Source organism: Algoriphagus locisalis (assembly GCF_900116615.1).
In the GTDB taxonomy this organism is placed as follows: Bacteria; Bacteroidota; Bacteroidia; order Cytophagales; family Cyclobacteriaceae; genus Algoriphagus; species Algoriphagus locisalis.
On record NZ_FPBF01000011.1, the window covers coordinates 1 to 57,671 of the forward strand.

Here is a 57,671-nt window from a genome sequence, read left to right on the forward strand (position 1 = left end):
TTTTCAGGCCATGCTTTTCGAAGGTACGATCGAATAGGTTGCAGAAAGGTTTTACTTGGTAGGTGACAGCCTGGAATGCGGGCATGAACATCGCCCGCCTGATTCTTGAATTGCCTTTTTTTGAGATTTTGGTTTTTCCATTGTGCTTTCCCGACTGGTTTTCGATGACATCATATCCAGAATAGCTGACCAGCTGCTTACTATTTTCAAACAGTTCAAAGCCGTTGGTTTCGGCCAGCAGGATAGCAGTTGTCAATACACCTACTCCTTTGATCATACAGATGTTGCAGACCTTTTCCCAGACTTCTTTTTCAGTTTGGAGCAGATTCTTGATAGCTATCTCTAGTTGTTCGAGCTGCTTATCGATTAGTTTGATCATGCTTTCCAACTGTTTTTCAACAGCTTTTGAGGAATACATGCCATTTTTGATGGCGTGGAGTTGGTTTTTTGAACTTGTCTTTTGTTCCTGCAGGCTCTGGTGGTGTCTGGTTAAGGATCGTAATTCATAGAAAAACCTTCCAAATGGAGACCAGATAGACAGGCATTGTTCTGCTCCCATCTGGGCAAGTCCCTTAGCATCTATACTGTCGTTTTTAGACTTGTTTCCCAGCGATCTCAGGTAGTTCTTCGCTTTATTAGGCAAAACCACTGAAACAGAATAGCCTTTCTCAAACAGATACAAAGAGCAAGACTCATGGTAATTGCCTGTGGCTTCCATACAGATCACCAGAGGAATGCTTTGGTCTTTCCAGTTTTTTCGGATCCAAGTATCCATGGATTTAAAACCAGCTTTGGAATTGGCAAACGTGTGGGTGGTTTTTACCGTGACCTTTTGACCGTTATCTATAGTGGATAAACAGCCGTTGATAGATTTGCTGGAAATATCCAGTCCGACAGAATATTTTAACATAGAATTTGATGGTTTAAAAAACAAGATCCCCCTAGTTCTTTACTCATAGTATGGAACATTGAAAGATATAAACCCTCATGTTTAGGTACTATTCAGATTCGAAGAGGAAAGAATAAAGGTGTGATACCTTGCGCACAGTATCGGCGGTGCCGTACTTAGTCTCAATGTCTGGCTACACCTTTATCCTGTTTTTTTGATTCAATTTAAAGATATGAGTCTCATGACTTGTGCCTATTCTGATGCAGTCTTCAGACTGCTGAGTTTTGCTGTTGAAATAGAAGTCAGGAGACTTCATTATTGTAGGTCCAAGTCAATAGACTTGGACCAGGCCATAGTTGGTTGGGTTGATTGGCGCAAGTCTCAGGACTTGTGCCTTTCTTAATGCAGTCTTCAGGCTGCTAAGTTTTGCTGTTGAAATAGAAGTCAGGAGACTTCATTATTGTGGGTCCAAGTCAATAGACTTGGACCAGATTTAGGCCTTAGTTGGCGCAAAGTCTCATGACTTGTGCCAGGGAAAATGCAGTCTTCAGACTGCTGTGCCTTTTACATTCCGATATATGCTACCACTATGCAGAATCTGACATTGGGTTTTATGCAGCAGTTATTGACAAAGGGCAGCGATCACTGAAAGGCAGTCTGAAGACTGCGATATTTTGGGTCCAAGCCCGCCTGGCGTCGGACAGGTCTGAAGACTTGAACCAGACCCGTCATGAGACCTTGAACCTGACTCGATATTTTAACTAATCCATGAAAATCATTTCACTTTTAAGTATCTTACTATTAGTTGTTAAATGATTTTTTAATGAGCAGAAAATACAAAATCAGAGATCAGGAGAGACTATACTTCGTGACTTTTACTATTGTAGAATGGATCGATCTCTTTACTCGAAAAGATTACAGAGATATTCTGATAGATTCTTTAAAATACTGCCAAAACAATAAAGGCTTGGAGTTATGTGCGTTTTGCATCATGTCAAGCCATATTCATTTGATCATTGGGAGAAATAGTGAACATGCAATTGAGTCAATTATCCGGGATTTCAAAAAGTTTACTGCGACAGAAATACTAAGATCCATCCAGACAAGCCAAGATGAAAGCAGAAAGGAGTTTTTGCTTGATCATTTTAGGAAAGCGGGGGCAAAGAACTCAAACAATACTACTTTTCAGTTATGGCAGCAACATAATCATCCTGTTGAACTAAATACAAATGAAAGGATCAGTAGATGCCTCAATTATATACACCAAAATCCAGTGGTCGCCGGATTGGTTTATTCAGCAGAGGATTATGTTTATAGCAGTGCTTCCAACTATGCAGGATTACCAGAAAAATTGATTGATGTGATTCTTATACAATAGTTGGCGCAAATCTCTTGAATTTTCTTAATGCGGTCTTCAGACTGCTAAGTTGTGAAATTGGATAGGAAGTCAGGAGACTTCATTATTGTGGGTCCAAGTCAATAGAATTGAACCAGGCTTTAGTTGGCTGGCGCAAGTCTCAGGACTTGTGCCTTTCTTAGTGCAGTCTTCAGACTGCTGAGTTTTGCTGTTGAAACAGAAGTCAGGAGACTTCATTATTGTGGGTCCAAGTCTGAAGACTTGAACCAGATTTAGACTTGAACTATAATAGCCTGCACCTAAATAACAAAAGCCCCGATCACTCAGGGCTTTCCATTAATATTCGTCTTCGTTGAAGAAGAAGTCGTCTTTGGTCGGATAATCAGGCCAAATTTCTTCGATGGTCTCATAAGGCTCGCCATCGTCTTCTAATTCTTGTAGATTTTCTACTACTTCCATTGGTGCGCCGGATCGGATGGCATAATCAATTAATTCATCCTTGGTGGCTGGCCAGGGTGCGTCCTCTAAATAGGATGCTAATTCGAGTGTCCAGTACATAATGTTTATTTTAAAGGAGTTCCGGAGTTTAAGGGTTGCAAAATTATTCTTTTTTTGAAATATTCAATTGTGTATTTACTATTTAAAAGAAAGTTGTTTTAAAATATAATTTTTAACGTCAACTTTCCTCTTCACAGCAAATAATTTTTTCTTCATCATGATATCAAAATCAGCTGACTGTACGCGGAAATTCTCCGTATTGTTTTGTGCCGCTTCCAGCTCAGTTTGATCTCTTTTAAGCAAATCCTTTAGTAAAGCGGTTTTTATCTGAATTTGTTCAGATTCGGGTTTTTCATCGAAATCAGGGTATTTGCCATGCACCAGTTTTTCCAGGAAAGCTTTCTCAAATACGATGTCGGAGAAGAATTGGAATGATCTTACGATCAAATTCGCTTCTCTTGGCTTACGTGGTGGCAGCTTTCTCCATTCTTCCTGTATTGCTTTGGCTCTGCCGATGAGTTCGTAGGAAGTTGGTTTGGAAGAAAGTCCTTTAATCTCCTCTGTTAAAGTCTCTACTTTCCGCATGAGTTCCCGAGGGTTCATTTGCGGGCCGGTTTGCAGCGTTCTTTTGTATCTGGAGAAGATTCTGTTGTTCAATCTGGAAAACTCATCCCAAAGCGGCTGGCGTTTTTCCGCAGGTACTTTTCCTGCCTCTTTCCATTGGCGCTGGATTTTCTTGGAGATGTCAAATGCAGTCTTGGCATCCGGAAAATCATGCGCCTCTCTAGCTTGCACTACCAGCGCTTCATATACTTTGATATTTTCTTCTGCCTGAAGTGCCAAGCCTTCGAAGAAATGCCTTCTGTTTTCGAAGAAATGCTGCACGATCTCATTGAACTTGCCTTCTATTTCTTCTTGATGTTCCTTGTCCACAGGACCGGTTTTGATCCAGCGAAGTTTCAATTCCTTGTAAAACTCGGTGGTTTCTTTCCAGTCCGTATCGTCTTTTTTCTCTTCTGCTTCTTGAATTAAAGCCTTTTTGACTTCTAGGTTTTTGGTGCGGTTTACCTGTATGATTTCATTCAGGTAATCTTCTTGCTCACTAAGCTCTTTGATAAGTGGTTCAAAATCCCCCAGTGCATCAGATTGCATGAGCGATTCTCTGAGGTGAATAAGTTTCATGAGGAAAGACCCTTTGTTCTGGTTTTCCTGAATGTCGTTTTTGAGTTTGGCTACTTTTTCTTTGAGTTGTTCGAATCTATCCTCAAAATACTTCAGCGTAGAAGCTTCATCCTCTTTAACTTCCCCGATTACCCTATCTTCCTGCCCCAAAAATCCCTTCAAATAAACTTTGTCGTTTTTGATATATCCATACGGATGCTCCATTGCTCTACAGTAGGTTAGGTGGCGGTTTTCGAATTTCCGCAAATTAATTAATTCAAAAGCACTTATCCTAAGAAAGCGGTTTTTTTGCCATCTTTGATTCTTAAGTGCAATTTCTAAGTAAAAATATAACGCATGAGTTCAGAAAAAATCATCTTTTCCATGGCAGGAGTGTCAAAAATTTATCCGCCACAGAAAAAAGTCCTCAAAGATATTTATCTCTCATTTTTTTATGGAGCCAAAATCGGTGTCCTAGGTTTGAATGGATCGGGTAAATCTTCATTGTTGAAAATCATTGCCGGAATGGATAAGGAATTCCAAGGTGAAGTGGTTTGGTCACCGGGTTACACAGTAGGAATGCTGGAGCAGGAGCCAAAACTTGATCCTACCAAGACGGTGAAAGAAGTAGTGGAGGAGGCAGTAGCCGAAACGGTTGCTTTGCTAAAGGAATTTGAAGCGATCAATGAGAAATTCATGGATCCAGCTCTGATGGAAGATCCGGATGCTATGGATAAGTTGATCGAGAAGCAAGGAGAAGTCCAAGAGAAGCTTGATGCAGCTAACGCATGGGAACTTGACGTGATGCTGGATAAAGCAATGGACGCCCTTAGACTTCCTCCTAGCGATGCTAACGTCGCTAATCTTTCAGGTGGTGAAAAGAGAAGAGTGGCACTTTGCCGACTTTTATTACAGGAACCGGATGTGCTTTTGCTCGATGAGCCTACCAACCACCTCGATGCTGAGTCAGTGCACTGGCTGGAGCAACACTTGCAGAATTACAAGGGAACTGTAATCGCGGTAACTCACGATAGATATTTCTTGGATAACGTAGCCGGTTGGATTCTTGAACTGGATCGTGGCGAAGGTATTCCATGGAAAGGAAATTATTCTTCTTGGCTGGATCAGAAGCAAAATCGGTTGAAGCAGGAGGAGAAGACAGAGTCCAAGCGTCAGAAGACCTTGGAGCGAGAGCTGGAGTGGATCAGAATGACTCCGAAAGCCCGTCAGGCAAAAGGTAAAGCTCGGTTGAGTGCCTACGATCGATTGGTGGGAGAAGAGTCCAAAGAAAGAGAAGCCAAGCTGGAATTATTCATTCCTCCTGGGCCACGTTTGGGAGCGAAAGTGATCGAAGTGAATGGGGTGTCCAAAGCCTTTGGAGACAAGTTGCTTTTTGAAAACCTGACTTTTGCTTTGCCGCAAGGAGGTATTGTAGGAGTGATCGGTCCAAATGGTGCGGGTAAGTCCACGCTTTTCAAATTGATCACAGGGCAAGAGAAGCCAGATGCTGGAAATTTCGAAGTAGGAGAAACGGTACAGTTGGCTTATGTAGATCAAGGCCATGATTCTTTGGATCCTAATAAAACAGTTTATCAGACGATTTCCGAAGGAAATGAACTGATGATGCTGGGCAATAAAGAAGTGAATGCAAGAGCCTATGTCTCAAAGTTCAACTTCGGTGGAGGAGATCAGGAGAAAAAAGTTGGCGTACTTTCCGGTGGAGAGCGTAACCGGGTTCACTTGGCGTTGACGCTGAAGGAAGGAGGAAACCTGCTGTTATTGGATGAGCCTACCAACGATTTGGACGTGAACACGCTTCGAGCACTGGAAGAAGCTTTGGAAAACTTCGGTGGATGTGCAGTAGTCATTTCCCACGACAGATGGTTCTTGGATAGAATCTGTACACATATTCTGGCATTTGAAGGAGATTCTCAGGTAGTGTGGTTTGAAGGTAACTTCTCCGACTACGAAGAGAATAAGAAGAAGCGTCTTGGCGATGTGGAGCCGAAGCGGATTCGGTATAAGAATTTGAAGTAAGTTGGCAGTGGCAGTGGCAGTGATCAGTATTCAGTCGCAGTTTTGAGTTTGCATATTCTGCGTCACTGCCTGTCCGCCTGCAAGCGGGCGAGGCACGAAGCAGTCTAAAAGAAAACCTCCGGAGTTGGGAAGACTTCGGAGGTTTATTTCTTGCGAAAATTTACTAGTTAAACCCTCAGAATTAATAAGGTTTTGAGGGTTTTTTAGTTCAATTTCAGAAAAGTAGAGTTCTTCGATTTAAATCCCTAGCTGAATGGTGAACGGTCAAAATATCTACATGAGTATCTCCTTTTTTACGATATAGGATTATATAACTCCCCTCGACAAGTTGTCGGATATTTAACTCACCGAAAATTTCTAGCTTTTGGCCAGCGAGTTGATATTGTTTCAGAATATGGGTTCTCTGCCTTATTCTTTGGATTTGAATATTAGCATAGCGTTTGGAGTCCTTGCTAATGTATTCAGCAATTTCTTTCAAATCGTTAACTGCTTGATCTGTCCAATTTACTCGAACCATTTGTTTACTTCTTGATCCAGTTCTTCTTCTGAAATCACTTTACCTTCCTCGGAATCTTTGAGCCCAGTTTCTAATTTTTGAACTAAAATTAAATGCTCTACCAAGTCGTCTAAAGAAAACTTCTCTGGAAGTTTATCTAATTGTTTTTTTACCAATGTTTTAGTTAACATATTGAAAGGGTTTAATCAAATATAATGATTTTAGGCTTGGGGATACCTTTTCTAACCAAGTCTAAATGCCTGTCTTGTTCGTTTTGTTAAAAAATGTAACGTTCCTTTGAGAATTTTGATCAGGCTTGGACAAGGTTTTTATTTTTTATAGGTTTAGTTTAGCTCTATAGTTTTTGAAAAGGTAATCATCCTAGAGTTTTATGAAGAAATCAGTCGATCTGGATTTAGATAGAATAAGCAAGTATTATAATCAAACTGCTAAGTCTGGGTTCTTCCAAGACATCTCTTCCAAGCTCTGGAATGACTTAGGGATGAATGAGGTGTTTCACAAAATAGATCATACACTTACCAAATACGGAGAGCAATACCTGTATGCTTCCCTTCGATTTGTGAAAAAGGGGCCGTTGGTAGATGAAGGACTAGAATCTACGATTGAAACATTTGTGAAAAATCCACGTTTTGAATCCTTTTTGAATCGTAAGTTGGAAAGCTTGGCAAAGAATGGTTCCTATTTCTTGTGTAATGTTTTTCAAAGAGAGACACCTGAAAATCCCTGGTATATCATCTTATTTTACATCCTATCGGGACTTTCTGTTATTTGCGTGATCTTTTCATTTTTCATGCAATGGATGGTTTTTCCTGCGATACTGGTGATCACCTGCAATTTCTTTGTCCATTATTGGAGCAAACAGAATGTGTCTCTTGAATCAAGCAGTTTTGGCCAGCTAGGAGAAATGTTAGCTATTTCGCAGCTTATTCTTAAAGAATCCAAGAAACAAGAGGTTTTCTTGGCCAAACAGCCCGAAATCGAAAGGTTAGGATCACTCATTTTTAAGACATCCGTACTTAAGCCAAGAATGAAAGGGTTTAGTGAATTAGCGGAATTGGCTGGGTATATTTTTGAGTTGCTCAAAGCTGCTTTTCTGATCGAAACCATTCTCTACTACTCACTGCTCAAAGAAATACGAGAGAATCGAACTTTGATTGAAGCTAATTTTGAGTACGTTGCTTACTTGGATTTTGCACTATCGATTAAGACACTTAGACAGTCGGATTCTTCAATTACATTACCTAAAGAGAGTGATTTGCTTCAAATTGATGGTAAGGGAATGTTTCATCCCTTGATTTCAGACGCTATCCGAAATTCGATTCACATTGATAAAAATGGTGTTCTAATAACTGGCGCAAATATGTCTGGGAAAAGCACCTTCCTAAGAATTATAGGTTTGAATTGTCTCTTGGCCCAGACAATTAATTGTGCCTTTGCTTCGGAGCTGATACTGCCTAAACTGAAAATCCATTCTTCTATCCAGACTTTTGATGAGCTGGAAAGTGACAAAAGTTATTTCTACAGTGAGGCAGAGACAATGAAAGAAATGCTTGCATTAGAAAATGGACAAGGTTTCAACTTGTTGTTAATCGATGAGATTTTCAAAGGAACCAATAGCCGGGAGAGACTCGTGATTTCTTCAGAAGTCTTAAAACAACTTTCCCAAAAGAATTCTATAGTGATAGCAACAACTCATGATTTGGAGCTGGTGCATGGACTACCTGATTTTATGTTTTTTTACTTTACTGGACAGGATGTGGCTGGAATTTACCAATATGATTTCCAGCTCAGGTCTGGGGTTTTGGATAGTACCAATGCTGTTTTCGTGTTGAGAGATATGGGGTATCCAGCAGGGGTTTTGGAAAAAATTAGAGGAAGGTTAATCTAAGAGAATAGCTTTATTACTTCCTCCTCAACTTAATCACCGTAATCTCCGGCCAGATCCCAACCCGGCCAGGAAAGGCCAAAAATCCAAATCCACGGTTCACATGTAAGTATCGGCCCAGTTCTTCGTATAGTCCTGCCCATTTCGGGTAGCGAAGGGAGGCCGGACTCCATTTGATAAAACCGGGGATCTCGATCCCAAACTGCATCCCATGGGTATGTCCACTCAAGGTGAGATGGATAAATTGGGAGAAATTTTTCACCTGTTCGTCAAAATGGGAAGGATCGTGGCTCATCAGAATTTTAAAGCTTTTATCGCTCAGGTTTGCTGCAGCTTTCTTTAGGTCTCCGTACTGCCCGAATCCTTTTCCCCAGTTCTCCACACCAATCAGGTCTATGCTTGCTCCAGGTCTTTCGATTTTGATATTTTCATTTCGCAAAAGCTTGAATCCCAATTCCCGCTGAATATCATAAAGACGCTGCATATTCGCTTCTTTGGCCTCCTTGCTGGGCCATGATACATAATCTCCATAATCATGATTGCCCAAAATAGAATACTTTCCCATGGGAGCCTCTAGCTTTTTGAATGTCTCTATCCAAGGCTCCATTTCCTCCGCCTGGTTGTTGACTAAGTCTCCCGTAAACAAAATGACATCTGATTTTTGCTGATTGATTAGCTCAATGCCGTATTCCAGTTTCTTTTTATTGTCAAAACTCCCGCTATGTATATCTGAGATCTGGGTGATGGTAAATCCGTCAAACTCTGCGGGTAGGTCATCAAATTCCAGCGTATGGTTGATGACCCGGTAGCGGTATTTGCCTATTAGCACTCCGTGAAGAATACCTAAAAAGGGAATAGTAGAAAGCACCAAGGCTGCTTGGCTAATAAATTTTCTCCGGTCTGGAAGGAAATCGCCTTCTCGGTGGCCAGCGACGGAATAAAAAATCCCGGTAAATACACGCAGGATATCCTCTCCGAACATAAAACCCAGAACGATGAGCTTTGGAATCAGAGACAACACCAGTAGGGAAATCATCCTTCCAAAGCTCAGGCTGAGATTTCCCCGGGTAAAAGTCAGGAAACCATAGGCAACAAAGAGGTATACGAACACAGAAAAGACCCAAAACACAATCTTAATCCAGTTTTGCTCAGGGAAAGCAGTTTTGAAAGCCTGATAGGAATACCAGTCGATAAGGAATACAAAAACTAGGAAGAGTAGAATACGGATCACTTGCGAAGGTTTTATCTAGTGGACGATCCCGGAAAGTTAGATCGGTATCTTTTAATACAAAAGAAATCGGGATTGAAGCTTGTACGAATTAGATGCCTGAATGGGTGAATTCAAGTTAAGTTTTTCGGCTCTTCAAGATTTGTAATCTCGAAGGTTGTTCCCGAAGGGTGAAGATCTTCATCGTTAGCTCTGATTTCTTACTAAGTCGGATTTGAAACCCTACGGGCTTGGTTCAGGGTTACAAATCCTGAACAGCTGAGAATTTGTAAGTAAAGTTCGATAGCTATAGGTTTGGTTTTCTGTCAGCTTTTATTTTATTAGGAGATCAATACATGTTGAAAAGCAAAAAGTTATGAGTAGAGGGATTTTGGTTACACATCTGGTATTAATTGTTGTGGCTCTTGGCTTAGGAGGGTTTTCGATATGGCAAAAGGGATTTATGCCAGATGGCGATCCGAATTTTTCAGCTATAGCGATGGGGTGTATAGTTCTCTCTCAGGCGGTTTTACTTATTGCGGGACTGTATCGGAATAAGAAAGGTAAGCCTCCAGTGCTATAATTCAAATCCTAAGAGAATGAGTAAAAAACCGATTGAACGCCTCTATGGCTTGCCTTTCGTCCTAATAATTGCTTTAGGGTTGGCGAAGTATTTGGATCTTTTTCCGGTTCCAAGTTGGCTTATGGCATTAGCCCTTGTAGTGGGAGCCATCACATTTGTATTAAGTGCATACCTACAAAAGGTTAAGAAAGGTTCTTGATTTTTGTAACAAAGTCAGGGTAATTTATTTGCTTTTTGTCACAAAGTCAGGGCGTTTTTTATCAAATCTTGTAACAAAGTAAAGGCAAATAATATTTGGTGTTTGTCCTCTACTCTTCGAGATTTGTAATCTCGAAGCTTAAAAGATTTGAGTCCTTCAATATAAGATCTGGTTTCCCTAAACTCGGATTACAAATCCTGAACAGCCGAACCTCGATAGAAAAATTTAGTATTTCGGTGCTGGGGGTTACTTTCATTCCTCTTTTTTGTTTCTTTACACCCAAATTATTTTGCAGTCAGCCTATCAACCCTATGAGACAGTTACTCCTCAGACCCGGAGCGGAAGAATTATCCTATGAAATTCGTGGAATCGTGAAGAAAGCACGGCAAGTGGAGGCCTTAGGCTATGCCATGACCTGGGAGAATATCGGGGATCCTATCCAGAAGAGCAATCATGTGCCTGATTGGATGAAGGAGATCATCGCTGACCTGATGAAAGACGACAAGACTTACGGTTATGCGGATTCAAAAGGGATGCTGGAAACCCGTCAGTTTCTCGCTGACCTAAACAACGAAAGAGGAGGGACACAGATCACGGCCGAGGATATTTTGTTCTTCAATGGCCTGGGTGATGCTATCGCAAAACTGTATCAGTTTCTGATTCCTACGGCGCGAATCATTGGGCCTTCTCCGGCATATAGCACGCACAGTTCTGCTGAAGCGGCACATGCTAATGCCGCTCCAATCACTTACAAACTTGATCCGGACAACCAATGGCTTCCTGATATGGAGGATTTGTATCTGAAAGTCCGGTACAATCCTTCCATCGTTGGAATCTTGATTATCAATCCGGATAATCCTACAGGGATGGTATATCCTCGGGAGGTTTTGGAGGCTTTTGTGAAAATTGCGGAGGAATTCAACCTGCTCTTGATCACCGATGAGATCTACCAGAATATTACTTACAATGGAATCACGGCTGTTCCGTTGGCTGAGGTGATTGGCGATAGACCGGCTATTTCCCTAAAAGGAATTTCCAAAGAATTTCCATGGCCTGGATCTAGATGTGGCTGGATGGAGTTCTACAATAGGGAATCTTCCAAGGAATTCTCGAAGCTTTGCCAGACGCTGGAAAATGCCAAGATGATAGAAGTTTGCTCTACTATTTTGCCCCAGTTGGCCATTCCAAAAATCATGAAGCATCCAGCTTATTTCAAATACAGGGAAGAAGCAAATGCCCAGATCGGAAAGCGTAGTGATTGGATGCGGGAGATCTTAGGAGATATTCCAGGAATCAAATTTAACCCGACCCAAGGCGCTTTTTATAACACCATAGTTTTTGATGAAGGGGTTTTGAAAGAAGATCAGTTTCTTCCGATTGAAGATGAGGATCTAAAAGCCTTGCTGGATTCCTGGTTGAAGGAAAAGGATATGCCTATGGACAAGCGATTTGTGTATAACCTGTTGGCAGCTGAGCAGATCTGCGTAGTGCCGATTTCTTCCTTTTGCTCAGATTTGAGAGGTTTCCGAGTGACCCTTTTGGAGGAAAATGAGGAGGTTTTTAAGGATACGTTTAGGAGACTTGGAAGGGCGATTTCTAGGTATTTGAAGTCGGAAGTTGAGGTTCAGTAGGTAGTCGGAGTTTTCAGTCGCAGTATTCAGTGATCAAGTAGTCAGTCGCAGCCACAGTTTTCAGTAGTGGGCTAAGTGGAGGCGAAGTGCTGAATTTACTGCTTTTGGAATTTCATATCCAGAAAAGTTAGCGTGTTGTCTGAAATAGAATAAGAGTATTCAACAAGGGTTTCATCGGTGCTGGTTGCTTTCACCATAAGCTTGTTTTGGTCAGTATTCCAGGTAATTGGAATATTTTCAGTGGTTATACTTTTAACTGTTTGAGAGGGATTTGTTTCTGTTGGTCCTTCAATCAATTTATTTGTAAAAACTACTGACCCGGAATTATCTGCAGAGAATACAAATCCGGAAATATAAGAAAAAAGTGTGCTGACATTTTCCGATACAATAGGGTCTTCTACTTCTGTGGTAAGAACCCATGTTCCATGCAATTCATTAAAGGGTAGGGGATCTTCTTCAGTGCAGGAAAATAAAGTAAAGACAAGGCAAAGTCCAATAATGAAGTTGGTTTTCATAAGCTAGATTTATACATAGACGGGTCTAATATAAATGATTGTATGGAAATCAGTAGTTGATAGTTAAAAAATTACCTAGTCGTTAAATAATTTTTGCAAGTAAACGAAACCTGTTAAAAATATTTGAGTCAAAAGGAACTCAATCCCTTTGACCCAACTTTTTTTTTATCCGACATCCGACATCCGACATCCGACATCCGACATCCGCCATCCGCCATCCGCCATCCGCCATCCGCCATCCGCCATCCGACATCCGACATCCGACATCCGCTAACCTATCTCTCCATAGGATGTGCTTTCAGCAAATCAGCTGGCTGATAAAAGCCTTCGTGATCTTTGATTTCTTCCCGAACCTTTTTCACCAAGTCAGGAGAAATGGCAGATGCGGAATTCCCGAAAGAATTTCTCACGAAAGTCAGTACCGCAGCTACTTCGGAGTCATCTAGCATACCTTCGAAAGGCGTCATTGGTACTTGTCCAGGATAGTCTTTTCCCAAAACTGTAATCGGCCCCATCATCCCTTTCAGCACGATTTTGATTAGCCGCTCTTCACTACCGGTGACCCAAGGCGTACCTGCAAGTGGAGGGAAACCTGAGGCCGCGAGTCCCTGACCATCTGGTTGGTGACAAGTACTACAGAAACCTTCTCGTGCATAGATCTCTTTTCCAAGCACAAAAAGCTCTCTATCCGAACCTGTCAAGGAAGATTTGATATCCTCTTCCTTCTTCTCTTTCACAGAAAGTCCTGAAATATGCGCAACTGCCGCTTCATAGGCAGGACTGATCCACTCTTCCATTTCTGTCTCTTCCCCTGCGGAAAGGACTTCAAGCCCTGCTTCACGCGGCATCCAAGATGCTGCTACAATAGCTTCCAGTCGTACCCGTCCATTTTCGTCTGTGATAGCTTCGGTCATCAACTCCTGTTGGTTGGAAACTTGATGCCCGGTATAGCGAAGTACACGTACAGCGGCTGCTCTGGCTCTGTAGTCTTTGGCTTTTAGCAGTTGCTCCAAAAGATCAGTGTTGACTTTGTTAATGCCCCAACTTACCCAAAGTGCTTCAAGTGCGTGGTGCTCATATCTAGGATCGTTTTTATCCAGTTTGCTTGCCCAAGCAGCCACAGCATCATAGACCTCTTCCTGATCTCTTCCCCGTAGTTCCCGGCGAGTTCTGTAGCGGGTTCTGTATTCCGGGAGTTTCAGATTTTCCAATAATTCAGGTATGTTCGCTCCATCGATTTTGGCAGGAGTGACCAAAGGTCTGGAAGGATAGGTGATTCTGTAAATCCTGCCATGCTGATGATCTCTGAGCGGGTCACGGGCGTTATGCTGCATGTGGCCTATCAGGATATTGTGCCAATCGACTACATATAGTGAACCGTCTGGTGCGATCTCCATGTCCACTGGGCGGAAGTTTCGGTCAGTGGATGAAAGTAAATCCTGTCTCCATTTGGTAGAAAAGCCGATTTCTTCATCGATCATCTGATGTTGCTTGGTTCCCAAAAAACCAATGGTATTATTGATGATCATGTCTCCCTGCACATCCTCAGGGAAATGTCTGCTGGAAATAAACTCCAAACCGGAAGTAGGCCGGACAAGTTGGTCTCTCTGGATGAGGTTTTTGCCTTTATTATTTGCATTTCCATATCGGGGAAGCAAGGACGCTGGCATCATATAATTCACATTTGGACCTGAGGTCTCTGCATAGAAGTTCTGGCCCCATTCGTCAAAGGCAATTCCCCAAGGATTTGGAATGCTGACTTGAGCTACTCGCTCGAGCTTATGTCTGCTCGGCGTATATCTGTAAAATCCGCCGTTTGTTGCACGAACGGGACCATAAGAAGTTTCCACATTGGTGTGAAGGAAAACTCCCTCTGCCATATAAATTGCACCAGATTCATCTGTGGTAAACGCAGAAATCGCGTGGTGCGTATCGTGATCATCAAAGCCACTTAGTAGGATTTCTTTTCTGTCGTATTTGTCGTCCTTGTTGTCATCATAAAGGATGACTAGGTTATTTCCCTGAGAAACATATACGCCTTCTTCAGCCAGTTCAAATCCAACTGGGATATGGAGGTCATCTGCGAATACGGTTTCCTTATCAGCTTTGCCGTCATTGTCTGTGTCTTCGTAGATCAATAATTTATCGGCCGGGCGAGAATCTCCAGGTTTGTAATGTGGGTAGCTTGGCATAGTCGCGACCCAAAGCCGTCCTTTGTTATCGAAAGATAGCTGAACTGGATTTGCCAGATTTGGCCATTCTTCTTCTGAAGCAAAGAGTTCAATTTTATAGCCTGGGGCTACTTTCAGCTTGGAAAGTGCTTCCTCTCCATAGAGGTATTCTAAGCTTCCGTTTCTCTCTGGATTGTAGTTCGTCTCTACTTCAGGCAGTTTTTTAGTCTTTGCATCTGCTGCAGCAAGATCTTTTCGTTCACCCTGATTTGCCATCCAGATCGCCGTGTCACGGATAGCAGTCATCTGTCGGATTTTCTCCAGTTCAAAAGGGTAATTGTCCGGACCAAAAGGATCATATCTTCTACCGAATACATGGACACCATTCGGGATTTTGTAGTCATTTCTCCAAAACCAGTTTTTTTCCTGAACAGCTTCCTGAACTAATTCGCGGTTAGCTTCATTGGCGACTTTTTGCTCACCGAAAATCTCATCTGCAAGCAGCACGGCTAGTTTTTTGTATCCAGCCTCATTGAGTTGGGAACCATCGATGGTCAGGTCTTCTTCGGTTTCCAGATACCATTGCTTGCTTGGTGTGAAAGCATCTACAAAAAGCACCTTATTCTTTTCTGCTATCTCCTGCATGGCTACGGTGTAGAGATTGATGTTTTCGTTTTCGGTTTTTCCGTCCGGGAAATCTATTTTCTCCGAGAGATCTTCAAAAGCAATAGGGGAAACGATGACTAGTTTGGGAGAAAGTGTGTCGTGATATTTCTGACGCAGCGTATGTTTGATAAAAGCATCCAATTCAGCCTTGTAGTTTTCCAGTCCATCCACCCCCTGGAATGATTCATTGTATCCAAAAAATGAAATAACTATATCTGTCTGAAGCCTTTTTAGCCATTCATCAGGCTTTTCCAAATGACCTTCACTTCCTGATGGCGTGGCGTATTCAGTTTGAAAGGCTTCGGCTCCTGGAAACGCCCAAGGGTCATTAGTGCCGGATCTAGGTCTAAAACCTGGCGTATCTCCCGGATCGGAAAGATTTCTGATATACAGATTTTTCTCAGGATAGCGGAGGTGCATCTCAGTCTCAAAACTTCCATAATCCATCATTCTGGATCCCAAGTTGTTTCCAATCAGGGCGATTCTGGCATTTTTCTTTAACTCGATGGTTTCTTTCTGGGTACATTGAAAGGAAATCATTCCGATTAGAGCGAGGAGGAAGAGGTTTATGGGTTTTTGTAGAATCATATTCTTGGTATATGCATTAGGGATCTAATAATAGGGATAAAGCCTCGTATATTCAATCTTTTTTAGGGCTTTTGCCTAGTGTTTGAAAACTGAGGTTTTGGTTTTTTTTCAAATCGTAATACAGTACTAAATCAGTATCAAAAAATTTGTTTTATGTTGTTTTAACCGTCCTGTGCTATCTGTTATTGCACACTTCATGCTCACAGGATGGTGCAGGATAGAAAAAGGTAGTGTTTGTCATAAACTCACCAGAAAATTACTTTTCACCAAAGTAGAACCGATCCGAAGCTGAACTATAGCCCGTATTAGCTTTCGGGTTCTGAGATTTATTCCCGAGACATTCATTAATTTCATGAGTGGTTTTACAATAGAATAAATAATTTCCAATTTATGTTTCTAAATACTGCTATCAATTAACATTTGCCCTATGCAACTCAATTACTCCATGAGAAATCTATTTTTCTTATCAGCTCTGGTACTTTTTTCGGTATCATGTACAGCGGATAAAGAGGAAGAAACCCAAGCCAGACAGCTGACTGGCAACCCCAAACTAGATAAGCTTAAACTCCCAGAAGGCTTTGTGGCCGAACATCTACTTAGTCCTGGAGAAAAGGATGAGGGGTCTTGGGTTGCAATGACTTTTGATGATAAAAATCGACTGATCACAGCCGATCAATACGGCTTCCTTTACCGATTGGAAATTCCGCCTGTAGGTTCTGAATCTCGGGAGCCTAAAGTGGAAAAATTGATCATCGGAAATGTTGCGGAGCCTCAAGTGGGTATGGGCTATGCCCAAGGACTGCTTTATGCTTTCAACAGTATCTATGTGATGGTGAATCACAATGGAAATGAAACCTTTGCAGAAAGTACGGGGCTGTACCGAATTCAGGATTTGGATGGGGATGATCAGTATGAGTCTGTGACCAAAATTAAAGGATTCACAGGTCAGCCTGGTGAGCACGGGCCACATAGCATCAAACTTTCACCTGATGGGCAATCACTTTATATCGTAGCAGGTAATCATACGGACGTGCCAGAAATGGATGCCTACAGACTGCCTAAAGTTTGGCAGGAGGACAACCTTTTTCCTGAAATCAAAGATCCTAGAGGGCATGCTAATAGCAGAATGGCTCCAGGAGGATGGGTAGCTAAAATAGACCCTGAAGGCACAGAATGGGAACTGATCTCGGCTGGCTATAGAAATCCTTTTGATATTGCCTTCAATGAAGTAGGTGATTTGTTTACCTACGATTCAGATATGGAGTGGGACTTTGGAATGCCTTGGTACCGTCCAACTAGAATCTGTCATGTGACTTCAGGAAGTGAGTATGGCTGGAGAACAGGCAATCAGAAATGGTCACCTAACTATCCTGACAATTTACCAGCCACTTTAAATATAGGTCAAGGTTCACCTACCAATGTTATGTTTGGAACGGGAGCCAAGTTTCCTGCTAAATATAGAAACTCTCTTTTTGCCTTTGACTGGAGCTTTGGGATCATCTATTCCATGACTTTGACGCCAAATGGTGGGACATATGAAGCTACGGCGGAAGAATTTATCTCTGGCTCTCCGCTGCCTCTGACAGATGGGGTCATAGGCCCTGATGGAGCAATGTACTTTATGACTGGAGGAAGAAGGCTGGAGTCAGATTTATATCGGGTTTACTACGAAGGCGACATCGATGGCAATGAAGGCACGTTGACCATGGCAGATCTTCCTGCAGAGGCAAAAACCCGTCGTGAATTGGAGGCTTTACATGTAGATGACGCACCGGCTTCAGGTCTTGAATTGGCTTGGTCGCACTTGAATAACTCAGACAGATTTGTTCAGTATGCAGCTAGAATTGCAGTAGAACATCAACCAATTGATTCTTGGAAAGCAAAGGCTTTGGCTGAAAAAGATCCGGTTATTTTGACTCAAGCTATGATTGCCTTGGCCAGACATTCAGAAAAGGGTACTGGAGCACCGATGATTCAGGCTTTGATGGGAATTGATTACAAAAGCTTGGATGAAAAAGGGAAGCAGGATTTATTGCGTGCTTTTGAGTTGATTTTAGCTAGACAGGGAGAGCCAACTGGATCTTTGAAAACTGATTTAGTGGCTTATCTGGATGCTAATTACCCAGCAAATAACAATAATCTTGATCGTGCTTTAGCTGTACTTCTAGTGTATCTGGATGCGCCGGATGCAGTAGAGAAGACTTTGGCACTACTCAAAAATGCGAAAGACGATCCTGATTACCAGAAGACATTTACCTCATCATCAGATTTGATTATGAGAAATCCACAGTACGGATTGGACATCGCAAATATGCTGGCAAATGTGCCACCTGCACAGCAAACGTATTTGGCCACCGTTCTTGGTGGGGCTGAAACAGGATGGACACCAGAATTGCATGAGGATTATTTCACTTGGATTCAGGACGCCTTCAAGTACAAAGGAGGTCGTAGTTATGTTGGGTTTATAGACAGAGCCAGAAAAATGGCACTTGAGCATGTTGCAGAAAGTGATTTTGAAAAATACAATGAGCTTTCCGGTGCAGCCATGTTGACAGGCAACGGAAATGATCTAGTGGACACAAGCATTCAACCCGAAGGCCCGGGCAGAAGATGGACAGTGGAAGAGGCTGAGCCCTTGATGGCGGATTTGAGTGGAAGAGATTTGGGGAAAGGAAAGGCGATGTTTGCAGCTTCTCAGTGTTTATCCTGTCACACCCTTGGAGGTGAAGGAGGAATTATCGGACCTGATTTAACTCAATTAGGAACACGTTTTTCTACCAAGGATATCTTGGAGGCTACGATTAACCCAAGTGATGAGATTTCGGAGCAATATGTAGCTAGCGTTTTGGAATTGAAAGACGGAAGTTCGGTGATGGGTAGAATCGTAAATGAGGACGACAATAGCTATTCAGTTTCGCAAAATCCTTTCTCTCCTGACGTGCTTCGCAAAGTCGATAAAAGCAATGTGACTCTAGTGAAAGATTCCAAGATCTCTATCATGATGCCAGGTATGATCAACAGACTGAATGAAGAGGAATTGAAGGATTTGATGGCTTATCTGATTTCAGGAGGTAATCCAAGTCATGAAGTTTACCAAACTAAAGCTCAAGCAGAAGAATGAAAAATCTACTGAAATCTAAATGGCTGCGAGTAGAATTACTTGGACTAGGAGCGATAATGGTCGTTGGCTTGGTAAACTGCCAGCAGCCAACAGAAAATACTACTTCAACAGCTGAGCCGATGAGTGCTGTAGAAGCTGATTTTGAGCCTATTTTTGATGGGAAAACCTTAAATGGCTGGGAAGGAGATCCTGTGTATTGGTCTGTGAAAGACGGAGCAATCACAGGTGAAATCACACCTGAGACCTTGCTGAAAGCCAATACTTTCCTGATTTGGCAAGGGGGACAGCCAGGGGACTTTGAGCTGAAAGCTGAGTTTAAGATCTCTGAAAGTGGAAACTCAGGGATTAATTATCGAAGTGAAATGGTAGAGGACGTACCGCATGCACTTAAAGGCTATCAAGCTGATATTGACGGGAAGAATAATTATACAGGACAAAACTACGAAGAGCGCAAGCGGGCTACCTTGGCCTACAGAGGTCAGATGACTAAAATCACTCCACAGCCTGATGGGGTAGGAGTTCGTGAGTTTGTGGAGGGAAATGCCTGGAAAGGCCTCAATTTGGAAAAGGAAATCGGCGACCGTGCTAAACTTGGTGCCCTGATCAAACCAGGAGAATGGAACAGTATCCATATCGTAGCCAAAGGGAATGTACTCAAGCATTATGTGAATGGACAACTGATGTCAGAAGTTCACGATGAAGATCCTAAAAACAGAATGGATGCGGGCTACCTGGGGGTGCAAGTACACGTAGGTCCTCCGATGAAAGTGCAGTATAAAAATGTGATGTTGAAACAGTAGTTTGACAGTTCAATTTTCATAAGGAAATGGCTCTTGCAGAAAAGTAAGGGCCATTTTTTAAACGATACAGCTATAGTTCAAGTCTTCAGACCTGTCCGACCTCAGGCGGGCTTGGACTCATTTTAATGCAGTCTCCCGACTGCAAAAGGACAGTCTAAAGACTGCATTTGTTTTAGACCCAAGCCAGGGAGACTAGAAACAAGCTTTGCTGATTTATTTAATTAAAAGCACTTCAATTAACTTTTCTGGTAACCCCGCATAGTTGGATGCGCTGCTGTAAACATATTCCTCAGCAGAACACACAATGCCTGCAACTACTGGGTTTTGGTGGATATAGTTTAGGCAACGAGAAATTTTATCATTTGAGTTAAGTTCAATTGGATGATTGTGTTGCTGCCAAATTTGAAAGGTCGAATTATTTGGGTTTCTAGCTCCGGCCTGGCTAAAGTGATGAAGTAAAAAGTCTTTTCTGCTTTCTTCAGGACTTCCTTGAATGGATTTGAGAATTTCGATTGCTGTAAACTTTTTGAAATCTCTAATAATTGCCTCAATCGTCGGTTCACCATTTCTACCAATGATCAAATGGATATGGCTTGACATGATACAAAAGGCACATAAGTCCCGCCCTTCATTTTTTTGGCAGTATTTTAAGGATTCTATTAGAATGTCTCTATCAGAACATTCGGGTAAATAAATCGATCCATTCTACAACTGTGAAGGTTACAAAGTAAAGCTTTTCTTGGTCTCGTATTTTATATTTTCTACTCATTTTAAAAGTATAGATGTGTTGATGTTAAGTTACTTAAAAGTGATGTGAATTTTGAGTAGTTGTCGGTTATTAGGCAGTCTGAAGACTGCTATATTATAGGTCCAAGTCTGAAGACTTGAACCAATTACAGACTGTAATACTTTAGGTCCAACCCCGCCTGGCGTCGGACAGGTCTGAAGACTTGGACCATACCTATTAATTAGCCTTGTTGAAAAACTTGGGCCATTTTTTTATTAATGGCATCTTTCTCACCTATAAGTTCCATAACTTATTCCCGAGCTTCTAGATTCAACCCATATACGGCAGGACAGTCTCTGGAGGCCTTTTTTTTAGATTACAAACTAGTCTTACAACCCAAGAATGAACCTATCCGATCCATCCAATTGGAAACATAAATTATCCAATTTCCGCCAACTTGGGGGAATAGAAACTTCCATCCTTGACAACGGCGCAGGCCGTGGCACGCGCATAGCATGGATTAATACCGGAGCGGGTCTTCGATATAAAGTTGTATTAGACAGAGGGATGGATATTCTGGATGCCTTTCACAATGAGCATAGTTTGTCCTGGATAAGCAATGCTGGGCATGTTGCCTCCCAACCTTTTTCCAACCAAGGAATAGATTGGTTGCGCACCTTCGGTGGAGGTCTTTTTACCACTTGTGGTATTTCTTCTATGGGGCCTCCAAATGAGGATGAAACAGGAAGTCGAGGGTTGCATGGGAATTACAGCAATACTCCTGCGGAACTGCTCTCCATCAAACAACCGGATATTTATTCTGGAGATCTGGATTTTGAAATTGTAGGAATCATTCGTGAGACTACAACTTTCGGCCCAAGTTTGGAGCTGAAAAGAACTATTTCTGGCACCATCGGATCTGCTGAAATCAACATCAAAGACGAGGTTGTCAATCGCGGAAATTCCCCAGCGCCTCATATGGTACTTTATCATATCAATTGCGGTTGGCCACTGATCGACCAGGACACCAGAATAGTGTGGCGAGGAGAAGTGCAAAAAAGAGATTCAGATCATTTGCTTTCTGATTTTAATAAGGAACACAACTTCACCAAGTGTGCAGCTCCTTTGGATGAGCATGCAGCTTTCGGTGAGGATGTAGCTTTTATTGATCCAGGAACCGATGAAAATGACCAGGTCACTTGTGGTTTTATGAATGATGGGTTGGAGTTAGGGCTTAGTATTTCGTTTTCCAGAAATCAACTGCCCTGGCTGATCAACTGGCAGCACTGGGGCAAAAATGAATATGTGACCGCCCTTGAACCTGCTACTAATCCTCCAATTGGCCAAGCAGCTGCAAGGAAAGATGGTACGTTGATTTTGCTGGAACCTGGAGAAAGCAGGACCTACGAAATTAAGCTAGAAGTACTAAAAGGAGCGAAAGTGAAGGAATTTAAAATTTAAAATGATAACAATTAAAAATTGATCTGGATTTAAGAATTTTCAAATACTTCAATCATTCAATTTTCCAATCAATATCAAATCTCAAATCTCAAATCAATAAACCCATGAGTTTAGCCAAAAAAGCCCTGGAACAGGGAGAAGGAATTTTAAGATTAACCCCGACTTGGGTGCCGCGCTCATTCTGTGTGCCGGGGCGAAGAATCAAATTGCATCCAGACGATTATTACAGCTTGGGTGGAGAACGTGGAGGTATAGATGAACGCTGGTTTTCTTCCACCACTCCTGCAGAGAACGGCCCGCTGACCAGTAAGAATGAAGGTCTAAGCCATGTCGCTTTTGAAGATGGCGGCAAGACCGAGTTGTTCCTTTTGAAGGATGCAATTGATGAATTGGGAGGAGAGATCATCGGTGGCCGACTTTGGGACAAATACAGGTCTTGGCCTATGTACTCTAAGTTTTTTGACAACATGGGGCCGCTACCACATCACATCCACCCGAGTGATGAGTTTGGTAAATTGACTGGGCAAAACGGTAAGCCGGAAGCGTATTACTTCCCTCCCCAGGTCAATAACCACGGCGGAGATTTTCCATATACTTTCTTTGGGATAGCTCCGGGGACGTCCAAAGAGACTATTCTGGAGTGTCTGAAGAATTTCAATAAAGGTGACAATAAAATCACCAACTATTCTCAGGCATTTAAGCTTCAGCCCGGTACGGGATGGAATGTGCCTCCAGGAATGCTTCACGCTCCAGGTTCTTTGTGTACCTATGAGCCCCAGAAAGCTTCTGATATTTTTGCAATGTATCAGTCTTTGGTAAACGAGGCGATCATTCCGGATGAATTGCTTTGGAATGCAACTCCGAAAGATCGCTGGGGAGATTTTGAATTACTGGTAGAGATGATCGATTGGGATTTGAATGTCAATCCAAATATCATGGACAACCATTACATGGAGCCAATTCCAGTAGAAAATAGAGCAGAGATGAATGCTAAAGGATATGATGATAAATGGATTTGCTACCGCTCTCATGATTACAGTGCGAAAGAATTAACCGTTTTCCCAGGTCAAACGGTAATGATCACCGATGCTGCAGCCTACGGTATGATCATGATGCAGGGATATGGTAAAATGAATAATTGGGACATAGAAACTCCTGCTTTGATCCGCTTTGGACAGCTGACGCATGATGAGTATTTTGTCTCTGAGAAAGCTGCGCAAGCAGGTGTGAAAATCACCAATCACTCCAAAACTGATCCTATCGTAATGCTGAAACATTTTGGACCGGATAATCCGGATTTGAAGGTGATGGAATGAATTCGGATTTATGATTTTTGATTTACGATCTTCAATTTAGTGTTAATCTTCAAGATAAAATGTGAGTGCTTGGCGGTTTCAATCAAAGAAAATAATAAAGAATGTAGAATGATGAATTTTGAATAATGAAGTTAGATCACCTGTACTTCAATCTTTTAACTAACTAATAACCCATATTACCATGAGTCAAAATAATTTCCCAAAACTACATAATGCTACCTGGCCGGGAATCGTCGGCAAAGGGGCAGATTCTGAACCTGTGATTCCATTTGATTCCCTATTGGCAATGACCGCAGCGGCGGAAGTTGATGGGGTGAAATTTGATGGAGTAGATCTAGGCTTGCTGGAGCCGCATTTCAAACTAGATGATCCAGACGAAACGAAAATACTCGCAGAGAAACTTCAGAAACATAACCTGGTAGCCGGCTCCTTAGTAGCGCCGATTTGGGCGGGATCTGCGATGGGAACAGCCGATCAGCGCAAGACTTTTGTTGAAATGGTTCGCAAGGCTTGTGAGTTTTCGAAGCAGTTACAAGATCTTGGTGTTCGACCTTATGGTGTAATCAGAATTGATTCCGCAGCTGGAGTAGAAGACTGGGCAAAGGATCCTAAAGGAAACACCAAAATCATTGCAGAGACATTCCGTGAAGCTTGTGATGTAGCTGCAGGCTATGGCGAAAAACTTGCGACCGAAGGTGAAATCTGCTGGGGAGCGATGCACAGCTGGAAATATATGGTTGAGCTATTGGAGAAGGTGGATCGACCTAATATCGGTTTTCAGGCAGACATGTCGCATACTTTTCTTTACACCATGGGCTACAATGCTCCTGAGCATAGAATTCTGGCGCCAGATGCAGACCTAAAAGACAGAGAAGCCGTGAAAGCAGCCTTGAAAACAGTGACCGATGCGCTTCGACCATGGACGATTGACTTTCACGTCGCACAAAATGATGGTTCGGTTTTCGGTTCAGGATCTCACGATAAGACCGGAAGACACTGCCAGGCCACTGATCCAAATGGCGTGTTGGATATCGCACATGATGCCGGATACTGGCTGCGCGATGAGAATGGTGAGTTGACCAAAGCTTTCCAGCACATTTGCTGGGATGGATGTATGTTCCCAAATGCAGTCATGAACGACCAGCAAACTTGGAATGACATTCTTGCAGCGCTAGTGAAGGTGAGAAATGCACATGGATGGTAAGGCTTAAAACTTCTTTATTCAACATTTAGCATTCATCATTCAAAATTAAACCTTAGGATGTTTTTAATTAATGATGAATTCAGAATGTAGAATAATGAACTCAGAAGTGAATTAGAATAATAAATAACTCAGATAATGAAAGATAAAAAGCAAATAAGAATAGGTCTCATCGGTACCGGACTGATGGGCCGAATCCATACCAACGGCTATAAAAGACTGTCAGACTTTTTTCCAGAATACGAATACGTTCCAGTGCTTCAAGCTTGCTGCTCCAGGAGAGAGGAAAAAGCGAAGGCTTTTGCGGATCAATGGGGGTACAAATCGGTAGAGACAGAGTGGAGAGAGCTCCTGAAGCGGGATGATATCGATGCGGTGGATATTTGCACACCAAATGATACACATGCTGAGATTGCTATTGCTGCTGCCGAAGCAGGGAAAATGATTCTCTGCGAAAAGCCATTGGCAAGAACGGTGGAAGAAGCCAAAGGAATGGTGGAAGCGGTAGAAAAGGCAGGAGTGAAAAATACGGTTTGGTACAATTACCGTAGGGTACCTGCGGTGACTTTGGCCAAGAAAATCGTAGCCTCAGGTAAGCTGGGTAAGATTTTCCATTATCGGGCAAACTTCCTACAAGATTGGACCATTAGTCCTGATTTGCCTCAGGGAGGAGATGCCCTTTGGAGGCTGGATGCCGATGCGGCAGGTTCTGGCGTTACAGGTGATTTGCTAGCGCACTGCGTAGATACGGCCATGTGGATCAATGGTGGCATCAAGGATGTCTCTGCCATGACGGAGACTTTCATCAAAGAGCGGGTGCATCAAGGCACAGGTGAAAAGAAGGAAGTGACTATAGATGATGCCTGTGTGTTCCATTGCCATTTTGATAACGGGTCTCTAGGCTTATTCGAGGCGACTCGCTATGCCAGAGGACACAAGGCGCTTTATACATTTGAGATTAATGGTGAGCATGCCTCCATCCGTTGGGATCTGCATGATTTGACCAGGCTGGAATATTTTGACCATGATGATGAAGGTGAGGTGCGTGGCTGGAGATCAATTCACGTGACAGATGGAGACCATCCTTATATGGACCGCTGGTGGATTCCTGGGACTTCCATTGGTTACGAACATTCATTCATCCACCAAGTGGCGGATTTTTTCAAGAGTTTAGAAGATGGAACAGCATGCCATCCTACATTCAGAGATGCATTTGAGACGCAGAAAGTTTGCGAAGCAGTTCTGGATTCTGCCAAGTCCAGAGCCTGGAAGGATACGGGAGTGGATTGGATAGAGAAGGTTTGAAATACTGAAGTGTAAAATCGAAAGTATAAAATAATCCAGGTCGCAAGGCTTGGATTTTTTTCTGAAAGCCTATTTTGTGAACCACAATGGACACAGAGTGTGACACAGAGGGCACTGACTTTTTTTAATAAGTCAGGTTTTACATTAAAACAATTGGTTGGTAGTTAGGAGATTTTTGTACCACAAAGTAACCAAGGAAACTAAGAGGAAAGTCTTCATTTTTCCCCAACCTAACTTAAGCATCATGCAGCAACTTTGTGGACTTTTGTTCTTTGTGGTAAAAACGCGTGGATTCGCTCATTTGGGCGAGAAAAAGTTTGAAAGGCTGAAGCATAAAGTCAGAAGTACAAAAAATCCAGGTCGAAAGGCTTGGATTTTTTTATGGTCGTAGATTTAAGTAGCTACCGTATCCTATGAAGAAAATCAACCTCCATCCAAGTTGAATCTATGGTTTCTTTCTGGTAGATTAACAACTCATAAAACACATCCTTCATGAAAATCCTAGGGTTTCTAATTCCTTTGGCAGCAATTTTCTTTTTCTCCTGTCAACCATCTAATCAAACTGAATCAGCCGAATCAACATCAACGCTAGATGTAATCGATGAAGCTGTCAAAATGATACCAATTCAAACTCCAAGCGGAGAATTTCAGGTCTATACACAGCGAGTAGGAGACAATCCTTCCATCAAAATCTTGCTCCTACATGGCGGCCCGGGTATGACGCATCAGCAATATGCCAACTTCAAGGATTACCTTCCTCAGGAAGGAATTGAGTTTATCTGGTATGATCAGTTGGGATCGGCTCATTCGGATCAGCCTAGCGATTCTACGCTCTGGACGATTGAGCGTTTTGTCAGTGAGGTGGAGCAAGTGCGGATTGCTCTGGGTCTGAATAAGGATAATTTCTACCTCTACGGACAGTCATGGGGAGGAATGCTAGGAATTGAATATGCGCTGGCTCATCAGGAAAATCTCAAAGGATTGATTATTTCCAACATGATGGCGAGCCTGGATGACTATGAAAAATACGCCAAGGAAGTACTAGGTCCGCAAATGCCAACCGAGGTTTTTGAGGAATTGATGGAAATCGAGAAGAATAATGACTTCGAAAACCCACGGTACATGGAATTGCTTGGTGAGCATCATTATCCCTATCATGTACTCAGGAAGCCTGCTGATGAATGGCCAGCGGAAATAAACAAAATGATGGGCGAAGTGAATCCAGAGGTTTATGTCTATATGCAGGGCTATAGTGAATTCGGAATCACCCCAGGTGCTTCACTTGCAGGTTGGGATAGAAAGTCCGATTTACAAAAAATTACGGTGCCTACTTTAGTCATTGCGGGCACACATGACACCATGGATCCTGCACATTTGGAGTGGATGTCCGAGCAGTTACCAAATGGTCAATTTTTACTTTGTCCCAATGGGAGTCACCTGAGCCAATACGATGATCCTGAGCATTTCTTCCCAGGCTTGATTTCTTTTTTGAAAGAGGTAGATGAAATGAAAAATTAACCAAAACCCCCTTTCAAATTTAATTGAAAGGGGGTTTTGATTAGTATCGTTTTTTATTCTAAAAAAACTGCTTCATTTTTTTTAACCCAGTATTCGCTACCTCCTGAGCATCCTGTGCCCAATATGTTTCATTGAATAGCTCAAGTGATAGGATTTTATCACCACCCATTGCTTTTAGCGTAGCTGCGATTTCTTTCATTGGGCCGATTCCATCTCCAGGGTAAACGCGATCACTGTCTTTTTGCTCAAGTCTAGGTTTTGCAGTAAAATCATTCATGTGAAATACCTCGATTGCGTTTCCATTAATAAGCTTCAATCCTTCAAATCCTGAGCCGCCTCTGAATAAATGATAGACATCTGGTAGCAGTCTTGCGTCTGGGTCATTGGCAGCAGCCGCTGTGGCCAAAGCCTGACCGAGCTGATGAAAAGGTTCGAAAGCTCCCCAAAATTCCAGTTGAGGCATTACCCCAGTTTTTCTTCCTATCGCTATTAGCTTAGCATATTGTTCACCGGCAGCTAGGAGGTCAATTGGATCAGTTGCGCCGATCGCCGGAGCAGCTACTCGTGTACATCCAATTTCCGCCAGCATTCCCATTTCCTTTTCCATCTGCTCAAATCCTGCGTTGCTTTTCGCTACATCCTGAGCCATCCATGGTGCAAAGCCAATTGCATTCACAGGAATTAAATTAGCGTCTGTAAAAAGTTTTTTGAGAGAAGCCAGGGATTTTCCTGTCTGCAGATAAGCTTCCAATTCTGATATCCAGAGCTCTATTCCATCATAACCTGCTTTTGCGGCAACTTCTATGATCTTTGGGAGATCAAGCTTCTGTCCGCGCAATGTGCTGGTGTTTAGAGAAAATTGTATCGTTGTCTTCTGTTTTTTCGTAGTAGAGGCAAAGGCTGGAAAAATAGGAAGAGCAGTAGTTCCTAGGGTAATGGTTTTAAGTAAATTTCTTCTATTCATCTTAGGTTTATTGAAAATTTAGGAGGCTTTTTCCATTCAAATACTGTAATTACCGTTCAGACTATTCTGTCCAAAAGAGAAACTAATCTGTTCTAGTATAGTACCGAACATATGCTAAAAAAATACTTTTTCACACCTTTTCTGCTGTTTTTTGTGACAGTAGCCAATTCATTTGCGCAGTCACAAACCTATTTATCTTTATATAAAGATCAGCTACCCTATTTTCAAGAGCTCATCACGGGAGGCCAGTATGGCGAAGCTCCTAGGAACCACGAGGGAGATCCATATTATCTGGACAGGACTTTCGGGGAGGGCACCTTGTCCATCAATCGGATTAAATATACGGAAGTACCACTTTTATACGATGAGTATGCAGATTTAGTAGTTACTTTTCACCCGATTCACCGACAAAAGATATTAATAAATCCCGATAAAATTGAAGAGTTTCAACTTAAAGACGGGAGTTTATTTAGGAAGTATTCAGGCAATGACTCTTATGGTCACAATAGAAACGGATTTTATCGGGTAGAAAGCGATGGTAAAATCAAGGTTTTGAAAAAATATTACAAGTCTAAAGACCCCATAAAAGAGGTTGGTCCATACACGCATAGTTACGAAGAGTCCTCTGATTTTTTCTATTGGTACGATGGGGCTTTTGTTCTTATTAGAAAGAAAAAACAGGCTATTAAAAGCTTGGGGCTCAGCAAACGTGAGGTTAAGAAAAATTTTAGAGGAAAGTCGCTCTATTTCTCAATGGATAAAGAAAGGTATATACTCGAGTTGGCAAAACTAAGAGAAAGCAGTTCAGATACATTTAATGGTTTTGTAGAATGAAAAGATTTTTACTACTGATTCTAGTTGCGTGCTTTTTTGCTGACTTACAAGCTCAGACGAATACCAAAAAGTTTTCAGGAATGTTCTTAGGAGTTCCATTTGAGCGTTTTGTGGATAGGATTGAAAGCGAGTCTGATTATAAGTTTTACTATAAAGTAGAGGATATAAAAGAACTTCAGGTCAATCTACAGGCTAACGAGTCTGATATCAAGATGATCTTGGACCAGGTGTTTACGGAGACTGGCTTGACTTATTCTATAGATGTTTCCAATCGAATCTGGATAACGAGAGGACAGCGAATCCAGATTGACTTTCCAAAAGATTATTTTTTAGTTCAGGAAAGGCAGGATAACCTGGCGAATCCGGGAGATTCGCTGGGTGAATTTGATAAGAATAAGCGCTTTGTCATAGGCAAGTCGGTTGATAACCCGCAGTCCAAAACAGCAGTTTTAAGTGGTGTGGTGACCAGTATTGAGTCCGGCAAGCCAATGAATGGTGCGATTGTTTTGGAGAAAATTGATTACAACCAAGTAGCTACCGATCAGAATGGACGGTATCAACTAACCCTTCCAAAGGGCAGACATACGATCTGGGTCCAAAATATAGGGGGCTTCCAAGAGCAGCGACAAATCGACCTCAAGGGAGACGGGGTATTCAATATGAGTATTGAAGAAACTATCCTTTCGCTAGACGAAGTAGTGGTCAGTTCCGGAGCCTTATCCAATGTAAACAAACTTGATATGGGCGTTCAGTCCATCAGCATTGCAGAGGTAAAGCGACTTCCTGCGGTACTGGGAGAAGTGGATGTGCTGAAAGGTATCCTGATCATGCCGGGAGTGAATACCGTAGGCGAAGCTACTTCTGGCTTTAATGTGCGAGGTGGTGCTGCCGATCAAAACTTGATTCTCTATGGCAACTCCACCATTTTCAATCCTACGCATGCATTTGGTTTTTTCTCGGCATTCAATGCGGATCTTGTAAGCGGCGTGGAACTCTACAAGGGGTCCATTCCGGTCAACTATGGAGGAAGGCTGTCCTCTGTGCTTCAGGTGGATCCTAAATTCGGGCGAAAGGATAAAATAGGAGGATCAGGTGGGCTGGGGATCTTGACGAGTAGATTGAGTTTAGATGGACCGATTGGCGACAAAACTACTTTCATGGTGGGAGGTCGGACAACCTACTCAGATTGGGCGCTGAATCTGCTGGATGAGGAAGCAGACCTGAACGATAGCAAGATTACATTTTATGATATCAATGCTAACATACAGCATACTATCAATGAACAGAACACCCTGGAATTGACGGCGTATTTGAGTCAGGATGACTTTCGTTTTGATCCGGATACCACCTATTCTTATCAAAACATTAACCTAGCCTTAGGCTGGAAGCACTTTTTCAACAATGAACTCGAAGGCAGATTTACCGTCGGGAGTGATTCCTATGAATTCGGAATTGTAGGAATAGAAAACCCATTGAATTCATTTGATTTTGGGTTTAATGTCAATCAGCTCTTTCTAAAGGCTGATTTTGAATACCGAAAGGATCAAAATCACATCTTCAATTTTGGTGTGCATGGCATTCAATATAAGTTGAATCCAGGAAGAAACAGTCCTTATGGGCCTGAATCAATAGTGCTAGAAAAAGAACTCGATGAGGAAAATGCCCGAGAGATTTCTGTCTTTTTCGGTGATGAATTTACAGTTTCTGACAAGCTATCCGTGAGCTATGGAGGTAGATATATGATGTATCAATTACTAGGCCCCATGACAGTAAATCAATATGTGGATGGAGCTCCGATTACTGACAGCAATGTGATCGGAGAAGAAACGATTGGGGAGGGTGAGACGGTTAAAACCTACCATGGGCCTGAATTTAGGGTTTCTGCCAGATATACGCTTGATAATAGATCTTCTGTTAAAGCTGGTTTCAACACCATGAGGCAAAATATTCACTTGCTTTCCAACACCTCATCTATAGCACCCACAGACTCTTGGAAGCTAAGTGATACCTACATCAGACCACAGACTGGTGGGCAGGCTTCAGTAGGATATTACCGAAATCTTGCGAAAAATAAACTGGAATTTTCCACAGAAGTCTATTATCGCTACATGGCAAATCTCCTGGATTATCGATCTGGAGCCAATATTATCCTGAATGAAAATATAGAGCAGGACGTATTGAATTCTGATGGTAAAGCCTATGGAGTGGAAGTGTTATTGAAGAAGAGCACAGGGTTGCTGCAAGGTTCTTTGGCTTATACCTATTCTCGCTCGCTGATGAAAACGTCTGATGATCCAAGTATAGAGAAAATCAACAATGGTGAGTTTTATTCCAGCAATTTTGACCAGCCTCATCACTTGGTTCTGACTGCCAATTACGAACTGAGCAAGCGGGTGAATACTTCTCTCAATGTCAATTACAGCACAGGTCGCCCGATCACCTTGCCGATTTCCAAATTTGACTATGCAGGGTCTGAACGCGTGTATTTTTCAGAAAGAAATGCTTACAGAATCCCAGATTACTTCAGAATTGATTTTTCCATCAACCTGGAGGGAAGTCACAAGATCAAAAAACTGGCACATTCTTCCTGGTCACTCGGAGTCTATAATTTATTGGGAAGAAGCAATCCGTACTCTGTGTATTATACGCCTGTAGAAGGTCAATTGAGAGGGTATCAATTGTCCATATTTGCCCAGCCTATTCCGTTTATTACCTACAATTTCCGCTTCTGATGAATAGAGTATTTCTATATGTAAGTTTCTGTATCCTCTTCCTGAGTGCATGTAGGGAACCTTTCGAGCCAGATCTTGAACCTTCAGATCTCAATGTTCTGGTGGTGGAAGGATATTTGGACACCCAAGGACTTCCGAGCAAATTGAAGCTCAGCTATACCCGAAACATCCAGACAGAGGTTGATTTTACACCAAGCTATCCTAGTGCTAGCGTCATTTTAAGATCTGAATCCGGTGAGCAATACCCACTGACCCCGCTAGGATTCGGGGAATTTGAGTTTGCTCACGATATCCCTGAAAATCAAGATTACAGACTTTACATATCTACGAATGATGGCAATAGTTATACCTCGGATTTGCTTAGGCCTATTCTTACGCCGGACATCATTGATGTAGGGTTTGTACAAAACGAAGCAGGAGTGGAGATCTATCTGACCACGAAGGGGGATGAAAATGCAGATGATTTTTTGTGGACTTATGAAGAAACCTACGCTTTTCGTCCTAGATTCCCTACACCTTTTAAGTATGATTATATTAATGACACCACTAAGGATGTCGTATATAGGAGTCCAGACGAAAGAACCGATCTATGTTACCGGGGCGGCGAAAGTTCAGATTTGATTTTAGAAACTTCCTCAAGGTTTGAAGATCAGTTTGTCTTTCGTCAATCTATTGCTCAAATCGTACAAAATGACGAGCGGCTCTCTGTCCGATACAGTATTTTGATTTCCCAGAAGGCATTAGATAAAAAGGCCTCTGAGTTCTGGGAGATTCTTCGCAAAAACACAGATGACATAGGGTCTATTTTTAGCCCTTTACCCTCTAATATTGGCGGGAATTTAACAAATGATCGCGATCCGGATGCCCCAGTGGTTGGTTTTGTAAGCTTAGGGACTATCAAGCAAAAGAGACTATACATTGCTGTGCAAGATGTAGCACCATGGATCACTGATGAGCCTGATTACTACGGGTGTTACGTTTATCCAGATACAGTTCTCGCAGCTAATTATGGGCAATATTTTTCCACTGGGAGCTTCGTGCCTGTGAGGCCTATCTATCCTGAGACTAGTCAATTGGCACCGATAGGGTATCAGGGTACTGACAGGAGATGTGCAGATTGTACATTGAGAGGAACAAATGTGAAACCTGATTTCTGGGAGGATTGATATGAAGATATTATTTAACTATCTCGCTGTTTCTATTCTATTGTTCAGCTTTTGCACAGTTTCCTTTGGGCAGGGTGTTGAGCAGGAAAAAATATCTTTTTCCATCCCAAAGAACATTTATTTTGGCGGTGAAAAGGTCTGGATAAAAAGCCAATCACTAGTTGGCGACAAGCCATCTGAATCAAAGATTATTTATGCAGAACTCCTGAATCGATACAATGAGTCAGTAGCTATTGCAAAGATGCCGCTAGAGGAAGGGGAGAGCTTCAATTACCTTGAATTACCTTCGAATTTACCATCGGACAATTACCTGCTCCGCGTTTTCACTCGGATAAGCCCGTATCAAAATATAGAAGATGGTTTGAAGCAGCAATTCGTCACTGTCTTCAATAAAACTGTGCCTCCTACAGTGGTAGCAGAGCGCAAATCAGAGGGGGCAAGCCAGGAATCTGATCAGATAGTCTTGTCAAAGCAAGTAAATGAGATGGGGACTACGTTGGGTTTAGAATTACCAAAGGAAATGGAAATCACTGGCATGAGTATAGCCTTTTCAAATCCATTTTTGAACATACAAGGGATGGTTTCTTCTGCGCAGGCATATGAGTCCATTGACCAACGTGATTTGGTTCCGGAACTTTATGGTCATGTGATCGAAGCCAAGGTAGAAAAAGCTGCAATTGATACGACAAAGCTTTACTACCTGTCCTTGCATGGCGAAAAGTCCGCGCTTTTCACAGATCGTCCAGATGCAGATGGCAGCATGTATATTGATGCCGGAGGGATGAAAAATTGGGATTTTTTGGTGGCTCAGGCTGATGGGAATGAATCACTGTTAGACTTTTCGATAGTGTCGCCAAGTCCGGTTACTCATTTCAAATCGGGCTTTACTTTCCCTGAACTTTTAATCAGTACTTCGGATCAGGAATTTCTTCAGGAATTACTGAAAGGAGGACAGATCGAAGGGTATTTTGTCAACAAATATGATGAAACAGAAGTGCCTGTGGTAACTGGGTTTACAGTAGATAGAACGTATTTATTGGACGATTATACGCGGTTCGAAACAGTAGGAACTGTGATCAAAGAATATGTTCCCGAAATCAGAATAAGGAATGTTCAGAAGAAGAAGGAATTCAGAGCGCTGGATGAAGTATTGGATGGAGGGTTTGATTCCAATCCTTTGATGCTGGTAGATGCTTTGCCTGTGTTTGATTCTGACTTATTGGCTGCTTTCAATCCGGCTAATTTTAAAAGGCTTGATGTGTTGACTAGGACCTTTTTCTTAAATGAAGAAAATTTCCCTGGAGTGATGAGTTTCAGCTCTTATAAGAATGACTTTGGTGGTTTTCCCATTCCTTCCAATGGGATTTACTTGGACTATGCCGGGGTTCAGCCTAAAATAGTTTCAGCAGAATTCCTTTTTACACCCCCAACAGAATCACAGAAAATAATGGATTGGAGGACGGTGCTTTACTGGTCAGATGTTCCGAATTCTGAGACACCGACTAGCTCCATGGAAATCAAATTACCTAATCTTAAAGGCAAATACCAGATAACTTTGAAATCGAAAACACCTCAAGGGGATGCCATGGAGTATGTGAAAACCTTTGAAGTTAAATAAACCGGATTAATCGGTTTTGCGCCCAAGTTCCGTTTTTAGAAAATCATTCAATTTCGCATCGTAACCTCCTGTATATTCAGGTACTAAGGTCTTTTTCTCTGGAAATGACTCCATGTGCAAGGTCTGTGTAGGGAAGGCAAAACGCACTCCGATAGAATTGGCAAGCTTCACGATCTGCACCAATATTTCATGTCTGCATCTTAGTTCCTCGCCCCAAGTGGGTACTTCGAAGAAAATGTAAAACATAATGTCTTGGCTGAAAGAGGATAGGTTGTTGAAATAGACATGAAACATGTCTTTTCGGGTCTCCGGGTGCGCCAAAACAATTTCGCGAAGCCCCTTTACAAACTCTTCGATCAGCGCTGGCGGCGTATCATAAGTAACTGTCAGCGTAGTGTAAAACCTTCTGTACTGCCTCAAACCGTGATTGTCTAGTGTCGCATCCGCTATTTTTCCATTAGGTACATACATCAGGGAATTTCTAAATGTCCTGATTCGGGTAGATCTGAAACCTACTTCCTCTACGGTTCCGTCTATGTCACCGGATGTGATCCAATCACCCACCTGAAATGGCTTGTCAATAAAAATCATGACCGAGCCAAAGAAGTTTTTGATGGTATCCTGAGCTGCTAGTGCTATCGCGACACCACCAATAGAAAGACCTGTGAGAAAAGGGATGATATCAAGGTCTAACCCATCTCTTAGAATAAATAAGGTTCCCACTATGATCACAAAAGCTTTGAGCGTTTTGCGCATCAGAGGCACCAATTGATCATCTAAGGTGGACTCTGTTTTGGTAGCTAGCTTGGTGAAGTAGGCAGCTACCACATCCGCCAATTTGTAAAAAATGATGGTGATCAGAAAAGGCTTGAGTGTTCTGAAAATAACAACTATCCAGGACCAGATTTCAATTGGCAATTGTAGGACCCGCACAAAAAGTGAAAGCAAAACAACAATCAAATAAATGCTGATTACTCGGGCTACGGGCAAAATATAATCTTCGCCTACTTTGCCATATCCATACTGCTGGAAGAGGTAGAGAATCAGTTTATCTACCACCAACGTAAATACCCAGTGTGCCAGAAAAACCAAAAGAAGCAGGATAAATAAGCCTACCAATTGCCACAAGTGGAGACCTAAGTATTGTTCATTTCCGATTTTAGGCAGGATGTTCAGCAGTTTTGCAGTACCAAAAGGATAAGTCTCTGAGTGAAGTTTATCTATTTGGCTTACACTGAAAGCCGAATATTTCCAGGTTTCACCAGTTTTTTGAAGGAATATTCCAGGAAGTTTTTGCTTATCGAAATAGTAAATGTTTTCGCCAGAGGAAGAAGTACTATCGTAATAGTTCTGTTCATTGGGGATATCGCTCGTTCGGATCAAAATTCCTTTTCCCTCAAAAATCTGCTTTAGCTTTATAGCAAGGCGCTCCCCGTTTTTATCGTCAACTTCGGCTAGGTCCAATGTTTTGGCAGCATCTTCTGGCTGGTAATGCCCCTCTTCCAGGTTGTAAAAAAATGAAAGGGTCGTATGATAGGGAGAGTTCAGATTTACCGATTTACTAACTTCATACACATCTTTTGCATCTGTAATCAGCTGCGCAAAGGAGTCTTTGATGCCCCAAGTAAGAAGAAATAGAAATAGGAGATACTTTTTCACCATGAGTAGGTTCTTTAGTTTTTTGCAAGGTAGCCATTCGCTAGGCCAAGCCAAAGAAAATTTGGTTCTGCTTAATCAGCTAACTGAAATTCTGTTAGTGTAGTGCCACTTTTTGTTCTGATCAAATATTGACCTAGAGACGATTGGTATGTGATCTGTATCGCGCCACTACTTTCCAGAGGCATGGTCGTCTGCAGGTTTCCACTTAGATCATAGAGATAGCAGAAACCTTGGTTGAGGTCGGTGATTGCCACAAGTTGCCGATCTGATCCGAAATCAAAATATTGATAAATGAGGTTTTCATCAGATACGCGTGTGCTAAAAAGGGTTTTCTCGCTTCTATCAAGTACGCTTACCTCGTTATACTGGCGAGAGACAAACACGAAATCATTTTGCTTTTGATCAGGGACAAGTAAGAATTCACTGTCTCGATCATCTTTGATGAGCTGGTTTCGGTAGCTGATTTCCCCATTGAAGTTGGCATGTATCACCTCTCCATTTTTGGTGATGCCGACGAGTTGTGTAGATCGGGATTCTGGATCACGCCAGGATATCAATCCGGAGTTAAAGGAGTCGCCTAGTTTGACAGATGAACCGGCTTGACTTTCGCCTCTTCGGTTGAAAAGCTGTAGAGTGCCATTTTCTGTCAAGGCTACCATGTAGTCGCCTTTGCCCGGAACTCTATAATGTGCCGGTGCAGCAATTGTCTTGGCTCCAATTCGGTTCGGGTTCCAACCTTCCAGTTTTTCACCAGTCTTGTCTATTAAGTATAAGTTGCCTGACTCAGTGCTGACGAAAAAACGATAATCTTTCGTATTACTGTAATCTACTAGATTGAGATGCGTGATTTTTTCTCCATTAGCCCCAAATGGATATCCAGGAAGGGATTGCCCTAGCCTGTCTATACCGTAGATTTTATCTGCAGTAGCTACCAGTAGCTGAAGCTTTTCGTTTTTATAGTAGTCGATTTGAAAAGCATCTGATACTATAGGCCCGGTAAGCTGCTCTGAGTAAACTTCCTGACCTGCAGAGTTGATCAGATGCAGGATATTGTTTTCATCTTGCACAAGTAAATCCTCTGTATTGTCCTGGTAGTTTACAATAGATTTTGGCCCATAGATTAGCGGTTGATCAAAGGAAATTCGATTACTTGGCTGTAAGGAAATGGCATCAGTAGTTTCAATGGTAGGCTTCGAGTCACCATCATAGGGGAAGCTCAGTGTTGCCTCGGTTCTATCTTGGAGTTGGTTGATTTTGAATGAAACCCAGGGGAAAGACTGGAAAGCTTCAGCATATTTTTGAAGGAAGGAACTCCAGGATGGATTGGCTTTTTTCGTCCAGGTATTCCAGATATTTTCAGTGAGATAGATTCGGCTAAAACCCGCTGTAGGGCTCAGGTCTTTTTTAGCTTCTGGAGCTCGGGAGGACTTGCCCCAAGTGCTCCCAGCGCTGATATCATCGAGCATCAGCTTCATGGCCTGCTGGGAATTGGTGAAGATTAGCACCTCATTCTCTGAAGTAATAAAGGTTTGTCCAAACCCTGGGAACTTCCCGCTAAACAAATGTGCAGGAAATTCTTCCTCCGAAAAGTAAAGAATCTCATGTCCTGCATAGAAATCCGAACCTTCCTCACTTTCACTTTCCTGAAAATCTTTCAGCTGTTGAATGGCAAGAGCAGCATCTCTGGTTCTAGCAAGTAGGGCTAAGTTTTGATCTGCACCTCCGGCATTTTCCAGATCTAGTAAATACAATTCGCCAGTGAAGGTATCTAAAAAGCCTTTATCCAATAGCTTACGCTGAATCTCACCACTAAATGTCGCTCTGGCTGTAAAGGCGCGATTGGTGATTTTCTGAGACTCATAAATGCTTTCTAAGTTTAGTTGCGTAAGTGCGAGTGTTCTATTGGATATTACTTCTTCTATAGCAGCTTGATTGGCCTGAATGGAAGGCGTGAAATTCACCTCTTCCTCATATACCAAAGGTCCCTTGAAAACCATCTGGTTTTCTTCAAGTACAAGATCCAGAGAAACTACACCAGGCATGATTTCCAAAGCTGAGATAGTTGGGCTTTCTCTAAGGCTTCCCACGCCTTTCAATAAGCTGGATAGGCCTTTACCTTCAAGTAAAAGTCGTCCTTCAGCGTCTGAGTTGTAGGGGATGGATTTTACCAGTGAGTAAAAACTCAATTGATCTTCATTCACATAAAACCGGATGGCCTCCTCTACCAGGAAGGAAGAAGAGGAAATTACTGCCAAATCACCTAGAAGGGAAATACTCCAAAGCCTATTATTTTCCGCGTCGTAATATTCCAGCACATCCTGATCAGAGTATTTGCGCGTTTGGAATCGTGCTCCGGATGGGATACGGGATTTGATTTCCTCGATGAAATCAGTAGTAGTTGATGGCTTGAGGTTGATGGTGAAAAGTAATTCGAAGGTCTCAATCCCGGTGGAATGAAGGCTGACCGTGGCTTGCTGGCCATTAAGTGATTTTGCGATTTCTCCTGAGCCACCATTCAGACTATCCAGTGTGATGAGCTGATCGGATAGTCTTTCAAAGGCAGGAAAGTTTTTCAGGATTTCCCATACGGGATCATTGACTAGGGAATTCCACTGATTAGCGCCTTGGTAAGTTTCGAAGACAAAAACTGCATCCTGACTGATTACTTCTAGGCTATTGATTGATCGGGTCGAAAAGTAGGATTTGTAAATCCAAAAGCTACCTCCGGCGAGGAGTAGGGTGATAAAAAGTATTAAAAGGCTTTTCCAGATCTTCACAGGCGCTAGGATGGTTCAAGTGCTATAATACAAAAATCAGACCTAAGAAACCTTTGCGAAAGCAAGAGAATCTCAGGTCTGATGTATAATTAAACTAGGATTACTTACCTAGTTTGTTCAAAACTTCCATCACTTCTTTCACATGACCTCTAGAAGTCTCAAGAAGTGCTTTTTCTTCCGCATTTAGGTCTAGTTCCAATACTTTCTCAACACCATTTTTGCCAAGAATAACCGGAACGCCTAAGTAGCAATCATCGATTCCGTATTCGCCTTCCAGTTTGATACAAACTGGGAATACTCTTCTTTGATTTTTCAAGATCGCTTCTACCATTTGAGCAGCTGCAGATCCTGGAGCATACCAAGCAGAAGTGCCCATAAGCTTCACTAGCTCACCGCCACCGAACTTGGTTCTTTCGATGATCGCATCCAGCTTGTCTTTTGCCACTAGCTCAGTTACCGGAATACCAGCAACTGTAGTATAGCGAGGAAGCGGAACCATAGTGTCACCATGACCGCCCATTAGGATTGCCTGGATTTCTTTTGGTGATACGTTCAATTCCTCAGCAAGGAAAGCTCTGTAACGCGCTGTATCCAATATGCCAGCCATACCGATTACTTTATTTCTAGAAGTACCTGCAGTGATGTGGGCTTGGTAAGTCATTACATCAAGCGGATTGGAAACCACGATGATGATAGCGTTTGGAGAGTGTTTGATTACATTTTCAGTCACAGACTTTACGATACCAGCATTGGTTTCGATCAAGTCGTCACGAGTCATGCCTGGCTTACGAGGGAGGCCGGAAGTGATCACTACTACATCTGAGTTAGCAGTTTTGCTGTAATCATTTGTACTTCCGATGGTGCGGCTATCGTATTGGTTGATAGGTGCTTTTTGAAAAATATCAAGTGCTTTACCTTCAGCTACGCCTTCTTTGATATCAACTAGTACAATTTCCTCGGCGATTTCGCGATAAGCTAATACATCGGCACAAGTTGCGCCTACATTACCAGCTCCTACTACGGTTACTTTGCTCATTAGATTTATAGATTTTATTATGAATTTTTTGCGTTAAAAAGCGGCGCTAAGATATTAAACAATGCCTAGGATCGGAAATGGAGTCCTGAATTCTTTGGGTGGAATTACCATTTTTTGACAAAAGTGAAAACAGGGGACTTGGGTGATCTTATTCAAACATTTGACGAAGGCTGAAGAAGCCAAAGGATTCCCGGTAGGAGCGGAAAAGACGCTGATTGTTTTGGTTGTAATACTCTGCAAGAGAAGTCATCATTTTAGCCTTGATTTTTGGATTGCTGTCAAAAATCTCCTGCATCGCAAAATGGGGGATTACAATCAATTCCGCCTCATCACTTACGATTAGGGCGGTGTATGTTCTCTTGGCGTTTTCCAGTAAGGAGTTTTCCCCGAATGCCTCCCCGCGCTTGATTTCCAAAATGGTCTCAAAATTATCCTTGATATCTATGGTGAGAGAAATCTCGCCGTTTTTCACCAAATAAAGCGCCTGACTAGGGTCTTTACTGAAGAAAACTACCTCATCTTTTACATACTTTCTATGGTGCATTGCGGGAATAAACCGAGCCATTTCTTTTTCCTTCAAGCTTTCAAAAAACTTGATTTGCCCGAGAAAATGGAACATGTTCTCCTCGGCTTCGGTGTATGTTTTAGAAAATGGATTCCGCATTGTTTATTGCTTTTTTAGGTAAAGTATTTTTCTCGTAGCCGCCGTTGATTTAGCCCAATCAGCAATTCTATGACCGATTACCCAAGCTATTTGACCTTCTGAAATTAAGACTTTTACAGCCCGTTTTTTCACCACAGGCACTTTCAAATCTATCAAAAAGTCAGAGATTTTTTTTGCATTTTTCATCCCAAGAGGGATAAATCGATCACCTTCCTGCCAAGTCCTGATTTTCAGCGGAAAACTCAATCGTTCCAAATCGAGCATGGCATTTTGTTTATTTCTGTCGAGGGCGACCTTATTTTCGAGTTTGAGGAGCTCATACTTTCCTTCTGGTAAAAGGAAATCGATATCATTTTCTGAGATAGAAATTGAATCAAATTCTCCAGGTAGAGGTGCTAAAATCAACTGATCACGATCAATATTGAGCAGGTGAGTGCTGCTTTCAAATAGCTTTCCTGATTCGCTGAATTGACAGGCCTCTAGGATGTCCTGCGCCTGAGCGGAGTTGAAGCCATAGGGGCGGAGCCAAAAGTACAGAAGGGATGAGGAGCCTGCAGTTCTCAACAGGTCATTTGCAGAAAGAATCTGCATGCCTTCCGATTCTTCGATTTTTTCATTTTTCCAATTTTCAAAAAGTGAAGTGAACGCCTTTCCTGTGTCTTTTAACCTGGCAAAGCTGTTAAGAAGGTTTGACTTTGCGTCATCTGCCACGCTATAAAGCGCAGGTAAACTGATGTGCCGAAGTTTATTTCGCTTGTAGTCTGTTTTTTCATTTGAACTGTCTTCTCTCCATTCGATCTTATTTTCCAGAACAAATTCTTGAATCTCTTTTCTGCTGAAAGGTAGCAAAGGACGGATCAGCCAGCCTCTGCGCTCGGACATCCCGTAAATACCTTCTATGCCGGTACCTCTGAGAAGATTTAGCACTATTGTTTCGATCTGATCATCTTCATGATGAGCGACGATGATCCCGGCCAGATTTCTTTCTGATCTTAATTTCTCAAACCAATCATAACGAATCTCTCTTGCCGCCATTTGCGTAGAGATATTTCTCTCTGAAGCGAACGTGTAAGTGTCAGCATGATGAACATGGAAAGGAACGCCCAGCGAGTTAGCCCATTTTCTAAGAAACTCTTCGTCTTGGTTGCTGTCTTCACCGCGCAATTGAAAATTAACATGAGCAATTTCAAAAGGGATTTCTGCTTTGGTAAGAAGATTGCCCAGACACATGCTGTCCATGCCGCCACTGCTGGCCAATAGATAGGTTTTGGAGGGATCTAAAATTGATTTGTTCCGGATATGCCGGATAAAAGCTTCAACCATTGACCAAAAATATCATTTTCTACTAATTTTGCCCACATTCGTGCAGCTATGACTTCAATCCTATTTAGAATTACCCTCTTCTTTCTGACTTTTTGGGTCGTATCCTTTTCATCCCTTGCCCAAGAAACAACAGTTTTGAAAATTAATGCTGCAGATCAATTTGATGGAGATGCTAAAAGGGGTTATGAAAAGCTATTAGGATCGGTAGAGATGGAGCATCAGCAAACCTTGATTTATTGTGATTCTGCGCATTTTTTTAGAGCCGAAAATAAAGCTCGTCTATTCGGCAATGTGAGAATTGTGGATATGGAAGATCCAGTAAAGACTACGAGTGGCTATGCGGAATACGATGGGAATACGAAGCTAGCCAAGCTAAGAAATCGTGTAGTTTTTACCAACGAAAAAACCAAACTCACTACAGAATACCTGGATTATGATCGGGAGAGAAACATCGCTTATTATTTCAATGATGGGAAAGTAGTAGATTCTGTCAATGTATTGACCAGTGAGCGTGGGACGTATGAAGTGAGTGTTGAGAAAATTACTTTTAAAAACGATGTGGTGCTAGTCAATCCGGACTACACCATGAAAACAAATGACCTGATTTACCTGACCATCCCTAAGACGGCAGAGACGAAAGGCCTGACCAATTTGATTTCAAAAGATGGAAACACATTGGATGCTCAAAACGGTAGTTTTTATGAAACAGAGGCCAAAAAATTTCGGTTTTTTGACGGGGTTGTAGAGTCAGAGACGAGTAGGATAAAGGCTAAAGAGTTGTACTACAGTGAGCTGGATGCTTACTATGAAGGAAAGGAAAATGTAAGTGTACTGAATAAGGAGCGGCAAGTAGAAGTGTTTGGAGATGTGGGAGAGTATTGGGAAGAGCGAAAGTACAGCTTGGTTCACGGGAATGCATTGGTGAGAAGGTATTTCGAAAAAGACACCCTTTACATGGCTTCTGATTCGCTGATTTCACAGGACGGAGAGGTGGATTCTATGAAATATTTATTGGCTTTCAGGTCAGTAAAACTGGTGAAATCTGATATGTCCGGCGTAGCAGACTCCTTGGTTTACAATTATGCGGATTCATCAATTCAACTGTTCAAAGAGCCTGTCATGTGGAATCAAAAAAGCCAAATCACTGCGGACAGCATGGTTTTTTACATTGCGAATGAAGAGCTGGAACGGGTCTTTATGAAGGACAAAGTCTTTGTGATCACTCAGGATACCATCATGAATTTCAACCAGATGAAGGGTAGGACCATGGATGGGTATTTTAATGAAGGACAGATGGACAGAATCGACATAGAAGGGAATGGAGAATCACTTTATTTTGCGCTGCAGTCGGATACTATTTCTCAGGGAATCAATAAAACCTTAAGTGCCAACATCAAACTTCGGTTTAAAGACGGGGCAATTCAGCGGGTTACCTATGGGGTCAAACCAGATGGGAAGTTCACGCCATTTCAATTGATCACTGAGGAGAACTCAAGATTGGAAGGTTTTAATTGGAGGTATGATGAGAGGCCCACAATTGAGGATATTTTTTTATGGAGAAAGCCAGAAGAAATTAATCTCGATGCAGAAAATTTGTTCAATGAGCCGAATGTAGAATTGGTTTTGCCTACTGAAGAAGAAATCCTAAAGTCACTGGAAAAACGTGGTTGGAAACCAGAAAAAAAGATCCCATCACAGATATAGTGGGGTTGAGGTGGTGGTTAACGACCCAATAGCGAAAAAATTTCATTAGGGTTAACAGATTTTAACCGCATTTTTCTCCAATTACATAGCCATTGGTTTAATTTTGTCCGTATATTGAATACAGTTACAACACAGAAGGCGTATCGATTAAAACTCTACATGAAACGATTACTCATATTTTTTACATGGCTTTGGCTGTTGGTTCCCGTATTTTCGGAGGCTCAACAGGTGCGTGTGTTGAGTGATGGAGTTGAATTTCGAGGCGATTTGGGTTCTACCCAGCGTAAAACAATCCTCCTAGAAAACGAATCCAAGGAAGTCAAAACGTACTTACTGAAAAGTCTTCGTGGTAATGTAGGCTCCTCCCAAACAGTTAGAATCTGTATTGGCGAAAATTGCTTTGATCCGAAAAAAGATCTCGCCAAAATAAAATTGGAGCTAGAACCAGGTGAGCTACTCACTGATTTGTACCTAGTCTTTGATATGGGAATAGTTGAAACGAGAGGTTCTTTTGATTTATCATTTGTAAATGAAAACAATTTAAGAGATCAGTTTGTCGTTGAAGCTAGATATGAAGTAGAAGATCCATCCAATAAGGTAGATGAATTTGACTATAAAGATATCGTGCTAAGTGATGTCTATCCCAACCCCAGTGTGAGAATTGCTCAATTTGATTATGCTTTGAAAAATAAGTCTATAAAGGCTAGAATTGCTATAAACAGCTTCATAGGAAACCCAATAGCTAATTATGAGCTTGACCCAGATAGGAATACGCTTGCAATTAATGTTTCCGATTTCAATCCTGGCGTTTATTTCTACACCCTTTTCTTGGACAATAAAAATATTGTGACCAAGAAGCTCGTTGTCAAGAAGTAAGACTTGACACTAGAGCAATCATCCATTTGAATCCGAATAATTATCCCGTATATTTGCGGTCTTGAAAATGAAAATGCGCGTACAATCCATTCTATTAGTTCTTATTATACTTGCTGCGAGTTCTTGTGGCCCATTCAACAAGCTTGAGAAAAGCACGAATTGGGAGGAATTGTATGCAGGAGCAAACAAATATTATCAGGAAGGTGAATACAATAAGGCAATTATTCTGTATGATAAGGTTTTGCCGGTAATCAGAGGTAGTGAGAAGGCGGAGTTGGCAGATTACAATTATGCCAATTGTCATTTCAAGACTAAAAGATACATTGAAGCGGCTGGATATTTCAGCAATTTCTATAGAACGTACAACAGGAGTCCTTTGGCTGAAGAGGCATTATTTATGAATGCCTATGCCCTGTACTTGGATGCTCCAGATGCCAACCTTGACCAGCAGAGTTCACAGGAAGCAGTAGCAGCTATACAGCAATTTGTGACCAAATTTCCCGCTTCAGCTAGTTATGAGCGAGCTATGGAAATGTTAGTTGATTTGCAGGGTAGATTTGAGCAGAAAGCATACATGGAGTCGTCTATGTATTATCGTTTGAAAGACGGTTTGTATCCTGGAGATTACTATCGCGCCTGCATTATCAATTTTCAGAATTTCATGAAAGATTATCCAGACAGTGAGCACAACGAAGAACTGGCATACAAGCTAGTAGAGGTGAGTACTGGATATGCCGAAAATAGTACATTTCTGAAAAAAGAAGATAGGTTAAATGATGCTTTAGGCTTTGCAAGTTCTTTTTATAGAAGGTATCCAACTAGTGCCTATACTGGAAAGGTGAAGGAAATTGAAGTGAAAGCAAAAGAAGAATTGGCAGATCACTCTATTAATCTGAAGAGGTATAATGAACAGTTAGCTGAGCAAAAAGCAAGAGCTTTAGAGAATCAGACGATAGAGAAAGTAGAAATAAAATAGAACTATAATTAATAAAGAATATGGCAATTAATCCATCCATCATTACAAGAGATCTTGATAAAATCGCTGATAAAACAGAGAATATCTACGAGTCTCTTCATATTGTAGGTCAAAGAGCAAAGCAAATTTCCAACACCTTAAAAGAGGAGTTGAACATTAAGCTTTCTGAGTTTGCTTCTACTGTAGATAATTTGGAAGAAGTATTTGAGAATAAGGAGCAAATTGAAATCTCCAAATTCTACGAAAGAATGCCAAAGCCTAGCACCTTAGCTATGGAAGAGTTCATGGAAGGAAAAGTGTATAGCAGATTTCCAGAAGAACCAACGGCTGAATAATTCTATGGGTCTTGAAGGTAAGAAAATTATCTTAGGAGTGACAGGTAGCATAGCTGCCTACAAGTCCGCTTTTCTTACTCGATTACTTATCAAAGCAGGAGCAGAAGTGCAAATAATAATGAGCACTTCTGCTTTTGATTTTATTACTCCGCTCACCTTAGCTACACTATCCAAGCGACCTGTTTTAAGCCAATTTCAAAAGGATGAGACTGGAGTTTGGAATAATCATGTGGAGCTAGGACTATGGGCGGATTTATTTTTAGTAGCACCGCTTAGTGCTAATACCCTTGCAAAATTTGCCAACGGCAGTTGTGATAATCTCCTATCGGCTAGCTACCTATCCGCGAGATGCCCTGTGATGATAGCTCCAGCGATGGATCTGGACATGTATCAGCATCCATCCGTCCAATCAAACCTTCAGAAATTAGAGTCATTTGGGAACATCATTCTTGATGCTGAATCGGGGGAGTTAGCTAGTGGACTTTCAGGTCAAGGAAGGATGATGGAGCCGGAAAATATTCTTTCTGAAGTTGAAAAGTTCTTTACTGTTCAGACTGATTTCAAAGGGAAGAAGGTCATGATCACTATGGGGCCTACACAAGAGGCGCTAGACCCAGTCCGGTATATCAGCAATCATTCCAGCGGGAAAATGGGACTTGCCTTAGCTAATGCATTTCGATCTAGGGGTGCGGAAGTTTTTGTGGTTTCTGGTCCTATTTCTTTAAATGTCAATAAAAGTGATTTTCATTGGCAGGATGTGAAATCAGCTCAGGATATGTATGAGGCAGCTTCGAAAATCCATAGTCAAATGGATATCTGTATTTTTGCTGCTGCAGTTGCAGACTATGGGCCAGCTGAAATATCCCCTGAGAAGATTAAAAAAAGTGATTCCACGCTTTCCATTTCTTTAGTTAAGAATGTTGATATAGCAGCCAAACTAGGTTCAAGCAAAAAGCGGAACCAAGTACACATTGGCTTTGCTTTGGAGACCGAAAACGAAGCTAAAAATGCGCAATCAAAGTTGAAGAAAAAGAATTTTGATATGATTGTTCTCAATTCTATGAAAGAAGCAGGAGCTGGATTTCAGGTTAGTACTAATAAAGTACATGTTTTTCATGCATCTGGATTAACAGCACAATCGGACGTCGCTCCAAAAGATCAAATTGCAAATCTGATTCTTGATCAAATCAAAAATATCCCAGTTTGGGTGTGATCCTTTATATTTCCTTATTTTAGATTCATGAAATCGAGCATGACTCAAGAGTCACACATTGGGATGATTATCTCCCATGCGAGATTCCATCCCGTACCCTTTGTCACGGGACAGGTTATGGCCTTTGAAAGACAAATTATAATCATATGAAAATAGGAATTGTCCTTCTACTCTTTTTTTGTCAATCACTCATTGGGTTTTCCCAAGAGTTGGATTTTACTGTGATCATTAACAGTGATCGAGCCAGAATTCAGAACACCGACATTTTTGCTCAGATGAAAACCAGCTTTGAGCAATTTCTCAATGGAAGGTCCTGGACTACTGATGAATTTCGTCCTGAGGAACTTATTAAAGGAAACTTACTTATCACAATTAATGATGTGCCGCAGGTGGGTACTTATAATGCAACCGTACAGATTCAAACAGTAAGGCCAGTTTATGGGACTAATTACGAGAGCTTGGTTTTTAATTTTGCGGATAGAAATTGGAGTTTCGACTACATAGAATCTCAGCCGCTGGAGTTTAATAGATTTACTTTTTTGAACAATATCAGCTCATTGCTAGCATTTTATGCGCAGATCGCCTTGGGTTTGGATTACGATACTTTTGAGAGTCGTGGAGGCAGTGATTTCTTTGCAGCGGCCAATGACATCGTAAATAACGCCCAGCAATCTGGGCGGCCTGGCTGGACGCAGAGTACTTCCGATCGCAGAAATCGTTACGCTTTAAATAATGATATTTATACTTCTTCGGTTTTTTCTGTAATTCGGGACGCTTATTACTTATATCATCGTCAGGGGCTGGATATTCTGCAGATTAAGCCAGAGGAGGCTCATGAGAATATGCTGGAAGCAGTAAGGATTGTGGCAAATGCCAATAAAACGCAGCCTAATGGAATATTTACGATTTCATTTATGGATGCTAAAAGTGACGAGATAACCGCTATTATGAAAAATGCTTCTTTGGAAATCAGGACAGAACTTGTCGAACTATTACTGGAAGTTGATCCGAATAATGCGAGAAAGTATAACGAGCTGCTGAAAAGCTAAGCTCGATTTTTTAGTTTTGCCCAAACGATCTCATTATCTATGCTCAAATCTCTTAGCATTTCTAATTATGCTCTGATAGACCAGCTGCACATGCAGCCTAGCTCAGGACTAAGTATGATTACCGGCGAAACTGGCGCTGGGAAATCCATCATGCTTGGCGCTGTCGGCTTGCTCCTAGGAAACAGGTCTGACACAAAGGTTTTACTCCATGAGGACAAAAAGTGTGTTATTGAGGGAGTGTTTGACGTGGCTAATTACGGGTTAAAGGAATTTTTTGATCAGGCTGAGTTAGATTATGACCCCACCTGTATCATTCGCAGAGAAATAAGTCCTGCGGGGAAATCCCGTTCATTTGTCAATGATACACCAGTGCTTTTGGATGTATTGAAAACACTGGGAAGCTACTTGATGGACGTGCATTCTCAGCATGATACGCTTCAGTTAGGCGAGGGTAGTTATCAGCTGAGCTTAATAGATGCTTTTGCGCAGACACAGGAAGAACTCAAAAAATACAAAGCGGATTTTAAAGCTTTTCAAAAAGCTCAAAAGTCATTCAATGAGTTGAGTAAAAAAGCCGTAGAGCTTCAAAAAGAAGCTGATTTCAACCAATTCCAACTGGAAGAATTGAGTGTGTTAGGGTTGAAGGAAGGTGAACAGGAGCAGTTGGAGTCTAGTCAGGAAATCCTTGAAAATGCAGAAGAGATCAAGCTAAAAATCAATGAAATGCTTAACCTGTTTCAGGATGAGCAATTCGGGATTAGCCAGGGAATGTCTCAGATTCAACATGGAATGCAATCATTGGAAAGGTTAGCGCATGTTTTTGCTTCGCTAAAGGAGCGTTTTCAGGCAGTAAACATTGAATTGAAGGATATCGAAGAGACGCTCGGTGATGAAGAGAGTAAAGTTGAAGTTGATTTCGAAAAGCTTGATGAGACCCGTGATAGGCTGAGTAAGATCTATCAACTTCAGAAAAAGCATGGAGTTGCTACCGTTGAAGAATTAATGGAGCTCGAAAAAGAGCTGGCAGAAAAGGTGTTTCAGGTTCAAAATCTAGACGAGACGTTAGCCGATGCGAAAGAAGAACTAGAGGCAAGCAAAGTGAAAGTTTCAGATTCGGGCAAAACACTTCGTAAGAAAAGGATAAGTAGCTTTGCTGATTTTCAGAAATCTCTAGAGAGCTTACTGGCGGGTTTAGGAATGGAGAATTCCAAAGTGGTCATGGAGCATAAAGCTGTTGAACCTACTACGAATGGGTTGGATGAGATAGAATTGCTCTTTTCAGCGAATAAAGGCTCTTCTCCACAGCCACTGAAAAAAGTGGCGTCTGGAGGTGAATTTTCCAGATTGCTTTTTGCTATCAAATATTTGATGGCTGATAAAATGGCTATGCCAACACTTATTTTTGATGAAATCGATACAGGGATTTCCGGTGAAGTGGCGCTGAAGATGGTTGGGATGATGCAGGATATTGCCAAAAAGCATCAGGTGATTTGCATTACGCATCTACCGCAAGTAGCGGGGCAGGGTGATCTGCATTATTTTGTTTTTAAAGACAACTCATCGGAGAAAACCGTGAGTAAAATTAAGTTGCTTGATCAGGAAGAGCGTGTGTTGGAACTTGCCAAAATGATTGCAGGAGCCTCACCTTCTGCCTCGGCAATAGAAAGTGCAAAGGAGTTACTTCGACGCTAATTCCCTCAGTGCTTCAATTACGAGGCGTGAATGATTATTTTTTCCTATTTTTGGGCATTAATTTTTGAAAATAACCCCCTAGCTATATGCCAGATAATTTGCTAAAAGGAAAACTTGGAATCATCACCGGTGCACTTGATGAGAACTCAATTGCGTGGAAAACAGCGCTTAAAGCGAAAGAGCAAGGAGCAAGATTTGTATTGACCAATGCACCAATCGCTATGAGAATGGGTGCTATCAACGACCTTGCAAAGGAATGTGATACCATTGTGATTCCTGCGGATGCTACAAGCACAGAAGATATCGAGAAACTTTACGCTGAAGCTAAAGAGTATCTTGGTGGTAACTTTGATTTTCTATTGCATTCAATAGGTATGTCCCCAAACATCAGAAAAGGAAGATCTTATGGTGACCTTAACTATGATTGGGCAATGAAATCTTACGATGTGTCTGCTATCTCTTTTCACAAAATGATGCAGGTAGCTGAGAAGCAAGATGTGATGAATGAGTGGGGATCGATCGTCGGTCTTTCTTATATCGCAGCACAAAAAGTTTTCCCTTTCTATACAGATATGGCTGATGCCAAAGCTTTGCTGGAAAGCATTGCGCGTGGGTATGGCTACAGATTCGGTAAATTGAAGAAAGTAAGAGTAAATACCATCTCTCAGTCTCCAACAAAAACTACTGCTGGAACAGGTATCGGCGGATTTGATTCTTTCTACAATTTCGCTGAGGCTCTTTCTCCATTGGGCAATGCATCTGCAGAAGCCTGTGCTGAATACATCGTGACTATGTTCTCTGATTACACTAGATTAGTGACTATGCAAAACCTCTTTCATGATGGCGGATATTCCTTTACAGGAATTTCTGAAGATATCATGGAGAAGTTTAAGGATTTATAATTTCCACCACCAATCCTCAAAAAAGCCCTTTGAATTTATTCTTAGGGCTTTTTTGTGTTTGGGATTTGTTCGTTTTTTAAATGAAATCTTACTCTTTTTCACTTAACTTAATGAATTGAATTTGACCCTCCGTTATGAAAAAAAGACTTTTACTCCTTGCCATTTTTGGGCTATTCCTTTCCTTTTCTACTTTTTCCCAAATAGAACCAGCACCAGACCGTAATGAAGGGGATGGACAATATGGTCGATTGATACTAAGAGGAGTTATTCTGATTGATGGTACGGGTGCGCCGCCTGTGGGGCCCGTAGATATTGTCGTAGAGAAAAACAGAATCGCTCAAATCCAGGTCGTTGGCTATCCGGGAATGCCAATTAATGAAAATCGAAGACCCAAAGCTGGTCCTGATGACAAAGTGTATGAACTGGACGGACACTATTTATTGCCAGGATTTATTGATTCTCATGGACATATCGGTGGAAGAGGTCAAGGAACACCTGCTGAATATGTATTTAAGCTTTGGTTGGCACATGGGATTACTACCATTCGTGATCCTTCGGCGGGAAATGGATTGGACTGGGTGCTTGATCAAAAGAAAAGATCTGCTGCAAATGAAATTACAGCTCCTAGAATTTTAGCTTACACTAGTTTTGGACAAGGTTCAGAAGAGCCAATTACCACTGCTGAGCAAGCCAAAGCTTGGGTGAACGAGAATGCCAAAAAAGGAGCCGACGGGATTAAGTTTTTTGGAGCAAATCCAGAAGTGATGGAAGCTGCGATTTCGGAAAACAAGAGAATTGGACTTCGCTCTGCAATGCATCATCAGCAGTTGGATGTAGCTCGATGGAATGTGTTGAATTCTGCCAGAACAGGCTTGACTTCAATGGAGCACTGGTACGGGCTCCCTGAAGCTCTATTTGAAAATAGAACAATTCAGGATTTTCGATTGGACTATAATTATCAAAATGAGCAGCACAGATTTGCAGAGGCAGGCAAACTTTGGAAGCAGGCTGCAAAACCGGGATCTGACCATTGGAATAAGGTTATGGATGAATTGCTTGAATTGGATTTCACGCTGGACCCGACCTTCAATATCTATGAAGCGAATCGGGATATGATGCGAGCCCGGACAGCCGAGTGGCATGAAGTTTACACGCTTCCTTCGCTATGGAGATTCTATGCTCCCAGTCGTCAGTCACATGGTTCGTATTGGTTTGATTGGACAACTGAAGAGGAAGTCCTTTGGAAGGAGAACTACAAACTATGGATGACTTTTGTAAACGAATATAAAAACAGGGGAGGTCGTGTGACTGCAGGTTCAGATTCTGGCTTTATCTATCAGCTTTATGGCTTTGCCTATATACGAGAATTGGAGTTGCTAAGAGAAGCTGGTTTTCATCCTTTGGAAGTGCTGCGTTCAGCCACTCTTTACGGAGCTGAATTGCTTGGCATGGAGGAGGAAATTGGTTCTGTGGAAGTTGGGAAATTAGCTGACTTTGTCATTTTGGAAGAAAATCCCTTACAGAATCTAAAGGTTCTCTATGGCACGGGAGCTATCAGAATAGATGAAAATAATGAACCAATCCGAGTAGGTGGCGTAAGGTACACTGTTAAGGATGGGATAGTTTATGATGCTAAAAAACTTTTGGAGGATGTCAAAGTTATGGTAGATAAGCAAAAAGAGAAGGAAGGATATACAATCACGCAGCCTGGATTAGATTGGTAAATAAAAATCAGGGTTAAAATAGAGCGGAATTGGCCATCGTGAACTGGTTAGTAAGCTCGAAAACAAACAATAGAATGCCCCAAATCAATGTAAATGGAGTCGATATTTTCTACACAGATCAAGGAGTTGGTGAGCAGACTATCGTTTTTTCCCATGGCCTGCTTTGGAGCCATAAGATGTTTGCTGAGCAAATCGAATTTCTTCGTCCGCGTTTTCGCGTAATTGCATATGACCATAGAGGGCAGGGGCAAAGCGAAGTGAAGAAGCCATTCGATATGGATACCCTAACTGAGGATGCTGCTGCTATAATTGAAGAATTGGGAGTCGGTCCAGTTCATTTTGCTGGGCTTTCCATGGGAGGCTTTATCGGAATGCGGTTAGCATCTAGATATCCAAAATTGATCAAAAGCCTGATCCTCCTAGGAACATCTGCCAATGCGGAGCCCGTAGAAAATCTTCCCAAGTACAAAACCTTAAATGGCATAGTTAAATGGCTAGGTATAGTGCCTCCTGTAGCAAGCAAAGTGATGAAGATAATGTTTGCCGAAAGTTGGCTGGAAGATTCCCTTAATGCAGAAAAGATAGCTTTTTGGAAATCTGAGTTGAAAGCAAATAAGAGAAATGTAACGGGTGCAGTGGAAGGAGTGATCTATAGAAAAGGAGTAGAGGATGAAATCGTAGGGATAACATGTCCTACTATGGTGATCGTTGGTGATGAAGATACCGCCACTATTCCTGTGAAATCAAAATTTATCCAAATGAGCATTCCTAAGTCTAAGCTCCATAGAATTCCTGGTGCAGGACATAGTAGTTCTATAGAAAAGCCAAGGGAAATCAACCGGCTGATAGGAGATTGGCTCATCGAGCAAAGTTGATTCTTCTGAAATCAAGATTTTATTTTCAGCGATTAGGCCTCATGTGAGGCCTTTTTCTATTTTTTATGAATAAAAATTTACGTTGTTGAAACCTTTTCCTATATTTATATGTATATACATTAAATACAAAAACAAAAGATATGGGAAGTCTAGAAGAAGCAATCAAGCAGAAGGAGTTTAAAGACCCATATAATAAATTAGTGGTCAATTTGCTCTATACTCAAAGCTATCTGGTTTCTGCTCAAAATAGCATTTTAAAGCCCTTTGATCTTTCACCAGAGCAATACAATGTGCTCAGGATATTAAGAGGACAGAATGGAGTACCGACTACAGTTTCCTCTATTCAGGACAGGATGCTCAATAAAATGTCAAATGCCAGTCGTTTGGTAGATAAGTTGAAAGCTAAGCAGCTTTTGGAAAGAAGAGAGTGTCCGACCGACCGTCGTCAGGTTGACATTGTGATCACGGAGAAAGGTTTGCAGATTTTGGACGAACTACAGAGTCATATGGAAGGGTTTAATAATCAGGTAGTCAAATTGACCAAAGAAGAAACCGTAGTAATGAATGACTTGTTGGATAAGCTAAGAGGCTAAAAAATTTTATACTAATACGTGTCTATACAAATAATATTAATACAAATAAAATTTAAACTAAAAAATCAAAAATTATGAGCACTACAAAATGGATTATCGACCCTACACACTCTGAGGTTTCTTTCAAAGTAAAACACTTGGTGATTTCTACAGTGACAGGTTATTTCAAGAAATTTGAAGGGTTTGCTGAAACAGAATCTGAGGATTTCGATGGAGCTACTGTTTCTTTTTCTGCCGATATAGACAGCATTGATACTAATCAGGCAGACAGAGATAACCATTTGAAATCTGGAGACTTCTTTGATGCAGCAAATCATCCAAAATTGACTTTCACAGGAAAAATTTCTAAATCTGGTGAGGATTATAAATTGATCGGAGACTTGACCATGAGAGATACCACTAAACAAGTTGAATTGGATGTGGATCTAGGTGGTGTTGCTGGTGATCCTTACGGACAAACCAAAGCTGGTTTTGAAATCGAAGGAAAAGTAAACAGAAAAGAGTTTGGTCTTTCCTGGTCTGCTGTGACAGAAGCAGGATCTGTAGTAGTAAGTGATCAGGTAAAATTGATCTTGAGCGTACAGTTAGTAAAACAGGCATAATAATTAGAAGCCTTAGGGTTCTAGGAGCCTTGATAGTACAGGTTTAGCTATGGGGATTTTTCCTCATAGCTTTATTTTAAAACTAATTCCCCTACACAGCATGAAGCCATTAATCACTGGAATCCACCATATCACCGCGATAGCTGGTAATCCTCAAGCAAATATTGATTTCTACACAGGAATTCTTGGACTGAGACTGGTGAAAAAGACCATCAACTTTGATGCTCCCGGAGTATATCATTTCTATTTTGGAGATGAGCTAGGGAGGCCAGGTACGGTATTTACTACCTTCCCATTTACTGGAGCTAGAAGAGGTGCTAAAGGGGCTGGCGAAGTTACTTACACGGCATTTTCTGTGCCCACTGATTCCTTAGATTACTGGATTGAGCGGTTGAAAAAGTTTGGTGTAGCTACTTCAGATAAACTAACTCGATTTGGTGATCAATTGATTCGATTTGAAGATCATGACAGTATGGGAATTGAGTTGATAGCTAATGATCAGGATGATAGAACTGGCTGGTCTTATGGGCAAGTCCCAATCGAGCATTCCATCAAAGGTTTTTATGGGGCTACTCTGAACCTACGCGCCAAAGAGTTGACCGAAAAGCTGCTCACGGAGCATATGGATTATCGTTTTATTGGCGAGGAAAATGGTAGATTCCGCTACGGCACTGCTGGCAAGCCTGGTGATATTGTTGACATCGTCATAGACAAGTCTGGTAGCCGAGGCATGCAAAGTGCTGGTACAGTTCATCACATAGCTTTCCGCACAGAGAATGCAGAATCTCAGCTTCAAGTTCAGGAAATCTTGATGAGAAATGGCTATCAGGTTACTGAAGTGAAAGACAGAAATTACTTTACTTCAATTTATTTCCGTGAGCCGGGAGGGGTTTTATTTGAGGTGGCAACTGACGAGCCGGGCTTTGCGATAGATGAGGACGAAGCGCACTTGGGTGAATTGATCAAATTGCCGGAATGGGCAGAACCTAATCGCGATAAACTGGAGGAGAGTTTGATCCCTGTGAAATTAAATGTCGAGTCTTATGCCTAAAATTAAAACAGCTGGTATAGCGTTGGATCAAGCAAAAAAAGCGGCTATCCTAATTCATGGTAGAGGAGCAAATGCTGAAAGTATCCTATCGTTATCCAACTATCTTAATCTGGATGAATATGCGCTTTTGGCGCCAGAAGCAGAAGGAGGCACTTGGTATCCTTACAGCTTTATGGCTCCAGATGAAGCCAATCAAGCAGCTTTAGAAGAATCGCTAGCTACTATCAATGAAGCATGGAGTCATATTTCCGCTGCAGGTATTTCTTCAGAAAATGTCGTGTTCATTGGCTTTTCTCAGGGAGCTTGCCTTAGTCTTGAGTTTGCTGCGCAAAATGCCCAGAAGCTCGGGGGTGTGATTGCATTCACTGGAGGGTTGATTGGAGAGCAAATTCAGGATCAGAAGTATTCTGGAGACTTTGTAGGGACGCCAGTCTTTATCGGAAGTAGCGAAAAAGATTTTCATGTTCCACTTTCTCGGATACAAGAATCAGAAACCCTACTGAGCAGGATGGGTGCAAAAGTGAAATTATTAATATTCAAGGACTCAAATCATACCATTCGTCAGGAAGAAACTGATTGGGTTAATAAAAATATATTGTAAACAGGTTTTCTTAATTCGAAAAATCCTTTGGCAGTTTGTCAAAGGATTTTTTTTTTTGATTTTAACTTTCATGGTATATCTCAAAGCTCTCTTAATAAGAATAATCTCGCTTTTTAACCTCCAAAACACCCAATAAATCCCTTAAAAATTATTTTGTAACTAACTGATAATAAAATAAATAGATCCATATTTTTGAATTTACTCAATTAAATGAGTAAATTTACTCAATTTTAAGAGTAAAACTTATGAGTTATCAGCGGTCAGAGAAAAATCAAATCCAAAAACGTCTCTGTGATGAGCCTAGAATGTTCATCCAGGTGATCTATGGCCCGCGTCAAGTAGGCAAGACTACCATGATTCGCCAGATTATGAAGGATGCGGATCTGCCGCATACCTTGGTGGCAGCTGATGCAGTACCTGCGACTGACAGGCTTTGGATAGCCCAGCAATGGGAAAATGCGCGCATGAAGCAGAGTGCAACTCCAGAACTGCCTTACATTCTAGTGATAGATGAGGTTCAGAAAATCGACAATTGGAGTGAGCAGGTCAAAGCCGAATGGGATAAGGATACTGCTGAGGAGCGGGATATTCGAGTGGTTTTATTGGGATCGTCTAGACTGATGCTTCAGCAAGGATTGACCGAGTCGCTTGCTGGGAGGTTCGAATCTACCTATTTGGGACACTGGTCGTACAAAGAAATGAAAGATGCCTTTGGCCTTTCGCCAGAGGAGTTTATCTGGTATGGGGGGTATCCCGGAGCGATTCTCCTCAAGGAAGATGAGGATCGATGGAAGAATTATGTTCGGGATGCGCTTTTGGAGACAAGTATTTCAAAGGATATACTCATGCTTACACGTGTGGATAAGCCAGCATTGATGAAGCGTCTCTTTGAGATTGGTTCATCTTATTCAGGTCAGGTGCTGAGTTTCACGAAGATCATGGGGCAGCTCGCTGATGCTGGGAATACTACTACGCTTGCCAATTACCTTGAGCTCTTGAATGAAGCAGGGTTGCTAGGAGGCCTGGAAAAGTACAGTCCAAACTTGGTCAGGAAGCGCTCTTCCAGTCCCAAGTTCATGGTGCATAATACTGCGATCATGTCAGGAGTCTCTAATGAAACTATGGAAACACTCCGTGAAGACCATCGCGCCTGGGGTCGCTGGGTAGAGTCGGCTGTGGGGGCACATTTGGTGAATCAAGCCTTCAAGGAGAGAAAATTGCACATCTACTATTGGCGGGAAGGGAATGATGAAGTTGATTTCGTAATCGAGTACAAAAAGCGGATCATTGCCTTAGAAGTGAAGACCTCTAAGGTGGGCGGATTGGCCGGTCTGAACTCTTTTGCCACTACT

46 protein-coding genes (1 of these 46 running past the window's edge) are annotated in these 57,671 nt (G+C 41.8%); 31 read left to right on the forward strand and 15 right to left on the reverse strand.

Going from position 1 to position 57,671, the window contains the following annotated elements; translation table 11 throughout:
• Positions 1-910, reverse strand: a 910-nt coding sequence (locus tag BM386_RS22145) for an IS110 family RNA-guided transposase (protein WP_091698182.1), incomplete at its 3' end; no start/stop codon positions are given.
• Positions 911-1,712: 802 nt separating this feature from the next.
• On the opposite strand from BM386_RS22145, the gene BM386_RS22150 reads away from it, so the two are divergent.
• On the forward strand, positions 1,713-2,267 hold the full coding sequence (locus tag BM386_RS22150; RefSeq protein WP_091698184.1) for an REP-associated tyrosine transposase: 555 nt from the start codon (positions 1,713-1,715) through the stop codon (positions 2,265-2,267).
• Between the two features lie 315 nt (positions 2,268-2,582).
• On the opposite strand, the gene BM386_RS22155 is transcribed toward BM386_RS22150, so the two are convergent.
• Complete coding sequence (locus tag BM386_RS22155; RefSeq protein WP_024284896.1) at positions 2,583-2,804, reverse strand: DUF2795 domain-containing protein; 222 nt, start codon at positions 2,802-2,804, stop codon at positions 2,583-2,585.
• Positions 2,805-2,882: 78 nt separating this feature from the next.
• Positions 2,883-4,130 (reverse strand): DUF349 domain-containing protein, encoded by a 1,248-nt coding sequence (locus BM386_RS22160; RefSeq protein ID WP_091698186.1) that lies wholly within the window; start codon positions 4,128-4,130, stop codon positions 2,883-2,885.
• Positions 4,131-4,262: 132 nt separating this feature from the next.
• Between BM386_RS22160 and ettA the strand changes: the two genes are divergently transcribed.
• On the forward strand, positions 4,263-5,942 hold the full coding sequence (gene ettA, locus BM386_RS22165) for an energy-dependent translational throttle protein EttA (protein WP_091698187.1): 1,680 nt from the start codon (positions 4,263-4,265) through the stop codon (positions 5,940-5,942).
• A 214-nt stretch (positions 5,943-6,156) separates the two neighbouring features.
• Here the strand turns inward: ettA and BM386_RS24185 are convergent, their stop codons facing one another.
• On the reverse strand, positions 6,157-6,459 hold the full coding sequence (locus BM386_RS24185) for a type II toxin-antitoxin system RelE/ParE family toxin (RefSeq protein ID WP_091698189.1): 303 nt from the start codon (positions 6,457-6,459) through the stop codon (positions 6,157-6,159).
• Positions 6,447-6,629: a hypothetical protein gene (locus tag BM386_RS22175; RefSeq protein ID WP_091698190.1), complete on the reverse strand. Its 183-nt coding sequence runs from the start codon at positions 6,627-6,629 to the stop codon at positions 6,447-6,449. The genes BM386_RS24185 and BM386_RS22175 overlap by 13 nt, the downstream gene beginning before the upstream one ends.
• A 200-nt stretch (positions 6,630-6,829) precedes the next feature.
• Between BM386_RS22175 and BM386_RS22180 the strand changes: the two genes are divergently transcribed.
• Positions 6,830-8,347: a MutS-related protein gene (locus tag BM386_RS22180; protein WP_091698192.1), complete on the forward strand. Its 1,518-nt coding sequence runs from the start codon at positions 6,830-6,832 to the stop codon at positions 8,345-8,347.
• Positions 8,348-8,360: 13 nt separating this feature from the next.
• Here the strand turns inward: BM386_RS22180 and BM386_RS22185 are convergent, their stop codons facing one another.
• Positions 8,361-9,575, reverse strand: a complete 1,215-nt coding sequence (locus BM386_RS22185; protein WP_091698193.1) for a metallophosphoesterase — start codon at positions 9,573-9,575, stop codon at positions 8,361-8,363.
• A gap of 575 nt (positions 9,576-10,150) precedes the next feature.
• On the opposite strand from BM386_RS22185, the gene BM386_RS22195 reads away from it, so the two are divergent.
• Together BM386_RS22195 and BM386_RS22200 are read left to right on the forward strand one after the other, a co-directional pair.
• A complete protein-coding gene (locus BM386_RS22195) occupies positions 10,151-10,333 on the forward strand; it encodes a hypothetical protein (protein ID WP_091698197.1) in 183 nt (60 codons plus the stop codon).
• Positions 10,334-10,644: 311 nt separating this feature from the next.
• Positions 10,645-11,964, forward strand: a complete 1,320-nt coding sequence (locus BM386_RS22200) for a pyridoxal phosphate-dependent aminotransferase (protein ID WP_091698198.1) — start codon at positions 10,645-10,647, stop codon at positions 11,962-11,964.
• A 95-nt stretch (positions 11,965-12,059) separates the two neighbouring features.
• Here BM386_RS22200 and BM386_RS22205 read toward each other — a convergent pair whose 3' ends face one another.
• Complete coding sequence (locus BM386_RS22205; protein WP_091698200.1) at positions 12,060-12,479, reverse strand: lipocalin family protein; 420 nt, start codon at positions 12,477-12,479, stop codon at positions 12,060-12,062.
• A 275-nt stretch (positions 12,480-12,754) separates the two neighbouring features.
• Positions 12,755-15,904: a PVC-type heme-binding CxxCH protein gene (locus BM386_RS22210; protein WP_091698202.1), complete on the reverse strand. Its 3,150-nt coding sequence runs from the start codon at positions 15,902-15,904 to the stop codon at positions 12,755-12,757.
• A 445-nt stretch (positions 15,905-16,349) separates the two neighbouring features.
• On the opposite strand from BM386_RS22210, the gene BM386_RS22215 reads away from it, so the two are divergent.
• Both BM386_RS22215 and BM386_RS22220 read left to right on the forward strand, forming a co-directional pair.
• On the forward strand, positions 16,350-19,025 hold the full coding sequence (locus tag BM386_RS22215; protein ID WP_244545598.1) for a c-type cytochrome: 2,676 nt from the start codon (positions 16,350-16,352) through the stop codon (positions 19,023-19,025).
• Positions 19,022-19,825: a 3-keto-disaccharide hydrolase gene (locus tag BM386_RS22220; protein ID WP_425285325.1), complete on the forward strand. Its 804-nt coding sequence runs from the start codon at positions 19,022-19,024 to the stop codon at positions 19,823-19,825. Before BM386_RS22215 ends, BM386_RS22220 begins: the two co-directional genes overlap by 4 nt.
• Positions 19,826-20,038: 213 nt before the next feature.
• Here the strand turns inward: BM386_RS22220 and BM386_RS22225 are convergent, their stop codons facing one another.
• Positions 20,039-20,521, reverse strand: a complete 483-nt coding sequence (locus BM386_RS22225) for a transposase (RefSeq protein ID WP_342029157.1) — start codon at positions 20,519-20,521, stop codon at positions 20,039-20,041.
• 433 nt (positions 20,522-20,954) lie between these two features.
• On the opposite strand from BM386_RS22225, the gene BM386_RS22230 reads away from it, so the two are divergent.
• The 5 genes from BM386_RS22230 to BM386_RS22250 all read left to right on the forward strand — a co-directional run bounded on the left by BM386_RS22230 (position 20,955) and on the right by BM386_RS22250 (position 27,353).
• Entirely contained in the window at positions 20,955-22,013 is a 1,059-nt protein-coding gene (locus BM386_RS22230; RefSeq protein ID WP_091698205.1) for an aldose 1-epimerase family protein, read from the forward strand.
• Positions 22,014-22,117: 104 nt separating this feature from the next.
• Positions 22,118-23,329, forward strand: a complete 1,212-nt coding sequence (locus tag BM386_RS22235; RefSeq protein ID WP_091698207.1) for a cupin domain-containing protein — start codon at positions 22,118-22,120, stop codon at positions 23,327-23,329.
• Positions 23,330-23,510: 181 nt separating this feature from the next.
• Positions 23,511-24,533: a sugar phosphate isomerase/epimerase family protein gene (locus tag BM386_RS22240; protein WP_091698208.1), complete on the forward strand. Its 1,023-nt coding sequence runs from the start codon at positions 23,511-23,513 to the stop codon at positions 24,531-24,533.
• A gap of 135 nt (positions 24,534-24,668) precedes the next feature.
• Complete coding sequence (locus BM386_RS22245) at positions 24,669-25,835, forward strand: Gfo/Idh/MocA family protein (protein WP_091698210.1); 1,167 nt, start codon at positions 24,669-24,671, stop codon at positions 25,833-25,835.
• A gap of 492 nt (positions 25,836-26,327) precedes the next feature.
• A complete protein-coding gene (locus BM386_RS22250) occupies positions 26,328-27,353 on the forward strand; it encodes a proline iminopeptidase-family hydrolase (RefSeq protein WP_091698211.1) in 1,026 nt (341 codons plus the stop codon).
• Positions 27,354-27,411: 58 nt separating this feature from the next.
• On the opposite strand, the gene BM386_RS22255 is transcribed toward BM386_RS22250, so the two are convergent.
• On the reverse strand, positions 27,412-28,317 hold the full coding sequence (locus tag BM386_RS22255) for a sugar phosphate isomerase/epimerase family protein (RefSeq protein WP_091698213.1): 906 nt from the start codon (positions 28,315-28,317) through the stop codon (positions 27,412-27,414).
• A gap of 111 nt (positions 28,318-28,428) precedes the next feature.
• On the opposite strand from BM386_RS22255, the gene BM386_RS22260 reads away from it, so the two are divergent.
• The 4 genes from BM386_RS22260 to BM386_RS22275 are packed head-to-tail and all read left to right on the forward strand — an operon-like array spanning position 28,429 to position 34,667.
• On the forward strand, positions 28,429-29,151 hold the full coding sequence (locus tag BM386_RS22260; protein ID WP_091698215.1) for a hypothetical protein: 723 nt from the start codon (positions 28,429-28,431) through the stop codon (positions 29,149-29,151).
• On the forward strand, positions 29,148-31,883 hold the full coding sequence (locus tag BM386_RS22265) for a TonB-dependent receptor plug domain-containing protein (RefSeq protein ID WP_091698217.1): 2,736 nt from the start codon (positions 29,148-29,150) through the stop codon (positions 31,881-31,883). The genes BM386_RS22260 and BM386_RS22265 overlap by 4 nt, the downstream gene beginning before the upstream one ends.
• Positions 31,883-33,049: a DUF4249 domain-containing protein gene (locus tag BM386_RS22270; RefSeq protein ID WP_091698218.1), complete on the forward strand. Its 1,167-nt coding sequence runs from the start codon at positions 31,883-31,885 to the stop codon at positions 33,047-33,049. Before BM386_RS22265 ends, BM386_RS22270 begins: the two co-directional genes overlap by 1 nt.
• Before the next feature lies 1 nt (position 33,050).
• Positions 33,051-34,667 (forward strand): hypothetical protein, encoded by a 1,617-nt coding sequence (locus BM386_RS22275; RefSeq protein WP_091698220.1) that lies wholly within the window; start codon positions 33,051-33,053, stop codon positions 34,665-34,667.
• A gap of 6 nt (positions 34,668-34,673) precedes the next feature.
• On the opposite strand, the gene BM386_RS22280 is transcribed toward BM386_RS22275, so the two are convergent.
• The 5 genes from BM386_RS22280 to tilS form a co-directional block, all read right to left on the reverse strand.
• A complete protein-coding gene (locus tag BM386_RS22280; protein ID WP_091698221.1) occupies positions 34,674-36,329 on the reverse strand; it encodes a mechanosensitive ion channel family protein in 1,656 nt (551 codons plus the stop codon).
• Between the two features lie 68 nt (positions 36,330-36,397).
• Complete coding sequence (locus tag BM386_RS22285; protein WP_091698223.1) at positions 36,398-39,103, reverse strand: hypothetical protein; 2,706 nt, start codon at positions 39,101-39,103, stop codon at positions 36,398-36,400.
• Positions 39,104-39,203: 100 nt separating this feature from the next.
• The gene (mdh, locus tag BM386_RS22290) at positions 39,204-40,139 is read right to left on the reverse strand and encodes a malate dehydrogenase (protein WP_091698224.1); all 936 of its coding nucleotides are present in this window, start codon (positions 40,137-40,139) and stop codon (positions 39,204-39,206) included.
• 148 nt (positions 40,140-40,287) lie between these two features.
• A complete protein-coding gene (locus BM386_RS22295; RefSeq protein WP_091698226.1) occupies positions 40,288-40,803 on the reverse strand; it encodes a Crp/Fnr family transcriptional regulator in 516 nt (171 codons plus the stop codon).
• A 3-nt stretch (positions 40,804-40,806) separates the two neighbouring features.
• On the reverse strand, positions 40,807-42,126 hold the full coding sequence (tilS, locus tag BM386_RS22300; protein WP_091698227.1) for a tRNA lysidine(34) synthetase TilS: 1,320 nt from the start codon (positions 42,124-42,126) through the stop codon (positions 40,807-40,809).
• A gap of 48 nt (positions 42,127-42,174) precedes the next feature.
• On the opposite strand from tilS, the gene BM386_RS22305 reads away from it, so the two are divergent.
• From BM386_RS22305 to BM386_RS22375, 15 genes are all read left to right on the forward strand, one after another.
• On the forward strand, positions 42,175-43,830 hold the full coding sequence (locus BM386_RS22305; RefSeq protein WP_091698229.1) for an OstA-like protein: 1,656 nt from the start codon (positions 42,175-42,177) through the stop codon (positions 43,828-43,830).
• A 159-nt stretch (positions 43,831-43,989) separates the two neighbouring features.
• Positions 43,990-44,706, forward strand: a complete 717-nt coding sequence (locus BM386_RS22310; RefSeq protein WP_091698230.1) for a T9SS type A sorting domain-containing protein — start codon at positions 43,990-43,992, stop codon at positions 44,704-44,706.
• Between the two features lie 67 nt (positions 44,707-44,773).
• Positions 44,774-45,682, forward strand: a complete 909-nt coding sequence (locus tag BM386_RS22315) for an outer membrane protein assembly factor BamD (RefSeq protein ID WP_170857158.1) — start codon at positions 44,774-44,776, stop codon at positions 45,680-45,682.
• A 20-nt stretch (positions 45,683-45,702) separates the two neighbouring features.
• On the forward strand, positions 45,703-46,017 hold the full coding sequence (locus BM386_RS22320) for a DNA-directed RNA polymerase subunit omega (RefSeq protein ID WP_091698232.1): 315 nt from the start codon (positions 45,703-45,705) through the stop codon (positions 46,015-46,017).
• A 4-nt stretch (positions 46,018-46,021) separates the two neighbouring features.
• The gene (gene coaBC / locus BM386_RS22325; protein WP_091698234.1) at positions 46,022-47,230 is read left to right on the forward strand and encodes a bifunctional phosphopantothenoylcysteine decarboxylase/phosphopantothenate--cysteine ligase CoaBC; all 1,209 of its coding nucleotides are present in this window, start codon (positions 46,022-46,024) and stop codon (positions 47,228-47,230) included.
• Positions 47,231-47,376: 146 nt separating this feature from the next.
• Entirely contained in the window at positions 47,377-48,279 is a 903-nt protein-coding gene (porD, locus tag BM386_RS22330) for a type IX secretion system protein PorD (RefSeq protein WP_091698235.1), read from the forward strand.
• A 39-nt stretch (positions 48,280-48,318) separates the two neighbouring features.
• A complete protein-coding gene (gene recN / locus BM386_RS22335; protein WP_091698236.1) occupies positions 48,319-49,971 on the forward strand; it encodes a DNA repair protein RecN in 1,653 nt (550 codons plus the stop codon).
• An 86-nt stretch (positions 49,972-50,057) separates the two neighbouring features.
• Positions 50,058-50,873 carry an enoyl-ACP reductase FabI gene (locus BM386_RS22340; protein WP_091698238.1) on the forward strand — a complete coding sequence of 272 codons (816 nt, stop codon included), beginning with the start codon at positions 50,058-50,060 and terminating at the stop codon, positions 50,871-50,873.
• A 134-nt stretch (positions 50,874-51,007) separates the two neighbouring features.
• Complete coding sequence (locus tag BM386_RS22345; RefSeq protein WP_091698239.1) at positions 51,008-52,597, forward strand: amidohydrolase family protein; 1,590 nt, start codon at positions 51,008-51,010, stop codon at positions 52,595-52,597.
• Positions 52,598-52,671: 74 nt separating this feature from the next.
• Positions 52,672-53,472: an alpha/beta fold hydrolase gene (locus tag BM386_RS22350; protein WP_091698241.1), complete on the forward strand. Its 801-nt coding sequence runs from the start codon at positions 52,672-52,674 to the stop codon at positions 53,470-53,472.
• 140 nt (positions 53,473-53,612) lie between these two features.
• On the forward strand, positions 53,613-54,065 hold the full coding sequence (locus BM386_RS22355) for a MarR family winged helix-turn-helix transcriptional regulator (protein ID WP_091698243.1): 453 nt from the start codon (positions 53,613-53,615) through the stop codon (positions 54,063-54,065).
• A gap of 74 nt (positions 54,066-54,139) precedes the next feature.
• Positions 54,140-54,667: a YceI family protein gene (locus tag BM386_RS22360; RefSeq protein ID WP_091698245.1), complete on the forward strand. Its 528-nt coding sequence runs from the start codon at positions 54,140-54,142 to the stop codon at positions 54,665-54,667.
• Positions 54,668-54,767: 100 nt separating this feature from the next.
• Positions 54,768-55,718 (forward strand): ring-cleaving dioxygenase, encoded by a 951-nt coding sequence (locus BM386_RS22365; RefSeq protein WP_091698247.1) that lies wholly within the window; start codon positions 54,768-54,770, stop codon positions 55,716-55,718.
• Positions 55,711-56,319 (forward strand): alpha/beta hydrolase, encoded by a 609-nt coding sequence (locus tag BM386_RS22370; RefSeq protein WP_091698248.1) that lies wholly within the window; start codon positions 55,711-55,713, stop codon positions 56,317-56,319. The genes BM386_RS22365 and BM386_RS22370 overlap by 8 nt, the downstream gene beginning before the upstream one ends.
• A 245-nt stretch (positions 56,320-56,564) precedes the next feature.
• A protein-coding gene (locus BM386_RS22375) for an ATP-binding protein (RefSeq protein ID WP_091698250.1) crosses the window boundary here: on the forward strand, positions 56,565-57,671 show its 5' portion. The gene runs 90 nt beyond the window's last position; the window shows 1,107 of its 1,197 coding nt (coding positions 1-1,107); its start codon is at positions 56,565-56,567; its stop codon lies off the right edge, out of view.

What these genes read in the sequence shown, in the direction of transcription:
- BM386_RS22150 (WP_091698184.1), top strand. Translation starts at nt 1,713, where the DNA reads ATGAGCAGAAAATACAAAATCAGAGATCAGGAGAGACTATACTTCGTG.
- BM386_RS22155 (WP_024284896.1), bottom strand. Translation starts at nt 2,804, where the DNA reads ATGTACTGGACACTCGAATTAGCATCCTATTTAGAGGACGCACCCTGG.
- BM386_RS22160 (WP_091698186.1), bottom strand. Translation starts at nt 4,130, where the DNA reads ATGGAGCATCCGTATGGATATATCAAAAACGACAAAGTTTATTTGAAG.
- ettA (WP_091698187.1), top strand. Translation starts at nt 4,263, where the DNA reads ATGAGTTCAGAAAAAATCATCTTTTCCATGGCAGGAGTGTCAAAAATT.
- BM386_RS24185 (WP_091698189.1), bottom strand. Translation starts at nt 6,459, where the DNA reads ATGGTTCGAGTAAATTGGACAGATCAAGCAGTTAACGATTTGAAAGAA.
- BM386_RS22175 (WP_091698190.1), bottom strand. Translation starts at nt 6,629, where the DNA reads ATGTTAACTAAAACATTGGTAAAAAAACAATTAGATAAACTTCCAGAG.
- BM386_RS22180 (WP_091698192.1), top strand. Translation starts at nt 6,830, where the DNA reads ATGAAGAAATCAGTCGATCTGGATTTAGATAGAATAAGCAAGTATTAT.
- BM386_RS22195 (WP_091698197.1), top strand. Translation starts at nt 10,151, where the DNA reads ATGAGTAAAAAACCGATTGAACGCCTCTATGGCTTGCCTTTCGTCCTA.
- BM386_RS22200 (WP_091698198.1), top strand. Translation starts at nt 10,645, where the DNA reads ATGAGACAGTTACTCCTCAGACCCGGAGCGGAAGAATTATCCTATGAA.
- BM386_RS22205 (WP_091698200.1), bottom strand. Translation starts at nt 12,479, where the DNA reads ATGAAAACCAACTTCATTATTGGACTTTGCCTTGTCTTTACTTTATTT.
- BM386_RS22210 (WP_091698202.1), bottom strand. Translation starts at nt 15,904, where the DNA reads ATGATTCTACAAAAACCCATAAACCTCTTCCTCCTCGCTCTAATCGGA.
- BM386_RS22215 (WP_244545598.1), top strand. Translation starts at nt 16,350, where the DNA reads ATGAGAAATCTATTTTTCTTATCAGCTCTGGTACTTTTTTCGGTATCA.
- BM386_RS22220 (WP_425285325.1), top strand. Translation starts at nt 19,022, where the DNA reads ATGAAAAATCTACTGAAATCTAAATGGCTGCGAGTAGAATTACTTGGA.
- BM386_RS22230 (WP_091698205.1), top strand. Translation starts at nt 20,955, where the DNA reads ATGAACCTATCCGATCCATCCAATTGGAAACATAAATTATCCAATTTC.
- BM386_RS22235 (WP_091698207.1), top strand. Translation starts at nt 22,118, where the DNA reads ATGAGTTTAGCCAAAAAAGCCCTGGAACAGGGAGAAGGAATTTTAAGA.
- BM386_RS22240 (WP_091698208.1), top strand. Translation starts at nt 23,511, where the DNA reads ATGAGTCAAAATAATTTCCCAAAACTACATAATGCTACCTGGCCGGGA.
- BM386_RS22245 (WP_091698210.1), top strand. Translation starts at nt 24,669, where the DNA reads ATGAAAGATAAAAAGCAAATAAGAATAGGTCTCATCGGTACCGGACTG.
- BM386_RS22250 (WP_091698211.1), top strand. Translation starts at nt 26,328, where the DNA reads ATGAAAATCCTAGGGTTTCTAATTCCTTTGGCAGCAATTTTCTTTTTC.
- BM386_RS22255 (WP_091698213.1), bottom strand. Translation starts at nt 28,317, where the DNA reads ATGAATAGAAGAAATTTACTTAAAACCATTACCCTAGGAACTACTGCT.
- BM386_RS22260 (WP_091698215.1), top strand. Translation starts at nt 28,429, where the DNA reads ATGCTAAAAAAATACTTTTTCACACCTTTTCTGCTGTTTTTTGTGACA.
- BM386_RS22265 (WP_091698217.1), top strand. Translation starts at nt 29,148, where the DNA reads ATGAAAAGATTTTTACTACTGATTCTAGTTGCGTGCTTTTTTGCTGAC.
- BM386_RS22270 (WP_091698218.1), top strand. Translation starts at nt 31,883, where the DNA reads ATGAATAGAGTATTTCTATATGTAAGTTTCTGTATCCTCTTCCTGAGT.
- BM386_RS22275 (WP_091698220.1), top strand. Translation starts at nt 33,051, where the DNA reads ATGAAGATATTATTTAACTATCTCGCTGTTTCTATTCTATTGTTCAGC.
- BM386_RS22280 (WP_091698221.1), bottom strand. Translation starts at nt 36,329, where the DNA reads ATGGTGAAAAAGTATCTCCTATTTCTATTTCTTCTTACTTGGGGCATC.
- mdh (WP_091698224.1), bottom strand. Translation starts at nt 40,139, where the DNA reads ATGAGCAAAGTAACCGTAGTAGGAGCTGGTAATGTAGGCGCAACTTGT.
- BM386_RS22295 (WP_091698226.1), bottom strand. Translation starts at nt 40,803, where the DNA reads ATGCGGAATCCATTTTCTAAAACATACACCGAAGCCGAGGAGAACATG.
- tilS (WP_091698227.1), bottom strand. Translation starts at nt 42,126, where the DNA reads ATGGTTGAAGCTTTTATCCGGCATATCCGGAACAAATCAATTTTAGAT.
- BM386_RS22305 (WP_091698229.1), top strand. Translation starts at nt 42,175, where the DNA reads ATGACTTCAATCCTATTTAGAATTACCCTCTTCTTTCTGACTTTTTGG.
- BM386_RS22310 (WP_091698230.1), top strand. Translation starts at nt 43,990, where the DNA reads ATGAAACGATTACTCATATTTTTTACATGGCTTTGGCTGTTGGTTCCC.
- BM386_RS22315 (WP_170857158.1), top strand. Translation starts at nt 44,774, where the DNA reads ATGAAAATGCGCGTACAATCCATTCTATTAGTTCTTATTATACTTGCT.
- BM386_RS22320 (WP_091698232.1), top strand. Translation starts at nt 45,703, where the DNA reads ATGGCAATTAATCCATCCATCATTACAAGAGATCTTGATAAAATCGCT.
- coaBC (WP_091698234.1), top strand. Translation starts at nt 46,022, where the DNA reads ATGGGTCTTGAAGGTAAGAAAATTATCTTAGGAGTGACAGGTAGCATA.
- porD (WP_091698235.1), top strand. Translation starts at nt 47,377, where the DNA reads ATGAAAATAGGAATTGTCCTTCTACTCTTTTTTTGTCAATCACTCATT.
- recN (WP_091698236.1), top strand. Translation starts at nt 48,319, where the DNA reads ATGCTCAAATCTCTTAGCATTTCTAATTATGCTCTGATAGACCAGCTG.
- BM386_RS22340 (WP_091698238.1), top strand. Translation starts at nt 50,058, where the DNA reads ATGCCAGATAATTTGCTAAAAGGAAAACTTGGAATCATCACCGGTGCA.
- BM386_RS22345 (WP_091698239.1), top strand. Translation starts at nt 51,008, where the DNA reads ATGAAAAAAAGACTTTTACTCCTTGCCATTTTTGGGCTATTCCTTTCC.
- BM386_RS22350 (WP_091698241.1), top strand. Translation starts at nt 52,672, where the DNA reads ATGCCCCAAATCAATGTAAATGGAGTCGATATTTTCTACACAGATCAA.
- BM386_RS22355 (WP_091698243.1), top strand. Translation starts at nt 53,613, where the DNA reads ATGGGAAGTCTAGAAGAAGCAATCAAGCAGAAGGAGTTTAAAGACCCA.
- BM386_RS22360 (WP_091698245.1), top strand. Translation starts at nt 54,140, where the DNA reads ATGAGCACTACAAAATGGATTATCGACCCTACACACTCTGAGGTTTCT.
- BM386_RS22365 (WP_091698247.1), top strand. Translation starts at nt 54,768, where the DNA reads ATGAAGCCATTAATCACTGGAATCCACCATATCACCGCGATAGCTGGT.
- BM386_RS22370 (WP_091698248.1), top strand. Translation starts at nt 55,711, where the DNA reads ATGCCTAAAATTAAAACAGCTGGTATAGCGTTGGATCAAGCAAAAAAA.